The organism is Alicycliphilus denitrificans K601 (assembly GCF_000204645.1).
Lineage (GTDB): Bacteria > Pseudomonadota > Gammaproteobacteria > Burkholderiales > Burkholderiaceae_C > Alicycliphilus > Alicycliphilus denitrificans.
Genome location: NC_015422.1, coordinates 4,832,386 through 4,887,123, shown reverse-complemented (window position 1 = coordinate 4,887,123; position 54,738 = coordinate 4,832,386). Strand labels below are relative to the sequence as shown.

Sequence of the window (54,738 nt, the reverse complement as noted above, 5' to 3'; positions counted from 1 at the left end):
ATACGGGCCCTCCTCGCGTCAGATTCCCTCGACCAGCAGGCCGGAGATCTCCCGCGCCTCGCGCATCATCTCCTGCGCGAGCAGGTCGGTGGCCACGGTCGTGAGCTGGCTGCTCAGCCCCACGACCACCACGGTGTAGGCGAACCGCCCGCCCGCGGTGAAGACGGGCACCGCGACCACCGTCAGGCCGGCCATGAAGTTGTCCCGGTCGACGCTGAAGCCCTGCGTGCGGGCCAGCTCCACTTCCTTCTTCCAGGTGTCGAAGCGCGGCGCCTTGTCCCAGTGGATCTGCGAGAACTTCTTGCGCAGTTCCGCCCAGCTCTCGCCGCCATGCGCCGCGATGAGCCGGCCCGTGGCGCTGACCAGGGTGTCGAAGCGGCTGCCCACGTCCGTGTGCACGCGAAACGGCTGGTTCGAGTGGGACAGCGCCAGCACCACCACGGTGCCCTTGGCCGTGATCTCGACGCCCATGGCCGTGACGCCGAAGCGCCCTGCCAGGCGGTCCAGCACGGGCTGGATCAGCTGCGGGAAGCCGCTGCGGTCCAGCACGCTGCGCGCCAGGCTGATCATGCCGTTGCCCAGCGCGTAGCGCTTGGTGGCCGGATCCCAGGTGACCAGCTCCTCGGCCACCAGCACGCGCAGGATGTGCAGGCAGGTGCTGGGCACCAGGGCCAGCTCGTCGGCGATGGCCTTCACGCCCAGGGGCTGGCCCACGCGGCCCAGCAGGCGCAGGATGGCGATGGAGCGGCTGACGGCGGGCACGGGGCGCACGCGCACCGCGCGCGCGGCCGGTTTTTTCTTGTCGGAGGCGGTGGCCTGTTTCTTTGCGGGCATGGCGGAGCTTCGCGGGTTGATCCGTCCCAGGGGCCCCAGCCAGCTTGCGGCGGCGGCCGTCATGGCGCGGGGCGGCGAGACAGCGCCGATCTTAGAGCGTGGGCGCCGTCCGTCATGGCGCGTCGCCCCGTGGCGTGCGCACGACCTTCATGAGGGCCTGCGCGGCGAGGGCGGTGCGCCCATCCACCGAGACATCTCCCTGCATGAAGACCAGCGTGCCGGTGCGCCGCACCACCTGCGCGCGCGCCTGCGCCAGCTGGCCCGCGCGCACCGGGCCGATGAAATGCGTGTCCAGCTGCAGCGTCAGGCAGGGCAGCCGGCCGCAGGCCTCCCAGGCCACGCTGCTGATGGCGTGGTCCAGCAGGGTGAGCAGCGCGCCCCCGTGCACCACGCCGGCGGGGTTGAGGTGCGCCTCGTCCGCGAGGATGGCGTAGGCCCATGCATCGCCCTCCCGCCGCGTCCACAGCGGCCCCGCCCGGCCCATGAAGCCGGGCAGGTCGCGGCGCTTCCAATTCTGCTGAACGAGCTCTTCGGGGGGCATGCAGCGCTCCATGGCGAACCGGCCGGGGCCTTCCATGGGGCCGGAGGCCGGCGGCACAATCGTGGTTGGTTTCGCAGATGAGTGTATCAGTAAAATAATTTTGTATTAATACAAAAATCACTCACACCAACACGAAGAGCGCGTTATCGAAAAGATAGCTGCCGGCGCTTGGTATTCAATGAATTTCCGTTTGTTCCCACCTGAAATCAAGAAGTGGCAAGCGCCTGCAGCTATCGATTTTGAGTGCTGCCGGATTTCAGAACTTCACGTCCGCGCGCAGCCACAGCGTGCGTCCCGGCTCGTTGATGCGCACGCCGCCCGGGTAGCCGAAGCCGGCGTTGCCGGCCAGGTTCAGGTGCTCGGCGTAGTTCTTGTCCAGCAGGTTGTCCACCCCGGCCGTGAGCCGCAGGCGCTCGTTCAGGCGGTAGCCCGCGTGCAGCGACAGCACGCCGAAGCCGGCGCTCGCGCCCAAGTCGCGGCCCACGACGTTGCCCTGGCCCTTGGCGTAGCGGTGCTGCGCGGCCACCAGCCGCCACAGGGCGCCCGCGCTCCAGGGGCCCTGCGCGTACTCCAGGCCCAGGCGCGCCTCCAGCGGCGGCATCTGGGGCAGGGGGCGGTCGTCGGTGGAGTTGCGCCCCCAGGCGTAGGCCAGCGTGCCCTGCATCGTCCAGGCGGTGCCCAGGCGCTGGCTGCCGCCCAGCTCCAGGCCGGCCGTGCGCGCATCGACGTTGCGCACCGCCGAGCCCTTGCCGGCGTAGTCGAACAGGATGTAGTCCCGCACCATGCCCAGGTAGGCCGACGTCCACAGCTGCCAGCCCTGGCCCTTCCACTGCGCGCCCAGGTCCAGCTGCGTGGTCTTCTCGGGGCGCAGCGTGGCGAAGGCGTTGCCGGCGTTCGCGGCGCTGTTGCCCGGGGAGATCAGCTCCCAGTAGTCCGGAAAGCGCTGCACATGGCCCAGGCCCGCGTAGACCGAGGCGCCCTGCGGCGACAGCGTGTGTTCCCAGCGCACGAAGCCGCTGGGCATGGCAGGGCGCGTGCGGTGGTCGGCGCCGGTCGCGGCGCCCATGCCGCCGCCCATGCCCCCCATGCCGCTGGCGACGGGATAGCGCCAGGCCTGCGCGCGGTCCAGGCGCAGGCCGCCCACCCAGCGCGTGTCCGCCTGCGCCTGCCAGGCCAGTTCGGCGAACGCGCCCAGGTTCTCGAACTTGGCGTCGCGCTGCCAGGGCTTGCCGGCGTAGGGCTGGCTGGGCGTGCCGCTGCGCTTCTCGTGCGGGCTGCGCATGGCGTCCAGCCCGGCCACCAGCTGCCAGTCCTGCTGCCATTGCAGCGTGGCGGCCACGCGGGCGCCGCTGGTGTCGCGCTTGACGTTGCTGGCCATGGGCATGGACATGCTGCCGCCCGGCGCGAAGGTGCGCAGCGTGAAGTTGTCCATCACGTGGTCGGCGCGGTTGGAGTACAGCTGGGCTTCGAGCTTGGCCAGCCAGGGCGTGAGGCGGGTCTTCTCCAGGCGCAGGCCCCAGCTGTCGCGGCGGAACTGCGTACCGTCCATGCCGCGGCCGCCGTAGCGTGCCTCGCCGTCGCCGGCGCCGGCGCTCAGCTCCAGCAGGGTGTCGGCATCGGGGGTCAGGCCCAGGGCCACGTCGGCGTTCCACTTGTCCCAGGCCGACGGCACGCGCCGGCCATTGCCGTCGCGGTAGTCCTGGCCGTGGGAATGGTTGGCCGTCGCGCGCACGTACATCTGCGTGTTGCCGGCCTCCAGGTCCACCGTCTGGTCATTGCGGCCGGCACTGGCGCCGAGCAGGCTGGCACTGAAGCGCACGCCCGGCTCCTGGAAGTCGGGCCGCTCGCGGTCGAATCGCACCACGCCGGCCGATGCGCCCGGGCCCCAGAGCACGGTCTGCGGCCCCTTGATCACGGTGAGCTGGTCGAAGGTCTCGGGCGAGATGTAGGAGCTGGGCGCGTCCATGCGCCCCGGGCAGGCGCCCAGCAGCAGCGTGCCGTTGGTCAGGAGCGGCAGGCGCGAGCCGAACTGGCCGCGCAGCACCGGGTCGCTGTTGGAGCCGCCGCTGCGTATGGCCGAGAAGCCCGGAATGGTCTTGAGGTAGTCGGCCGCGTCGCTGGCCGGAATGGGTTGGCGCGGCTGCTTTGGGTCGGCCACGACCTGCACGGGCGAATGGTCGTGCACGGCCGTGACCACCACGTCGCGCAGCGTGCGCTCGGAGGCCGCGTTCGCGTCCCCGGCGGCCAGCGCGGGGACGGCGGGCAGCAGCGCGCAGGCGATCGCGCAGGCAATGGGCGCCAGGCGCGAGCCGGGTGCGCGGGCGGGCAGGGCGGCGCCATGCGGTGCAGGCGCGCGGGAGAAGTTTGCAGTCATGAGGAATCCACGCCTGAACGCTGCACGCCCGCGCACGGGCGGGCAGGTCGCGTTCAGACAAAAAGAAGGGGAAAGCGCCGGGCCGCGGCGGCCCGGTGCAACCGATGGATCAGGCGTGGACGGACAGGGGCGGCCCGCGCGCCGGCAGCGGCGCCTGCGCGCGCCAGGCCGGCACTGCCTCCGCAGGGCTGAGGCGCGCCTGTTGGGCCACGGGAAGGGGCTGGCGGAAGGCCGCCAGCGCCATGACCGGCGGCGTGCCCAGGGCGATGCACAGCAGGCAGCCGGGGTCCGCATGGTGGCCCGCATGCGCGTCGGCCTCGGGTGCGGCCGCTTCGTGCGGGTCGGCGCTGCACACCTCCATGTGCAGTGGCCCCGGCTGCGGCAGGACCAGCCGCACCTGCACGCTGGCGAACAGCGCCACCAGCCACGCGAGTGTGAACACCGCGAGTACCGCGGTGCCTAGGCGTCGGCGATGGCGAATGCGCTCCAGCATGCGGCAGGGATTATCCCTGTGGGGGCGTGGTCCCGGGCTTGACCCAGCGCACGGCCGGCAAGAAAACTGTCAGACGCGCTGGCGATAATCCCCGCCATGCCAAACCGCTGGAAACCCAACGTCACCGTGGCCGCCATCGTCGAGCGCGAGGGGCGTTTCCTGTTCGTCGAGGAGAACACGGCGGACGGGCTGCGGCTGAACAATCCCGCGGGCCACCTGGACCCGGGCGAATCGCCCGTCGATGCCTGCGTGCGCGAGGTGCTCGAGGAAACCGCCTACGACTTCGAGCCCACGGCCCTGGTGGGCGTGTACCTGAACCGCTTCCGGCGCACGCGCACGGGCGACGACATCACCTACCTGCGCATCACCTTCGCCGGCAGCGTGGGCGCGCACCACGCCTGGCGTGCGCTCGACGACGGCATCGTGCGCGCCGTGTGGCTCACGCCCGACGAACTGCGCAGCTGCCGCGCGCGCCACCGCAGCCCGTTTGTGCTGCTCTCGCTGGAGGATTACCTGGGCGGGCGGCGCATGCCGCTGGATGTGATCCACACCGACGCGAGCGTGCTGCAGCCGCCGCGCTGAAATTCCAGCGCCGGGCGCTTGAGCATTCAGCTCAGCGCCACGAGCTTGAATACGGCGCGGGCCGTGCAGACGGTGTTGCCTCCGGCATCGGTAACGTTGCCCTCGCAGAACACGATGCGCGCGCCTTCGCGCAGGACGCGGGCCTCTATCAGCAGGTCCGTGGTCGCCGGGGCCAGGAAATGGGTGTTCATCTCGATGGTGATCACACCCAGCCCCAACGGGTTGCCCGAGCGCGCTGCGGCGCTCAGTGTGAAGTCCAGCGCGCTCATGAGCGCGCCGCCATGGCCGTGTCCGCGGCTGTTGGCCAGTTCCGGCCGCAGCGGCAGCCGCGTGCGTGCCAGGCCGGGCTCCAGGCCCACGGGCTCAAGGCCGATGTATGCCATGAAGGGCACGTCGATGCCGAAGTAGCCCCGCGCGAGGGCCGCGGCCTGCAGGTCGTCCGTGGTGGGTGCGGCGCTCATCCGATCTCCGCCACGGCCTGGCCTTCGGCGATCTGCTCGCCCGCGGTCACGAACAGCTGGCGTACCACGCCCGCGACCTCGCTCTCGACGGGGATCTCCATCTTCATGGACTCTACGATGATGAGAGTGGCGCCCGCTTCGATGGCGCTGCCCTCGGTGGTTTCCACTGCGGCGACGAGGCCGGCGATGGGGCTTTCGATGGTGGTCATGGTGTGTTCCTTCAGGCTTGGGTGTTGTCCAGCACGCGCTGGGCGATGCCGGTGTCGATGCGGTTTTCCAGGAAGTCGGCGTGCGCGAGGATCTTCTGGATGAAGACCGTGTTGGTCTTGACGCCCTCGATGTGGGTCCGGGCGAGGGCGCTGCCAAGCCGGGCGATGGCCTGGGCCCGGTCGCTGCCATGGGCCACGAGCTTGGCGACCATGGGGTCGTAGAAGGGCGTGACGGCGCAGCCCTGGGCATAGCCGGTTTCCACGCGCAGGCCGTCGCCGCAGGGCAGGTCGAAGCGCGTGAGCTGGCCCGGCGAGGGCAGGAAGCGCACCGGGTCCTCGGCATAGATGCGGGCCTCGATGGCGTGGCCGCGCGCGGTGGGCTGTCCGGGCAGCACGTCGTGCATGGGTTCGCCGGCGGCCAGGCGTATCTGCGCCTCGACGATGTCGATGCCCGTGACCTCCTCGGTCACCGCATGCTCCACCTGCAGCCGCGTGTTCATCTCCAGGAACATGAAACCGTCCTGGGGTGTGTAGAGCGTCTCCACCGTGCCGATCACGTCGTAGCCGACGCGTGAGAGCAGGTCTGAGAGCAGCCGCCGCATGTCGGCAAGCCGTTCTTCGGGGATGCCCGTGGGGCGTGCCTCCTCCACCACCTTCTGGTGCCGGCGCTGCACGGAGCAATCGCGTTCGAACAGCACGCGCACATTGCCGTACCGGTCGGCTAGCACCTGGAATTCGATGTGGCGCGGCGCCTCGACCAGCCTTTCGAGGTACAGATCGGCATTGCCGAAGAACTTCGCGGCGATGCCGCTGGCCTTGGCCCAGGCGGCATCCAGTTCCTGCGGGCTGCGTGCGGGCAGCATGCCGATGCCGCCTCCGCCGCCGGCGGGCTTGACCAGCACCGGGTAGCCGATGCGCGCCGCCGCCGCGAGGGCGTCGCCGGCGCCGTGCAGCACCGGCGAGCTGGACGACTGTGGCATGCCATGGGCGGCCATGAATTCGCGCGCCTGTGTCTTGTGGCCCAGGGCGCGGATCCAGCGTGGCGACGGACCGATGAAGCACAGGCCCTGCTGCTGCACGGCCTCGGCGAATGCCGCGCTTTCCGACAGGAAACCATAGCCGGGATGCACGGCGTCGGCCCCGGTCTCGCGTGCCGCTTCGAGCAGGCGCGCCTGGTTCAGATAGCTCTGCTGCGTGGGCGATGGGCCGATGGCCACGGCCTGGTCGGCTGCACGCACATAGGGCAGATCGACATCTGCCTCGGAATGAACGGCCACGGACTCGATGCCCATGTGCCTGAGTGTGCGGATCACGCGGGCCGCCACGGCGCCGCGGTTGGCGACGAGAACGCGGCGGATGGCGCGGGGAGCGTCGGTCATGCCGTCTCCTTCCGTGCCACGGCCACCACGGCGTCCACGATGACGGGGGGCTGCTGTGCGCCGCGCGCCACCAGCACGGGGTTGGCGTCCACCGACTGCACGTGCCCGGCCTGGGCCAGCATCCAGTCGCCCAGGCGCACCATCATGTCGGCGACGGCGCCAGGCTCCACCGCGGGCATGCCGCGCACCGCGGCGAAGGCGGGGGCGATGGCAAGGCGCCCGATCGCCTCCAGCGCCTGCGCCCGGTCGAACGGGGCCACGAGAAACTGCACGTCCTTGAGCGCCTCCACCAGCACCCCGCCCTGGCCGATCATTACGACCACGCCGAATTCGGGGTCGACATGGGCGCCCAGGGCCAGCTCGAAATCGGCCCTGTGCTGCGCACCCAGCAGCATGCCGCCGTCCCTGGCGCCCAGGCGGCGCAGCGTGGCCGCGAAATCATGGAATGCCTGCACGGCCTGGTCCGCCGAGCGGATGTCCAGGCGCACCAGGCCATGCTCGGACTTGTGGGCCAGGTCGGCGCAGACACCCTTGGCGACCAGCGGCACGGGCAGCGTGCCGAAAGCCGCGCGCACCTCGGCCTCGCTGGCGACGACCATGTGGCGCATCACGGGCAGGCCCGCCTCGTGCAGCTGTGCCAGGCTGGAAGGCTCGTCCAGCGTGGTGGATGCCGCAGCAGCACAGGGCGCCGCAGCCGCGCCGGCGCCGTAGCCCGCGCCGACCCGTTCGGCCAGCAGCGCCAGCCCTCGCATGGCGGCGCGCTCGCTCCAGAAGGTGGGTACGTCCTGCGCCTGGAAGGCTGCGGCCACCCAGTCCTGGTTGACGCTCACCGCGATGGGGATGCCGCTGTCCCGCGCGAAGCGACTGGCCTGGGCGGCGAAGTCCGCGAAGTCGTAGCCTTCGCCGCCGATGGGAAAGCCCACGTGGACGAGATCGGCAGCACCGCTGCCGGACAGCACTGCGAGCGTTTTGCCGAAGGTGTCCGGCTTGCCCAGCAGGGCCGTGGTCATGTCGATGGGGTTGCGCGCCGTCACATAGGACGGCAGGGCTTGCGTGAGTCCTGCGAGCGTGGCGGCGTCGAACTGCCCTATGGCTAGGCCGAAATCCTCGGCCGCGTCGGCCGACAGCACGCAGGTGGCGCCGGAGTTGCTGATGCTCACCACCCGGCGGCCGCGCGGCGTGGGCTGCGACAGGAACAGCGGTGCGTAGTCGATCAGCTCGCGGAAGTCCGTCAGCCGGACGATGCCGTGCTGGCGCATGAAGGCATCGGCCAGCGCGTCCTCGGCAGCCAGGGCGCCGGTGTGCGAGCTGGCCGTGGCCTGGCCCGCGCTGGTGCGCCCGGCCTTCACGGCCAGGATGGGCACGCCGCGCGCACGGGCCAGGCGTGCGGCTTCGGCCAGCTGCGCGCTCTGGCGCAGGGTCTCCAGGTAGAGCACCACGAGGCGGATGTGCTCGTCGCCCAGCACGGTACGCACGGCCTCGGCTGCGCAGACGTCGGCCTCGTTGCCCGTGGAGACCATGTAGCGCATGCCGATGCCCGCACGGCGCAGACCGCCGTAGAGAATGGCCGCGCCGGCGCCGCTCTGGCTGACGATGGCCACCGGCCCGTCCTCGGGAGGGTTCTCGTTGATCATCGTCGAGAAGTTGAGGATGGCGCCGGTGGAGAAGTTGGCCACCCCCTGGCAATTGGGGCCGAAGAGGCGCAGCCCGCCGCGCTGCGCGCGTGCGAGCAGTTCGGCCTGCTGCGCGCGTCCGGCGTCGCCCAGCTCGGCGAAGCCGGACGAGTAGATCACGGCCATGCTGGCGCCAACGGCCACACAGTCGTCGATGGCTGCGGCCACGTCTTCGCTGGGCAGGCTGATGACTACCGCATCGGGCGGGGCGGGCAGTTCCCGCAGCGAAGGGAAGGCGGGGAGCCCCTGGACCTCGCTGCGCTTGGGGTTCACGGGAAGGATCCGGCCGGCGAACCCATGGCGCAGCATGTAGGCGATGGGCCGGCCGCCCGGCTTGATGGGGTTGTCCGAAGCGCCCAGGATGGCGACGGCGCGGGGATTCAAGGCGCGCAAAAGCGACATGTATGCACCTCAATCGAGCGACAGGGCTTCGCGCTGGATCACCTGGCCCCAGTCGGCCACCTCCTTGGCGATGCGCTGGCTGAACTGCGCTGGCGGCAGCATCACGGGCTCGCCCTGGCTGCTGAGCACGGCGCGGGCGCGCGCATCCTGCAGCACCCCCTTGGAGACCTCGTAGAGCTTGTTCACGATGGCCGGAGGCGTGCCGGCGGGCGCCAGCAGGCCGGCCCAGAAGGTGACGTTGAAGTCCGCGTAGCCGGCCTCGGCCATGGTCGGCACGTCGGGCAGCTGCTGCATGCGTTTGGGCGCGGTGACGGCCAGGGCCAGAAGCTTGCCGCTGGCGATGTGCGGCAGCGCGCTCCAGGTGTCGAACTGGGTGTCGAGCTCGCCGCTGAGCACGGCCATCTGTGCCTGGGATGCGCTCTTGTAGGGCACGTGCGTGGTTTTCACGCCGGTGCGGTTGCTCCAGGCTGCATAAGCCAGATGGGCGATGTTGCCGGGGCCGGCCGAGCCGTAGCTGATCTTGTCCGGGTTGCGCTTGGAGAAGCCGACCACGTCCTGCGCGGTGTGGATGTGGTTTTTCTCGGCCCATGCGGGGTTGACGGTGAGGATGAAAGGTGCATCCAGCACCATGGTCACGGGGGCGAAGTCCGTCGCCTTGTAGGTGATCTTTTTGTAGATCTGGGGGTTGATGGTGATGCTGCTGGAGTTGGTGACCAGCAGCGTGTAGCCGTCGGGCGCGGCGCGCGCCACTTCACCCACGCCGATGGCGCCATTGGCCCCGGGCTTGTTGTCCACGATCACCGGCTGGCCCAGGGCCTTGCCCATATGGTCGGACAGGGTGCGGGCAATGGTGTCGGTGAACGATCCGGCGGGAAACCCCACCACGATGCGAATGGGGCGATTGGGCCAGGCGTCGGCCTGGGACTGGGCATGGGCGGACTGCGCGGCCATCCAGGCCAGGCCCATGCAAAGGGCCAGTGCGGTGCGGCGCGAAGGCGCGCGGGCGTTTCCTGCTGTCATGGTGTTGTCTCCTTGGGGTGGTTGATGTTTCAGGGGCGCAGGCCGAAGCGCGGCGCGCCCGCCTCGCGCAGCGGCGCGGCCAGTTCGGCGAACTCGCACAGCAGGGCGCGGGTGTGGCGCGGGTCGATGACCTCGTCGATGCCGAAGGCCTCGGCCGTGCGAAAGGGCGAGGTCAGGCTGCGCACGCGCTGCTCGATCTCGTTGCGCTTTTGCTCGGGGTTGTCGGCGCCCTCGATCTCGGCCTTGTAGGCCACTTCCAGGCCCCCTTCTATGGGCAGCGAGCCCCAGTTGGCCGAGGGCCAGGCGTAGCGGAAGTTGAAGCGCCCCATGTGCTGGTGGCCGGCTGCGGCCACGCCATAGGCGCGGCGGATGATGATGCTGCACCAGGGCACGGTGGCCTGGTAGACGGCGGCCAGCGCGCGCACGCCGTAGCGCATGATGCCGGCCTTCTCGGCCTCCACGCCGATCTGGAAGCCCGCGATGTCCACCAGGTTCACCACGGGCAGGTGGAAGGTCTGGGCCAGGTCCACGAAACGCGTGAACTTCTCGGACGAAGGGCCGTCCCAGCCGCCGCCGTAGAAATAGGGATCGCTGGCCACCACGGCCACGGGCCAGCCGTTGATGCGCGCCAACCCGGTGACGATGGCGCGGCCCCACTGGCGGCCGATTTCCAGGAAGGAGTCCCGGTCGACCAGGCACTCCACGATGGGCCGGATCTTGTAGACCTTGCGGCTGTCGCGCGGAATCGCCGCCAGCAGCCATTCGTCGCGCCGCTTCGGGTCGTCGCTTGTATCGCCGCGCGCAGGCAGCTCGTGCACCGAGGACGGTAGGTAGGACAGGAAGCGCCGCACGCGCTCGAACGCCTCCTCCTCGGTCGCCACCTCGTCATCCACCACGCCATTGCGCGTATGCACCTGGCTGCCGCCCAGCTCGTTCTTGTCCACGATCTGGCCAATGCGCGCCACCACTGGCGGCCCCGCGTTGAAGAGCTGGGACGTGCCCTTGACCATGACCGAGTAGTGGCTCGACGCCACGCGTGCCGCTCCCATGCCCGCCACCGAGCCGAGGGCCAGCGACACGACCGGCACGGTGGAGAGGTTTTCGACCACCTGGCTCCAGACCTTCATGGTCGGCACGCTGGTGTATCCCTTGGTCTCGATGTTGCGCACCGAGCCGCCGCCGCCCGTGCCGTCCACGAGGCGGACCATGGGCAGGCGCAGGTCGTGCGCCATCTTTTCGGCAAAGATCAGCTTTTCGCCCACGGCGCCGTCGTTGGCGCCGCCGCGCACGGTGAAGTCGTCGCCGACCACCACCACGTGCCGTCCCCCGATGCGTGCACGGCCCATCACCAGGTTGGAGGGCGTGAACTCCACCAGCCGGCCCATGCTGTCGTACTGGCCCGAGCCGGTGAGCGAGCCCACTTCTACGAAGGAGTCCTTGTCCGTACAGGCGTCGATGCGCTCGCGCACCGTGAGCTTGCCCGCCGCTTTGTGCCGCGCCACCTTCTCCTCTCCGCCCAGCTGTGCTGCCAGCGCATGGCGGTATGCGATTTCGTCCACTTCGGGTTGCCAACTCATGTCGTATCTCCTTTGCACTGAAAAAGCATGATTCATGCCATGATCTAACATATTGATTTTCAAGGTATTTTTCTTCATTCCGTGATATGTGTCTTTTTAAAAGACATATCTGAGAACACCGAGCACAATGTGTCCTCATCAAATACATGTGTTCTGTTTCCATGCCTTCAGCCGTACATGATCAACCCGCAGAAAACAGATTCCTGGGCGTTCTGGTCTGGCAGTGCGGCGTGTCCGAGCCGGTGGCGCGGCTGGGGCTGGCTGCCGATCCGCTGGTTCATGCCGCCGTCGCCGAAGCGCTGAGGAGCCGCGCCCAGGGGCTGGGCGGGGGTGTGCTGTTCCATGTGGACGTGCCGGCCCCGTGCGAGGGTGCGGGCATGGTTCGCTGCGTGGTGGTGGCGCTCGGCGATGACGCGGTGCAAGTGGCCATCGTGCGCACGAGTGGCGAAGCGGCAGCGCTGCTGGACTTCGTCGCTGCCGTGCCCTTTGCGTTCGCCATCCTGAACATGTTCCTCACCAACCCTTACCAGGCCATCACGGTGGCCGATCGGGAGGGGCTTATGCGCTACATCAGTCCGGTGCATGAAAGGTTCCTCGGCCTGGAGCCGGGAGCTGCCATCGGACGGCCGGCAGAGGATGTGATTCCCAACTCCCGCCTGCCGCAGGTGGCGCGCAGCGGCAAGGCGGAAATAGGCGACCTGCAGCAGTTCGGCCCCGACGTCACCCGCATCGTGAATCGCGTCCCGGTGTTCGAGGAGGGCGCTGTCGTGGGTGCCGTGGGACAGGTCAGCTTCAGCGGAGTGGAGGCGCTCAATCGCCTGCAGCAGCGCCTGAACCAGCTGCGTGACGAGGTGCGGCACTACAAGCGTGAGCTGAGCCAGCTCAAGGGAGGCGGTGCGGCCGCGGCCGCACTGGTGGGCAGCAGCGCGCCCATGCTGCGGCTGTCCCGCGAGATCGACGCGGTTGCCCGGCTGGATGTGCCGGTGCTGATCCTGGGTGAAAGTGGCAGCGGCAAGGAACTGGTGGCGCAGGCCCTGCATGCGCGCGGCAGGGACGCGGACGCCCCCCTGGTCAGCCTCAACCTGGCGGCGCTGCCCGCGACGCTGATCGAATCCGAACTGTTCGGCTACCAAGCCGGCGCCTTCACCGGCGGCAGGAAACAGGGCCAGCCCGGCAAGCTGGAGCAGGCAGAGGGCGGCACGCTGTTCCTCGATGAAGTAGCCGACATACCGATGGAGATCCAGGTCAAGTTGCTGCGCGTGCTGGAAGACCGGCAGGTGCAGCGCCTGGGCGCGACGGAAGGCCGGCGCATCAACTTCCGCATCGTGGCTGCCACGCACCGCGACCTGCGCGCGCTGATCGACAGCGGGCGCTTCCGGCTGGACCTGTTCTACCGGCTCAGCGGCGTAGTGCTGCAGGTGCCCGCGCTGCGCCAGCGCGTGGAGGACATTCCGGCCCTGGTGCAGCGCTTCGCCCAGTCGTTCTGCGAGCGCAATGGCATTCCCCTTCCGCGCATAGCGCCGGGCGTCATGGGCTATCTTGCGCAGCAGAGCTGGCCGGGCAACGTGCGCCAGCTACGCCAGCGCGTCGAGGAGGCGCTGGTGTTCTGCGACGGCCGGCTTCTGAACGTCGAGGACTTTGCACGCCACCAGGATCCCCTGGCCAGGTCGGCGCAGCAACCCATGGGGCAGTCCTCGCATGCGGCGATACCCTTGAAGAGTCTTGAGCACGCGGCCATCCTGGAGGCCATTGCGCGCAATGGCGGAAACAAGAAGCGTGCGGCGCAGGAGCTGGGCATCTCGCGCTCATACCTCTACAAAGTGCTGGGCGGGGCCTGACGCCCCGGCCCTGCCGCCGGGAGATGCGCGGCGGCGCGGTGCTCACTGCGCCGTGATCTTGCGCTCCTTCACGATCGCACCCCACTGGTTGTATTCCTTCTTCATGAAGTCCGCGAACTCCTTGCGCGTCGTGGGGTGGGGCGACAGGCCGTGCTTGTTCAGGGCCTCCTTCACGCCGGGGTCGTTGAGCGTCTTCACGATCTCCTGGTTCCAGCGGTCGAGCAGGGGCGCGGGCGTCTTGCCCGAGGCCACGAAGGCGTACCAGTTCAACGCCTGGAAGCCCGGGTAGCCCGACTCGGCCACCGTGGGGATGTTGGGTAGGTAGGCCGGGCGCGTGAGGCCCGTGGTGGCCAGCGGGATCAGCTTGCCGGTCTCCACGTGGGGCATGGCCGTGGGGGGCGCGGCGAAGTAGCTGGTCACGCGTTCGCCCAGCAGGTCCTGCAGCGCGGGCGCGCCGCCCTTGTAGGGCACGTGCACCATGTCGATGCCGGCGCGCTGGTTGAACAGCTCGCCCGCCAGGTGCGAGGCCGAGCCCGCGCCGGTGGAGGCGAAGTCCACGCTGCCGGGCTTGGCCTTGGACAGCTGCACGAACTCGGCCAGCGTCTTCACGCCCGCGCCCTTGTGCACCACGAGCACGTTGGGGAAATACACGCCGCCGGAGATGGGGGCCAGGTCCTTGAACGGGTCGTAGGCCAGCTTCATGAGGTGCGGCGCGATGGTCAGCGGCCCCACGGAGCCGAACAGAAGCACCGTGCCGTCCGACGGGCCCGCGGCCACCTGCTGGTGGGCGATGTTGCCGCCCGCGCCGCCCTTGTTCTCCACCACCACGGCCTGGCCGATGTTCTCGGCCAGCTTCTTGGCGATCATGCGCGCCGCCGCGTCGGCCGCGCCGCCGGGCGCGAAGCCCACGACCAGCGTCACCGGCTTGGCCGGCGGGAAGTCCTGGGCCAGCGCGGGGCCGGCCCAGGCCAGGGAGGTTGCGGCCGCTGCGGCGGCCTGGATCAGGGTGCGTTTCTTCATGGTGGGGCTCCTGGGTCGTTTTTAAGTCAAATATGGCTCTAGGGCAGACAGGGAGAGCGCCGGCAGCTATCGTTTTTGTGAATGGTCAATCGCTGCCCAGCCCGATGGGGTTGGGCTGGCGCTTTTCGGTGTTGTAGCGCAGCAGCGCCGCCGTGCGGAACACGCCGTGCGCGAACTTGCCATAGGGCAGGGTGGCGAACAAGGCCATCACCGCGCCCAGGTGCAGGCACAGCAGCAGGGCCAGCGCCGGCGTGGCGCGCGCCAGCCACAGGGCCAGGCCGCTGGCGGCCACCAGGAACAGCAGGGCGATGAAGCCCAGGTCCATGGGCTTTTGCGCGGCGTCGCCGTGCAGCGGGTGGCGCGTGCGGTTCAGGTGCCACAGGCCGGCCGTGCCCAGCACCATCAGCACGCCGCCCGCGGCGCCCAGCAGCTTCGGAACGGACGGCAGGTCGTAGGGCGCCACCCAGCCGAAGGCGTAGTGGTAGATGGTGCCCAGGGACGTGGCGGCGAAGCACAGCGCGAAGCCGTAGAACGTCAGGTGGTGGGCGCGGCGGCGCTTCAAGGTGTAGGCGTCGTCCTCGTTGTGGCAGCCGTCGCCGTGGCCGCCGTCCAGGTACTTCAGGCGCAGCACGTCGTGCGCGGCCTCGCCGGCGGCCGCGCCGCCCACGTCGGCGCCGCTGGTGGCGGGCTTCACGTCCTTCCAGAAGGCACGCACGCCCATGGCCAGCGCCAGCACCACGAACAGGAACACGGGCGCGAACAGGCCCACCAGCAGGTTGTGCGGGAACAGGTTGTAGAAGTCGTTGCCCAGGTCGGTCTTCCACAGCGCGGTCAGGCCGCCGCCCTGCAGCACGGCGCCCAGCACCAGGAACAGCGTCAGCGCGGCGACGAGTGCCAGCGACAGCGTGAGGCCGTTGCGCCGGTACAGGCTGCCCAGGGCCGGCGGCCAGGCGTAGTCGGAATAGGTCTGGCCGCGCACCGTGGCCATGGCCTGCGGGACGTTCACCGCGAACTCGTGCGGCGGCGCGTACTGGCAGGCGTGCAGGCAGGCGCCGCAGTTGTGGCACAGGTTGGCCAGGTAGTGCACGTCGGCCGTGGCGAACTCCAGCCGCCGCGTCATGGCCGGGAACACGGCGCAAAAGCCTTCGCAGTAGCGGCAGGCGTTGCAGATCTGCATGACGCGCGCCACCTCGGTCTCGGCGGCGCTCATGGGCACGGGCGTGCCGTTGGCCAGCGCCTTGGCATCGCGGGTCAGGGCTTCAAGCGCTTGCATGGGATTCCTCGTCTTTCACGGCGCCGTGCTCGGCACTCTGTCCTCGCGCGGCCAGGGCCGCGTTGCGTCCGGCGATGCGGCCGAAGGCCGTGCCTATCGACATGCCCACGCCGGCGGTGTAGCCCTTGCCGAGCACGTTGCCGGCCATCATCTCGCCGGCCACGAACAGGTTGGCGCTGGGGCGGTCCCCGAAGCGCACGGCGGCCGTGTCGTCGGTCTGCAGGCCCAGGTAGGTGAAGGTCACGCCGGGCCTGAGCGCGTAGCCGTAGAACGGCGCGGTGTCGATGGGGCGTGCCCAGTGCGTCTTGGCCGGGAAGAGGCCGGAGGTGGCGCAGTCGTCGAGCACGGTGTGGTCGAAGCGGCCCACCCTGCAGGCGCCGTTGTAGGAGTTCAGCGTGCGCATGAAGGTATCGACGTCCAGGCCCAGCCTGGCGGCCAGCTCGGGCAGGCTGTCGGCGCGCACGCCGGGGAACACGGGCGGCATGAAGCGGCCGATGGCCTTGCTGTCGATGATCGAATAGCCGGTCTGCCCGGGCTGCTGCGCCACCAGGCGCCCCCAGATGGCGTAGCGCTTGGGCCAGAAGTCCTCGCCCTCGTCGTAGAAGCGCTCGGCGTTCGCGTTCACCACCACGCCCAGCGACACGCAGTCGATGCGCGTGCAGATGCCGCCGTCGTACAGCGGCGCGCGCGCGTCGATGGCAACCATGTGGGCCTGCGTGGGGTCGCCGATGCGGTCGGCGCCATGCTCGTCGAGCATGTGCCTGAGCAGCACGCCCTGGTTGTAGGCCGTGCCGCGGATCAGGAAGTTGTCCGCCGGCCACTCGCCGCGCCCGTTCTGGCCCCAGGCCTCGCGCAGCCATTCGCGGTTCGATTCGAACCCGCCCGCGGCCAGCACGCAGCTACGGGCCTCGATGCGCTCGCCCTGGCACCAGGCGGCGCGGAACTGGCCGTCCACGATCTCCAGCCGGTCCACGGGCGATTCGTAGCGCACCTGCACGCCCAGCGCCTCGGCGCTGCGGTAGTAGGCGTTGACCAGGGCCTTGCCGCCGCCCATGAAGAAGGCGTTGGTGCGCGCCACGTGCAGCGTGCCGGCCAGCGCGGGCTGGAAGTGCACGCCGTGGTGGCGCATCCAGGGCCGGCAGGTGGACGAGGCGCGTATCACCATGCGCGCCAGGTGCTCGTTGGTGAGGCCGCCGGTCACCTTCAGCAAGTCCTGCCAGTACTCCTCCTCGGGGTAGGCATCGACGAGCACGTCCTGCGGCGCGTCGTGCATGCAGCGCAGGTTGCGCGTGTGGGCGGAGTTGCCGCCGCGCCAGGCGCGCGGGGCGGATTCGAGCAGCAGCACGCTCGCGCCCGCCTCGCGCGCCATGAGCGCGGCGCACAGGGCGGCGTTGCCGCCGCCGATCACTAGTACATCAATCATGGGGCTGTGGTGCCGCGCGGCGCGAACGGGTGCGCGGGTGCGGCGGTCTTCTCAGGGGTGGCCCGACTGTAGGCGGGGCGAGCGCGCCGCGTCAGGCCGGCGGCGCGAAGAGGGCTTCACGATCCGTGATGGCTCATTCCATTTCCAGATCAATCGATTACTTTGTCGGCTTCGCTTGCCGTGCTACAGCACTGTCTGCGCTTTGCTTTCGCGTACTCGATTGATCTGGAAATGGAATCAGTGCGGCACCAGCGTGGCGCCCACCCAGGCGCCGCTGCCCACCAGCGTGCGCGAGCACTCGGCCAGCACCACGCGCGTGGCCAGCGCCGCGGGCGAGAGCTCGTCGTCCGACAGGCTGCACAGCGCCGAGGGCCGGAAGGCGGGCGCGTCGGCGATCTCGGCCAGCACGAAGCGCTCGCCCGCGTCGGCGAACGCGGCCACGGCGGCCCAGGGCTGCACGGTGCTGCCCAGTCCGGCGTCCACCGCGTCCATGAGCAGGCTCAGCGAATCGATCTCCAGCGCCACCTGGGGCGCGATGCGCGCGTGGGCGAAGGCGGCGTCGATCTGGCTGCGCAGCCCGTGCGGGCCGCTGGGCAGGATCAGCGGCTCCTCGCCCAGCTGCGCGAGCCGCACCGTGCCCTGGCCCGGCGCGGGCAGCGGCCGGGCCGAGCGGTGCGCGGAGCGGATCAGGAACAGCCGCTCCTCCAGCAGCGGCACCACGCTCCAGCGGCGCGCGGGCTGGGTGTCGAACAGCACGGCCAGGTCGAGCTGGCGCGCGTTGAGCATGTTCGACAGGTGCCCCGACAGGCTGCTGACCATGTGCAGGCGCACGTCGGGGTGCCGCTCGCGCATGGCGCGCAGCAGCGGCACGCCGAGCACCGATGCCGTGGTGGGCGCCAGCCCCACGCTGACAGAGCCCGTGAGCCGCGCCTGCTGCGCCGCGCGCGCGGCCTGCTCGGCATGGCGCAGCACCAGCTGCGCCTCTCGGAAGAAGGCCATGCCTGCCTCGGTGGGCACGGCGCCCTTGGCGGTGCGCTGCAGCAGCCGGGTGCACAGCTCGCCCTCCAGGCGGCTGACCTGCTGGCTGAGCGCGGACTGCACCATGCCCAGGTCCAGCGCGGCGCGGCCCATGGAGCCGAGTTCGACGATGCGGACGAAGTAGCGAAGCTGGCGCAGTTCCATGGAGGGCAATAGGATCCGGCGCGCGGGAATGCGCCGGTGGCCCCGATGGTCGCACAGTCCCGTGCGGCGCCCCGTGCTCAGAAATGATGCAGAACGCCGAGCGAGGTGCCCCGGGCATGCGCCTTCTTGCCCGCGCCCTGGTAGCCGCCGCGCCAGCGCGTGGCGTCGAACTCGGCGTACAGGCGCGTGCGGCGCGAGAGCTTGTATTCGCCGAACGCGACGAGGCGGCCGTAGCCATCGCCGGCCTGCAGCGTGCGGGAGCGGTCCACCTTGTAGTAGGCCAGCGTCAGATCGGCCGCGGGCGTGGCCGACCAGGTGCCGCCCGCCGAGAGCACGCGCTGCACGGTGCGCGCGGTGGCGGATGTCTGTGCCTGGTTGCGCCCGGCCGTGGCGGCCCAGCGCACGCTGCCCCACTGGTACGCGGCGCCGGCCAGGTAGGCATCGAGGTCGCGCGCGTCGGCGTCCTTGAAGGTCTGGTAGGCGCCCGACAGCGCGAGCCCCTGCCGCGCATAGGCCAGGCCCAGCCCCGAGGAGGACAGGCGCGCGCCGCCGCCCGCCAGTTCCCCGAAGCCGTGCATGGCGCGCGCCGTCACGGCGCCGAAGCGGCCCGTGTACTTGAGCGCGTTGTCCAGCCGGTAGGAACCGCTCGTGGAGCCCGTGCCGCCGTACTGGATGCCCAGGCCGTGCTGGCTCAGCGCCGCGACGTTGATGTTGGGGTTGAACCCCGCGAAGCGCATGCCCAGCGGATCCACGGGCGAGACCGCGTCGGCCAGCAGCGTGGTCTGCCGCCCCGCCGCCAGCGTGCCCCAGCCGCCCTGCAGGCCCAGCCAGCTCGCGCGGTCGAAGAACTTGCCGCTGTTGGCCGAGGCGCCGGTGTCGGCGTTGATGCCGGCCTCCAGGTTGAACAGCGCTTTCGCGCCGCCGCCCAAATCCTCGCTGCCGCGCAGGCCCCAGCGGCTGGTGTTGTTCACGCCGCTGCCGAGGCCGGCGTGCGAGGCGTCCGAAGGCGCATGGCCGGGCGTGAGGCCGGAGGCCTGGCGCACGCTCAGGTCCACGATGCCGTAGAGCGTCACGCCGCTGGCTTGGGCGAAGGCGGGGGCGGCCGTGGCGGCCAGCAGGGCGCACAGCGCCCGGGTCTCCTGTATCAAAGTCTTCTCCTCCATGTGGTTGTACGTATCGCGGGATCAGTCGGCGCTCAGGTGGGCCTTGATGACCACGCCGCGCCACTTGGCGAGCTCCTGGCGCACGGTTTGGCCCAGGGCGTCGGGCGAGCTGGGGTCCACCACGGCCCCATGGTCCTCGATGCGGCGCGCCACGTCCTTGTCGGCCAGCGCCGCGAGCAGGGCCTGGTTGAGCCGGTCCACCACCGCGCGCGGGGTCTTGGCCGGCGCGAACAGCGCATACCACTGCGTGACGTCGACGCCGCGGATGCCCAGCTCCTCCAGCGTGGGCACCTGGGGCAGCAGCGGCGAGCGCTTGGCCCCGGCCACGGCCAGCGCGTGGAGCTTGCCGCCCTTGACGTAGGGATAGGCCGCGAACAGGCTCGGGAACATGAGCTGCGTCTGGCCGGCGATGGTGTCGGTCATCGCTGGGGCCGACCCCTTGTAGGGCACATGGGCCAGGCGCGCGCCGGTTTCGAGCTTGAACATCTCGGCCGCAAAGTGCGGCGCCGTGCCGCTGCCGGCCGAGGCGTAGTTGTACTTGTCGGGCGCCGCCTTCGTGAGCTGCACGAACTCCGCGGCGGTCCTGGCGGGCACCTGGGGATTCACCACCATGAGCGTGGGGGAGTAGCAGACCATGCCTATGGGCTCGAAGTGCGCGATGGGGTCGTAGCGCAGCTTTTGCAGCGCGGGGTTCATGCCGTGCGTGCCGATGTAGCCGAACAGGAGGGTGTACCCGTCGGGCGCGGCCCGGGCCACGAACTCGGACGCGATCGCGCCATTGGCGCCGGCCTTGTTGTCCACCACGACCGGCTGGCCGAGCAGCTGCGACATCTTCTGCGCGAGCACGCGCGCCATGGCGTCGTTGCCGCCACCCGCCGCGGTGGGCACGATGAGCGTGACGGGCTTGGCCGGAAAGGACGCGAGGGCCGGGCCCGCCGTGAGCAGGCCCGCGAGCGCGAGGGCGCCGCCCAGGGCCAGCATGCGGCGGCGCGGGGGAGTGGATCGGGTCATGGATGGGGTCTCCTTGTCGTTGGGTTGCTGAAGGGAAAAAGGCGCGGCCGGTTCAGGCCAGCGCGTGGTCCGGCACGTACAAGGTGCCTTCGAGGATCTTTCGGGCCGTGCGCACGAGGCAGGCCTGGCGCAGCTGCGGGTCCGCGTGCGCTCCGCCGAGCTCGACGTCCACCTCGATGCGGCCCGCGGGGTGCTGCACGGCCACGCGATGGGTGCCGGCGCCCGGCCGCCACTGCGCGCCATGGGCCACCGTGCCCGGCAGGGCGAGCGCCGCAGCCACGCCGATGGCGCCCGTGGCCGCATGCGAGCGGTGGCAGCGCCGGGGCGTGAAGTAGCGCGAGACGATCTGGCCGGGCCGGGCGCCGGGCGCGACGATCACGGGCTTGGGCAGCACGCTGTCCGATACGTCGCCCAGGCCCATGCGCAGGCCGGCCGTGCGGCGCAGGGACTCCAGGCGCGCGAGGAGCGCGCCATCGGCATCGAGCGTTGCGGGCGCCTCGTCGCCGCGCAGGCCCAGGTCACGGGCGCGCACGAGCACCATGACCTGGGCCGCGTCGATGCAGGTGAGCTCGACGCCGTCGATGGTGTCGGTGCGCCGGCCCGTGGGAAAGAGGCTGCCGGTGACCGAGCCCCAGGCATCCAGGAAGCTCAGCAGCACCGGCGCCGCCGTGCCCTGCACGCCGTCGATGCGCACGTCGCCCTCGTACAGCACGCGGCCGTTGCATGTGCACACGCGCACGTCGATGCGCGAGCGCGTGTTGACGTTGAACACCCGCACCAGCGTGGTGCCAGCGCCGGGTGCGGCGGGTACCAGGCCTTGCTCGATGGCGAAGGGGCCCACGCCCGCCAGCATGTTGCCGCAGTTGGGGCTCGTGTCCACGCGCGCCTCCTCCACGCTGACCTGGGCGAAGAGGTAGTCCACGTCGCACCCGGCGTGCCGGGAGCGCGAGACGATGGCCACCTTGCTCGTGAGCGAGTTGCCGCCGCCCAGCCCGTCGATCTGCAGCTCGTGCGGCGAGCCCAGCGCCGCGAGCAGCATGCGGTCGCGCACCCCGGGGTCTTGCGGCAGCCAGTCGGCCAGGAAGAACGGCCCCCGGGAGGTGCCGCCGCGCATCAGGATGCAGGGAAGTTCGTAGCTCATGGGGCGGCATGGTGCGCGGCCCCGGATATTCTGTGAATTGCATTGTTGACAACGATTGATGCATATGGCGCAATGGATGGTCGATCACCACGACCCGTGCGCCATGAACATCAAGTTCGACCTCGCCGATATCCAGGCCTTCGCCGCCGTGGCCGAGCTGCAGAGCTTCCGGGCGGCGGCCGAGTCCATCCACCTCTCGCAGCCGGCCTTCAGCCGCCGCATCGAGAAGCTCGAAGAGGCGCTGGGCGTGCGCCTGCTCGACCGCACCACGCGGCGCGTGACGCTCACGGCCGTGGGCCGCGACTTCGCGCGCAAGACGCAGCAGTGGCTCGACGACCTGGACGGCATGCTCATGGGCCTGGGCGACGTGGCCGCGCGCCGCATGGGCGAGGTGACCATTGCCTGCGTGCCGTCGGCCGTGTATTACTTCCTGCCGCAGGTGGTCAAGCGCTACCACGAGCGCTTTCCGCGCATCCGCGTGAAGGTGCACGACGCGAGCGCGAACGAGGTGCTGGTGGCCGTGGCGCAGGGCGATGCCGACTTCGGCCTGAATTTCATCGGCAGCCAGGAGGCCGAGATCGAGTTCAAGCCCGTGCTGGCCGAGCGCTTCGTGGCCGCCTGCCGCCGCGACCATGCGCTCGCGCGCCGCAAGAAGGTGACCTGGGCCGAGCTCGGGCGGCACGACTTCATGTCGGTGGGCAAGACCTCGGGCAACCGCCTGCTCATGGACCTGGCCCTGGCCAACGTGCCCGACCGTCCCCAGTGCCTGTACGAGGCCAAGCACGTGACCACGCTGCTCGGCCTCGTGGAGGCGGGCCTGGGCGTGGCCGCAGTGCCCAGCCTGGCCATGCCGGGCAGGGACCATCCCACGCTGGTGTCGATCCCGCTCGTGGAGCCCGTGGTCACGCGGCAGATGGGGCTCATCAAGCGCCGGGGCAAATCGCTCTCGCCCGCGGCCCAGCAGCTCTACGACCTGCTGGTGGCCACGCGCTCCGCGCGCCCGCGCAGTGCGCCGGCGCCGCAAAAAATACAATCGGGGCGATGACAGCATCCACCAAGCAGCGCGTCGTCGTGGGCCTCTCGGGCGGCGTCGATTCGGCCGTCACGGCCCACCTCCTCAAGCAGCAGGGCCACGAGGTGGTCGGCATCTTCATGAAGAACTGGGAAGATGACGACGACAGCGAATACTGCTCCAGCCGCCAGGACTTCCTGGACGCCGCCAGCGTGGCCGACGTGATCGGCATCGAGATCGAGCACGTGAACTTCGCGGCCGAGTACAAGGACCGCGTGTTCGCCGAGTTCCTGCGCGAGTACCAGGCCGGCCGCACGCCCAACCCCGACGTGCTGTGCAATGCCGAGATCAAGTTCAAGGCCTTCCTGGACCACGCCATGCGCCTGGGCGCCGAGAAGATCGCCACGGGCCACTACGCCCGCGTGCGCCACAACCCGGCCACGGGCCTGTTTGAGCTGCTCAAGGGGCTGGACCCGGCCAAGGACCAGAGCTACTTCCTGCACCGGCTGAACCAGGAGCAGCTCGCGCGCACGCTGTTCCCCGTGGGCGAGCTGAGGAAGACCGAGGTGCGCCGCATCGCCGAGGAGATCGGTCTGCCCAACGCGAAGAAGAAGGACTCGACCGGCATCTGCTTCATCGGCGAGCGGCCGTTCCGCGAGTTCCTCAACCGCTACATCAGCCACGAGCCCGGCCCCATCCTGGACGACCGGGGCCGCAGGCTGGGCCGCCACGTGGGCCTGTCGTTCTACACGCTGGGCCAGCGCCAGGGGCTGGGCATCGGCGGCGTGAAGGAAAAGGGGGCGCAGCGCGGCGGCGGCGAGCATGCGCCCTGGTTCGTTGCGCGCAAGGAACTCGCCACCAACACCCTGCGCGTGGTGCAGGGCCATGACCACCCCTGGCTGCTGTCGCACCGGCTGGCCGCGCAGGACGCAAGCTGGGTCGCCGGCCGCCCCCCCGCCCCGGGCGCCTGCGCGGCCAAGACGCGCTACCGCCAGCAGGACGCGGCCTGCACCGTGCTGGCCGCGCAGGGCGGCGCCTTCAGCCTGCAGTTCCCCGAGGCCCAGTGGGCCGTGACGCCGGGCCAGTCCGCCGTGCTGTACGACGGCGAGGTATGCCTGGGCGGTGGCGTGATTGCGACGGTGGACGGCTGAGCGCCTGCGCCTGGGGGCCCGGCGGGATTGGTGAATACCCGAATAAGCCGGGCGCCGGACCCGGGTCTTCGCTATGGTGTGAAATTGCTTCAGGGTCGGTCTCCGGATTTTTCACGCTGGACTGCTGGCGGGCTTTCTACAGTCTCGTCCGCGCCGCTTGCCAGCCGGTAATCCACCGCTCCTGGACGCACGGGCGCTCTTCCTTCCAAAACCGGGACAACAACAAGGGGGCACAGGCTATGGTCTGGCAACAAATCTACGACCCACTGGGCAACATGGTCATCTCCACCGCGCTGGCAGCGGTGCCGGTGGTGGTCATGCTCGCGGCTCTGGGCTTCTTCCACATCAAGGCGCACATCGCCGCGGGCATGGGCCTGGCCGCGGCGCTGCTCGTGGCCATCTTCGTCTATGGCATGCCGGCCGACATGGCGGGGCGCGCGGCGCTGCTGGGCGGCTTCACGGGGCTGCTGCCGATCGGCTGGATCGTGCTCAACATCATCTTCCTGCACCAGCTCACCGAGCAGAACGGCAGCTTCGCCGTGCTGCAGGACTCGCTCTCGGGCATCACCGAGGACCGGCGCATCCAGCTGCTCCTGATCGCGTTCTGCTTCGGCGCCTTCTTCGAGGGCGCGGCGGGCTTCGGCACGCCCGTGGCGGTGACGGCGGCCATCCTCATCGGCCTGGGCTTCTCGCCGCTGGCGGCCTCGGGCCTGTCGCTGATCGCCAACACCGCGCCCGTGGCCTTCGGCGCGCTGGGCACGCCGGTGATCACGCTGGCCAAGGTGCACGGCTACGACCTCATGGAAGTGACGGCCATGATCGGCCGCCAGCTGCCCTTCTTCTCGCTGCTGGTGCCGTTCTGGCTCATCTGGGCCTTCGCCGGGCGCAAGGGCATGATGGAGATCTGGCCCGCCATCCTGGTGACGGGCGTGTCCTTCGCCATCCCGCAGTTCCTGGTGTCCAACTACATCGGGCCGGAGCTGGTGGACATCATCGCCGCCATCGTCTCCATGGTCTGCCTCGTGGCCTTCCTGCGCGTGTGGAAGCCCAGGACGGTCTGGACTTCGGCCTCGCTGCGCCACCATGACGTGAGCGCCGCCGAGGCCAAGCCGGCCAAGCCCGTCACGCGCCACAGCACGCAGGCGCTGGTGGCGGCCTGGACGCCCTGGGTGATCCTGTCGGTGTTCGTCTTCATCTGGGGCCTGCCTTCGGTCAAGACCTGGCTCAACGGCGTCTTCGCGCCCGCCTTCCCCATGGAAGGCCTGCACAACATGATCGAGAAGGTGCCGCCCGTGGTCGCCAAGCCCACGAAGGAAGGCGCGGTCTACACGCTGAACCTCCTGTCGGCCACCGGCACGGGCATCCTGCTGTCGGCCATCGTGAGCGCCTTCGTCATGAAGTACAACCCGGTCGCCATCGTGCGCACCTTCTTCAAGACGCTGTGGCTCGTGAAGTACTCGCTGCTGACCATCGTGCTCATGCTGGCGCTGGGCACGCTCACGCGCTACTCGGGCACCGACACCACGCTGGGCCTGGCCTTCGCCAACACGGGCGTGCTCTACCCGTTCTTCGGCACGCTGATGGGCTGGCTGGGCGTGGCGCTCACGGGCTCGGACACGGCGTCGAACGTGCTCTTCGGCGGCATGCAGAAGGTGGCGGCCGAGCAGCTGCACCTCTCGCCCAACCTCATGGGCGCGGCCAACAGCTCGGGCGGCGTGATGGGCAAGATGATCGACGCGCAGTCCATCGTCGTGGCCTCCACCGCCACGCGCTGGTTCGACCACGAGGGCGACATCCTGCGCTACGTGTTCTTCCACTCCATCGCGCTGGCCTGCCTGGTGGGCCTGTACGTGACCATGCAGGCCTACGTCTGGCCGTTCTCGCTGATGGTCGTGCACTGACGGTGTTTTTTTGGCTCCAGCGCTTGTCCATCAAGCGCTGGCAGCTATCACCACAATAGCAAACGGGCGCCCTGGGGCGCCCGTTGCCGTTGGGGCGGGACGGCGTTCAGAACGGAATGTCGTCGTCCATGTCGTCGAAGCCCGAGGCCGCGCGCGGCGGCTGGGCCACGGGCGCCGGGGCGGGGCGGGCAGCGGGTGGCGCGGGGCGCGGGGCGGGCGCGGCGCGGCGCGGGGCCTCGTAGCCGCCGCCATCGCCGCCGTAGCCGCCGTCGTCATAGCCGCCGCCCTGGCCGCCGCCGGAGCCGGCGCGGCTGCCCAGCATCTGCATGGTGTCGGCGCGGATCTCGGTGGTGTAGCGCTCCTGGCCGCTCTGGTCGGTCCACTTGCGCGTGCGCAGGCTGCCTTCCACGTACACCTGCGAGCCCTTGCGCAGGTACTGGCCCACGATCTCGGCCAGGCGGCCGTTGAAGACCACGCTGTGCCACTCGGTGGCTTCCTTGTTCTCGCCGGTGTTCTTGTCGCGCCAGCGGTCGGTGGTGGCGATGCGCACGTTGGCCACCTGGTCGCCGCTGGGGAAGGTGCGCATTTCGGGGTCGCGGCCGAGGTTGCCGACGATGATGACTTTGTTGACGGATGCCATGGGGAAAGATCCTTTGTGCGTCAGCCCGGAAGGCAGGAGAGGATTTCCGGGCCAGATGAGCCTGCTCGAGCGGCCCCTGCGAGGCCGCAGGTGCGCAGCATAGCGGCCTTGGGGCCGCTTGATGCGGCGAGGGCGAAAAAAATCAGTGGCCGCCGCGCCCCACGGGCCGCAGCGGCCAGGTGAGCGCCAGCCACAGGGCGGCCAGCAGCGCCGTGGCGGCGAACAGCCCGCCCGCGCCCGCCCACTTGGCCAGGGCTCCGCCCAGGGCGCCCCCGGCGAACAGGCCCAGGGACTGCAGCGTGTTGTACGCGCCCAGGGCCGCGCCGCGCAGATGGGCCGGGGCCATGCGCGAGACCAGGCTGGGCTGCGTGGCCTCCAGCATGTTGAAGCCGCAGAAGAACACGAACAGCAGCGTGCCGAGCAGCGCCACGGTGGGCGCGACGCCGCCGGCCACCAGCCCCCCCAGGGCGGCCTGCACCAGCGCGATCAGGCCGATCGACAGCAGCAGGGCCGCGCGCAGCCGCCCGCGCCGCTCCATGGCGAGCAGCCCTCCCATGGCGACGACCGATAGCACCAGCGCGGGCAGGTAGACGTGCCAGTGCACGTCCTTGGGCAGGCCCGCCTGCACCAGCATGGCGGGTACGGCCACCCACATGGCCATCTGTATGGTGTGCAGCGCGAACACGCCCAGGTTCAGGCGCAGCAGGTCGGCATGGCGCCATACGTCGGACGGGCGGCCCTGGGGCGCGGCGCCGTGGTGGCGCGTCTCGGGCGGCACCACCCACAGGATCAGCGCCACGCCGGCCAGCGCCAGCGCGAACGTGAGCACGAACAGGCCCGACAGGCCGACGTGGGCGGCCAGGAAGGGCGCCGCCACCAGCGCCACGGCGAACATCAGGCCGATGCTCATGCCCACGAGCGCCATGGCCTTGGTGCGCACGGCGTCGCGCGTCTGGTCGGCCAGCAGCGCGGTGACGGCGGCCGACACCGCCCCGGCGCCCTGCAGCGCCCGGCCCACCAGCAGGCCCATGACCGAGTCGGCCAGCGCCGCCACCAGACTGCCCGCGGCGAACACCAGCAGGCCGAGCGCGATGACGCGCTTCCTGCCGAAGCGGTCGGACGCCATGCCCAGCGGCAGCTGGAAGAACGCCTGCGTGAGCCCGTACATGCCCATGGCCAGCCCCACGAGCGCGGGGTCGTCGCCGCCGGCGTACTTGCGCGCCTCCAGCATGAATACGGGCAGCACCAGGAACAACCCCAGCATGCGCATGGCGAAGATGGCCGCCAGGCCGAGGCTGGAGCGCCGCTCCAGCGCCGTCATGCGCGAGGCGGGGGCCGCGGCGGCGGGCGGGGATGGGGAGGTGGTTGTGTCCGACACGGGGGCAGGCAGTGTTCAGGCAAAAGCCGCATTGTGGCGCAGCGCGGGTTTCCCGGTCCGGGCCAAGGGCCTGCCGCGCATCGGGCGCTGCCCTATCATGGTGGGTTTTCTTCGAGCACCCAGCGATGGCCGATACCGCCCCACTACCCGCCCCTCTGAGCGCGCCGGACGCAGGACGCCCGCTGGCGCAGGTGCTGCGCGGCGCCGGGCAGATCAGCATCCGCGGCGCGCGCACGCACAACCTCAAGAACATCGACCTGGACATACCGCGCAACCAGCTTGTGGTCATCACGGGGCTGTCGGGCTCGGGCAAGTCCAGCCTCGCGTTCGACACCCTGTATGCCGAGGGCCAGCGCCGCTACGTGGAGAGCCTGTCGGCCTATGCGCGCCAGTTCCTGGGGCGCCTGGACAAGCCCGACGTGGACCTGATCGAAGGCCTGTCGCCGGCGATCTCCATCGAGCAGAAGGCCACCAGCCACAACCCGCGCTCCACCGTGGGCACGGTGACCGAGATCCACGACTACCTGCGCCTGCTCTACGCGCGCGCAGGCACGCCCTACTGCCCCGACCATGGCCTGCCCCTGGCCGCGCAGACCGTGAGCCAGATGGTCGATGCCGTGCTGGCCCTGCCCGAGGACACGCGCCTGATGCTGCTGGCCCCGGTGGCGCGGCAAAAGAAGGGCGAGTTCGCCGAGCTGTTCGAGCAGATGCTGGCGCTGGGCTACGTGCGCTTGCGGGTGGACGGGCAGATCCACGAACACGAGGCGCTGCCCGAGCTCAAGAAGAACGAGAAGCACGACATCGACGTCGTGATCGACCGCCTGAAGGTGCGCCCGGACGCGCGCCAGCGCCTGGCCGAGAGCATCGAGGCCGTGCTGCGCGTGGGCGGCAGCGAGGGTGCGGGCCGCGTGCTGGCGCTGGAGATGGACACGGGGCGCGAGCACCTGTTCTCCGCCAGGTTCGCCTGCCCCGTGTGCAGCTACGCGCTGCCCGAGCTGGAGCCGCGGCTGTTCTCGTTCAACTCGCCCACGGGCGCCTGCCCGGCCTGCGACGGGCTGGGCCAGCAGGAGCTGTTCGATGCCGCGCGCGTGGTGGCCTTCCCGTCGCTCAGCCTGGCCAGCGGCGCCATCAAGGGCTGGGACCGGCGCAACGGCTACTACTTCGCCATGCTCGAGAGCCTGGCGCGGCACTACGGCTTCGACGTGGACACGCCCTTCGAGCAGCTGCCCGAGCGCGTGCGCCAGGTCGTCCTGCACGGCTCGGGCGAGGAGGAGATCGCTTTCAGCTACCTGCAGGGCAGCGGCAGCAGCAAGGGCAAGCCCATCGTCCGCAGCCACCCGTTCGAGGGCATCCTGCCCAACATGGCGCGGCGCTGGCGCGAGACGGACTCGGCCGTGGTGCGCGAGGACCTTGCGCGCTACCGCCAGTCCCAGCCCTGCGCCGAATGCGGGGGTGCGCGCCTGCGCCGCGAGGCGCGGTACGTGCGGGTGGGCGAGGGCGACGCCGCGCGCGGCATCGATGATGTGAGCCACATGACGCTGGCCGACGCGCAGGACTGGTTCGGCGCGCTGCGCCTGTCGGGCGCCAAGGCCGAGATCGCCGGCAAGATCGTGCGCGAGATCGCTGCGCGCCTGTCCTTCCTCAACGACGTGGGCCTGTCCTACCTGAGCCTGGCGCGCAGCGCCGAGACCCTCTCCGGCGGCGAGGCGCAGCGCATCCGCCTGGCGAGCCAGATCGGCAGCGGCCTCACGGGCGTGATGTACGTGCTCGACGAGCCCAGCATAGGCCTGCACCAGCGCGACAACGACCGCCTCATCGCCACCCTCACGCGGCTGCGCGACCTGGGCAACAGCGTCATCGTGGTCGAGCACGACGAGGACATGATCCGCGCCGCCGACCACTGCGTGGACATGGGCCCCGGCGCCGGCGTGCACGGCGGGCGCGTGATGGCCCAGGGCACCTATGCCGAGCTGTGCGCCAACCCCGGCTCGCTCACCGGCCAGTTCCTGAGCGGCGCGCGCAGCCTGCCCGTGCCCGCGCGGCGCACGCCCTGGCTGCCGGTGCTGGAGCAGGCGGCGGCGCCCGAGGGGGGGAAAAAGCCGAAGCCGCGCTTCCCCGAAACGGCCGCCAGCCAGCGCAGGAAGGAGCGCCTGGCCGGCCACCACGCCACGCAGGGGCGGCTGCAGGCCGTGCGCGTTCTGGGCGCCACGGGCAACAACCTGCGCAGCGTGAGCGTGGAGTTCCCCGTGGGCCTGTTGACCTGCGTGACCGGCGTGTCCGGCTCGGGCAAGAGCACGCTGGTCAACGACACGCTGCACAAGGCCGCCGCGCGCCAGATCCACCGCGCCCATGAGGAGCCCGCGCCGCACCAGGCGCTGGAGGGCCTGGACTATTTCGACAAGGTCATCAACGTGGACCAGTCGCCCATAGGCCGCACGCCGCGCAGCAACCCCGCCACCTACACGGGGCTGTTCACGCCGATCCGCGAACTCATGGCCGAGACCAACACCGCCAAAGAGCGCGGCTACGGCCCGGGACGCTTCTCGTTCAACGTGTCGCAGGCGTCCGGCGGCGGGCGCTGCGAGGCCTGCCAGGGCGACGGCGTGGTCAAGGTGGAGATGCATTTCCTGCCCGACGTCTACGTGCCCTGCGACGTGTGCCACGGCCAGCGCTACAACCGCGAGACGCTGGAGGTGCAGTGGAAGGGTAGGAACATCGCGCAGATCCTGCAGCTCACGGTGGAGGACGCTTACGCCTTCTTCAAGGACGTGCCCGCCATCGCGCGCAAGCTGCAGACGCTGCTGGACGTGGGTCTGTCCTACATCCGCCTGGGCCAGAGCGCCACCACGCTCTCGGGCGGCGAGGCCCAGCGCGTCAAGCTGGCGCAGGAGCTGAGCCGGCGCGACACGGGCCGCACGCTCTACATCCTGGACGAGCCCACCACCGGCCTGCACTTCGCCGACATAGCGCTCTTGCTCAAGGTGCTGCTGCAGTTGCGCGACGCGGGCAACACCATCGTCGTCATCGAGCACAACCTCGACGTGATCAAGACCGCCGACTGGGTCATCGACATGGGCCCCGAGGGCGGCGCGGGCGGCGGCACCGTGGTGGCCGTGGGCACACCCGAGGAGGTGGCTGCCAACGAGGCCAGCCACACCGGGCGCTACCTGCGGCGGTATTTACAGGAAAAATAGGCCGTTGCGCCCTATGGACGGGCGTCAATAGCTATCAATAGGTGAGCGAAAGGGCGGCCGGCCGGTACGCCGCCGCATTGCCGCCCGCCGTGCGGAATACGGCAACCGCCTGCACCAGGCCCTGGGCCTGGCTGCTCAGGCCGTCGGCGGCCGCTGCCATCTGCTCGACCAGGGCGGCGTTCTGCTGCGTCGTCTGGTCCAGCGCGGCGACGGCCTCTCCCACTTGGGCCACGCCGTTGGCCTGCTCCTGGCTGGCGGTGCTGATCTGGCCGACCAGGGCGCTCAGGCGCTGGATGCTGTGCACGACCTCGGCCATGGTCTGGCCCGCGGCGGCGGCCTGCTGGTTGCCCTGGTCCACGCGGGTGCGGCTGGCCTCGATCAGCGTGCGGATCTGCTTGGCCGCCTCGCCGCTGCGGCCGGCCAGGCTGCGCACCTCGCCGGCCACCACGGCAAAGCCGCGGCCCTGCTCGCCCGCGCGCGCGGCCTCCACGGCGGCGTTCAGGGCCAGCAGGTTGGTCTGGAAGGCGATGCCGTCGATCACCTGAATGATGTCGGCCATCTGCTGCTGCGCCTCGTGCACGCTGCGCATGGTGTCCACCACCTGCTCCACGCTGGCGCCGCCCTGGCGCACCATGTCGCGCGTGTGCTCGGCAAGCGCGCTGGCCTCGCGCGCGGCCTCGGCGTTGTGCTGCACCGTGGCGCTGAGCTGCTCCATGGAGGCGGCGGTCTCTTCCAGCGCGCTGGCCTGGGCCTCGGTGCGGCCCGACAGGTCGTGGTTGCCCTGGGCGATCTCGCCGCTGGCCAGGGCCACGCCCTCGGAGCCATGGCGCACCTGCGCGACGATGGGGCGCAGCTGCGCGCGCATCTGCTGCTGGGCGGCGATCAGCTGGCCGACCTCGTTGCTGCCATGCGGCCGGTCAGCGCCGCTCAGGTCGCCCCCGGCCACGGCGCGGGCCAGGTCCACGGCCTGCCCCAGCGGGCGGGTGATGGAGCGCACGAAGACGCCGGCCAGGGCCACGGCCAGCAGCAGCAGGGCCACGAGCATGCCGACCACGAGCCCCAGCGCGCGCCGCGCGGCCGCGGCCTGGTCCTGGACCACGGCCAGCAGTGCGTCGGTGGCCTGGCCGCCCAGTGCGTTCACGGCCTCTATGGAGGCCGTGAGGGTGTCGAAATAGCGGGCGGCGGGCAACTGCAGCGAGGCAGCCTCCAGCAGCCCGTCGTCGACCAGCCGCAGGGCCTCGGCCACGCGCGCCTTCTCCGCGGCCAGCGGCTCGCCCAGCGCGGCGGCGAGGCCGGGGGCGTACTGCGTGGCGCGCTGCAGGCTGGCCTGGCTGGCGGCGTCGAACTCGTCTGCGCGTGCGCGCAGGGCGCGCATCTGGCCGCGGCTTTCGGGGGGCAGCTCGCCACGCGCCAGCGCACCCGTGCCCATGGCGCGCATCTGGCCCAGCTGCTCGCCGAGCATGGGCAGCTGCTGCAGCGTGGCCTGGATCAGGGCCTGGGTGTCGCGCCGGTCGCTGGTGCTCAGGCCGCTCGCGTGCAGCAGCTGGTCGCTGAAGGCCAGCAGCCGCGCCACCAGCTGCGTGTGGCGCGCCAGGCTTTGCGCGGGCGCAATGGCGCGCTCGGCCACGCCCTGCTGCAGCGCCTGCCAGTCCTGGCGCAGGCGCGCGAATTCTGCGGCCTGCCCGGGCGCCACGCCGTCGAGCCGGGCGGCCGCGGCTTGCAGCGCCTCGTCCAGCGCATCGCGCACGGCCGGCCGGCGCGCCGCGAGCTGCGTATCGCCGCCGAGCAGCGCCGCCGACAGGCCGCGGTGCGTCTGCGCGAGGCGCACGGCCTGGCCCAGCTGCTGCAAGGCCGGCATGGTGCGCGCCTGCGCGGACAGGGCCTGCATCTGGCCGATCCTGCCGTGCAGATACAGGCCAGCGGGCAGGGCCATCATCACCAGGGCGATGCCGCCCAGGATCAGGAACTTGTGCGACAGGCGCAGGCGGTCGAGCAATTGCATAATATTTATACAAATGTAAGTAATTGCTCGAAATTTTAGGGTGACCCTTGTAAAAGGACCGCCGGTTGCGCCTGCGCAATTCCCTAAAACGCATGAGTCTTGATGCAGGCCAAATTTTGGCCTGCTGTGTTACAGCATGCGCCTGGTGGCGTAGCGCACTACGGTCACGCCGGCGCGCGCCTGGCGCGTGCTGGGCATGACGAGCACGCAGTCGTCGTACGGCGTGGCTACGGGCTCTCCGTCGTTGTCTCCGATCACGGTGCCGGCCTTCGCGATGACTTCAAGCCCCCTGAACGGCTCGGTGAACCGGAAGCGCCCGCTTTTGGCGACCACGGGGCCCGTGACCTCCAGCGCCCACTGGCGCGGCGCGTCGGGCAGGCGCCAGCCGGGCAGCAGGCGTCCGAGCGCGGCCGCGTCCAGCGTGCCGGCCGCCTGCAGGAAGCGCAGGCACTGGTCCTGCGCCACGGCGCGGCTGGCCGGGTCGCCGTGGAAGCCGCATTCGACGAGCAGGGAGCGGCTGTCGCCGGCCGCCTCGTCGGGCAGGCCGAAGCGTCCGTAGTCGCGCATGCGCGTGCCGTCCTTGTGGCCTGCGTCCACCACGACGTGCTCGGGCGCGGCCATGGCGCGCGCCAGCCGCAGGTTGCGCGGCTGCGTGCCGGTGAGCAGCAGCGGGGCGCAGGGCTCGTGCATGGAATGCAGGTCCAGCAGCCAGTCGGCCTCCCGAACGAAGGGGCGCAGCTGCGCGCAGCGGCGGCGCTCCAGCGTGTCGGCGGCGTCCATGCGCTCGTCGCTCCACTGGCGGTTCATGTCCTCGTCGACGAAGCGCGAGGCATCGTGGTCCGTGGCATCGAACCGGTCGAACGCCGCGAGGTTGCACAGCGCCAGCGTGAGCGTGCCCGCCTGCGGGCGCACGCCCGCTTCGATCAGGCCCTTGATTGCCCAGGCGCCGCACAGCTCGTTGCCGTGGATCAGGGCGCTGATCATCACGTGGCGGCCCGGCCGGCCGGAGTCGAAGCGCCACACGCCCTCGGTGCCGGTGTTGCCGGCGCGCCAGGGGCCGAGATCGGGCGCGGGCAGCGCGAAAGTCAGGGGAGCGCTCGTCATTCCTCGATCCTGGCGAACTCGATGATCTTCTTGTACTTGGCGACCTCGGTGGCGAGGAACTGGTCCACGTCCACGCCGGCCGAGGCCACGGTGGAGCCCGAGGCCTCCATGCGCTTGCGGAAGTCGGGCGACTCCAGCGTTTCGCCCAGCGCCTTCTTCAGCCGCTCGGCCACGGGCCTGGGCAGGTTGGCCGGCGCCATGAGGGCGAACCAGGTGCCGATGTCCACGTTCTTGTACTGCGCCGACTCGGCCAGCGCGGGGATGTCGGGCGCCGCCGCCGAGCGCCTGGCCTCGGTGGTGCCCAGCGCGACCACCTTGCCGCTCTTGATGTGCGGCAGGCCGCTGGAGAGCACGAACACGCCGAACTCCAGGTTGTTGCCCACCAGGTCGTTGGTCAGCGGCGCCACGCCGCGGTAGGGGATGTGCGTCATGAACAGCTTGCCCTGTTCCTTGATCATCTCGCCGGCCAGGTGCAGCGAGGTGCCCACGCCCGAGCTGCCGTAGCTGAACTTGCCGGGGTTCCTGCGCACGCGCTCGGTGAACTCGGCGATGTTCTTCACGCCGGTGTGGGTGCCGGCCACCAGCACCAGCGGCTGCGAGGCGACGAGGCCGATGGCCGTGAAGTCCTTGATATCGTACTTAACCTTCTTGGTCACGAGCTTGTTGATGGCGATCTCGTTGTTGGCGCCCACCAGTAGCGTGTAGCCGTCGGGCGCGCTGCTCGCCACCTTCTGCGCGCCGATGGCGCCGCCCGCGCCGCCGAGGTTCTCTATCACCACGGGTACGCCCAGGCGGTTGGACAGCTCCGCGCCCACGGCACGGCCCGTCAGGTCGGTGCTGCCGCCGGGCGGATAGCCCACGACGATGGTGATGGGCTTGCTGGGGTAGACCGGCGTCTGGGCGAAGACCGCGGGGCTGGCGGCGGCGAGCAGCGCGGCGCCGGCCAGCAGCGCGCGGCGCAGCGGGGCGGGGGTGCGGGAAGGATGCATGGCGTTCTCCATGGGCAGGGTGGGGTGCCTGCATTGTGGAAGCGCACCGTCGCCATACGGTGCCGAAGTGGCACCAGACCGTGCATTCTGTGCACGCGGTATACGGGTTTGTGCGGGGGCTACTTGCGCGCCAGCGTGCCCCACAGCGCCTCGGCCCAGGGCGAGAGCCGGCGCTTGGGCCGGTACATGCGCACGTCGAAGCGCACCTCCATGCGCTCGTCGCCCGCAAGGGCCAGCCGGCCGGACTGGCAGTCGGCGTGCACCATGGACCAGGGCAGCCAGGCCACGCCCAGGCCGCGCAGAACGTATTCATGCTGCGCGTCGGCCGAGTCGCACTCCACCACGCGCGCCAGACGCGGCGCCAGCGGGTCGTGCGCCAGGTGATCCTCCACCAGCCGGCCGAGCGCCAGCGTGTGCGAGTAGGCGAGGTAGGGCACCGCGCCCGTGCCGCCAAAGTGGTGCAGCGGTGCGCCGCCGGCGCGGGCGCGCACCACGGGAACCAGGCGGTCGGTGGCGAGCGCGAGGTGGGTGAATTGCCGCGCGTCCAGGCGCACGGCGAGCGAGGTGTGGTGGTAGGCCAGGGTGAAGTCGGCTTCGCCGCGCTCGATCATCGCCACCGACTCGGCCAGCGCGCAGGTGCGCACGCGCAGTTCGCCGCCCTCCAGCACGGGCTGGATGCGGGCCAGCCAGTCGGCCACCACCGTGCGCGCCAGGGTGCGGCCCGTGGCCAGGGTGACGGTGCGCGCCTGCCGCCCGGCGATGGCGCGCAGCTCCTCGTGCGAATGGGCCAGGCCCTGGGCCATCTGCTGCGCGGTCTCCAGGAAGGCTTGGCCCGCGGGCGTGAGCCGCACGGGGCCGCCGCCTTCGCGCTCGGTGAGCGGCGTGCCTGCCCAGGCCTCCAGCGCGCGGATGCGCCGGCCGAACGCGGGGTGGGTCACGTGGCGCAGCTCGGCCGCGCGGGTGAAGCTGCGCTCATGGGCGAGCGCGATAAAGTCCTCCAGCCACTTGAGTTGCATGGCCGGAGGCTGGGGGCTAGACGCGCGCGGCGTTGAGCGCGGCGCGCGTGGCCTGGGCGGCGCTGCGCGCGGCCGCGGCGAAGTCGGCCCCGCCCGATGCGTAGAGCACGGCGCGCGACGAGTTGACGATGATAGGCCCGTCCTCGCGCAGCCCGGCGCGCACGGTGGCGGCGGCGTCGCCGCCCTGCGCGCCCACGCCGGGGATCAGCAGCGGCAGCGTGGGCGCAAGGGCGCGCACGCGCTCGATCTCGGCCGGGTAGGTGGCGCCCACCACCAGGCCCAGCTGGCCGTTCTTGTTCCACTGCCCTTGCGCCAGGCGCGCCACGTGCTCGTACAGCAGCGGCTGGCCCTCCACGCTGGCCAGGCGCTGGGCCTGCAGGTCGTCGCCGCCGGGGTTGGAGGTGCGGCACAGCAGAAAAGCGCCCTTGCCGTGGTACTCCAGGTAGGGCGCGATGGAGTCGAAGCCCATGAAGGGCGAAAGCGTCACGGCGTCGGCGCCGTAGCGCTCGAAGGCCTCGCGCGCGTACTGCTCGGCCGTGGAGCCGATGTCGCCGCGCTTGGCGTCCAGGATCACCGGCACGTGCGGCGCGTTGGCGCGCATGTGCTGCATCAGGCGTTCGAGCTGGTCCTCGGCGGCGTGCGCGGCGAAGTAGGCGATCTGCGGCTTGAAGGCGCACACCAGGTCGGCCGTGGCGTCCACGATGGCGGCGCAGAAGTCGTAGATCCTGTGCGCTTCGCCACGCACCGACTCGGGAAAGCGCGTGGGCTCCGGGTCCAGGCCCACACACAGCAGGGAGTCATTGCGCGCCGTGGCGTCGCGCAGCATGTCGAGAAAGGTCATGGCCGTGATTTTAGGCAGGCGTTGCGCAGGCCCGGCACAATCGCGCGCCATGCCTGCCTTCTCTCGCCGCCAGCTCATCGTCCTTGTCCTCTTGACCCTGGTGTGGGGCTTCAACTGGCCGGTGATGAAGATGGGCGTGGCGCATTTCCCGCCGCTCACCTTCCGCATGGCCTCGCTGTGGCTGGGTCTGCCCATCCTGGCGCTGCTGGTGCGCCAGCAGGGCCTGCCGCTCGCCATACCGCGCGAGCACTGGGGCCGCGTGGCGCTGCTGGCGCTCACCAACATGGTGCTGTGGCACGTGCTCATGATCCTGGCGATCCCGCTGCTGTCGAGCGGGCGCGCGGCCATCCTCGGCTACACCATGCCCATCTTCTCGGCCGTCATCGGGGCGCTGTTCTTCGGCGACCGGCTGGCGCGGCGCGGCTGGGCCGGCGTGGGCGCGGCGCTGCTGGGTGTGGTGCTGCTGCTGTGGCACGAGATGGGCGCCCTGGGCAGCCGGCCCATGGGGGTGACGCTGATGCTGGTCTCCGCCGCCAGCTGGGCCCTGGGCACGCAGCTGCTGCGCCGCCTGCCCGTGCCCGTGCCGCTGATCACGCTGTCGTTCTGGATGGTGGCCATCACCTGCGCCAGCCTCACGGTGCTGGCGGCGCTGTTCGAGCATGAGCGCTGGCATATGCCCGACCGCCAGGCCTGGGCCGCCATCCTCTACAACGGCCTGCTGGTGCTGGGCTTCGCGCAGACGGCGTGGTTCTTCCTGGTGCGCACGCTGCCGCCCGTGGCCTCCACGCTCAGCGTGATGATGATCCCCGTGCTGGGCGTGTTCAGCGGCGCCCTGTGGCTGGGCGAGGTGCTGCGCTGGCAGGACTGGACGGCCGTGGCGCTGATGGCGGTGGCGATTGCCTCGGTGCTGTGGCCCGCCAATAAAAAGTAAGCAGAGTGCCAGACGGCATCCGGCGCCTGCCCGCAGGGCGCCGGCAGCGGCGCCCGTTCATGGATCGAAGAAAACCGCCGGCGGACCGTGCCGGCGGCTGGGGCGCAGGCGCTTCAGCGCGCCACCGCCAGCAGGCGCTGCACGTCGCGGTCGTTGGGCAGTGCGTAGTCATGCCCGCGGATGATGCGGCTGTCCTCCGTGCGCACCAGTTTCATGCTCACATAGGTGAAGTTGGCGGCGGGCGAATAGGTGCCCACGAGCACCATGGAGGCGTTGTGGTGGCGCGCGATGTCCTTGATCTCGCGCGACAGCAGCAGCTCGCCGGCGCCTTCCTTGACGAAGACGTCGCCGCGCAGCTTGATCTCCTTGACGTCGAAGCCGATGGCGGCCATGTTGTTGGCGTATTGCTCGGACAGCGTGCGCCCCAGCGGGGCGGAGCGGCTCAGGTCGTTCACGTTGACCACCGTGGCCACCAGTACCGGGCCGGGGCCCGTGGCCGCCACGTCCAGGCCGGCCACCAAGCGGCCGACCGCCTCGCGGCTGTTCTGCAGCAGGGGGGCGTTGGCCGCTTCCTGGTAGGTCGGCTCCACGCGCAGCTGCGGCGCCTTCTGGGCGCAGCCTGCCGCGAACAGGGCGGACACGAGGGCCAGTGCGAGTGTGCGCTTCATTGCGAGACCACCTTCATGTTGACGGCGCGGTAGTGCGCGGGGCGCAGGAACAGAGGCGTGTCTGCGTTCTCGAGGTAATACACGTCGGTCTTGCGGGCCACGTACTGGCCGGCGCGCGAGACGGTGGTGGTGAGGATCAGCTCGGTATTCGTCGGGCCGCCGGAGTTGATGCTGTTCGCATAGTCGGCGGCCGTCGTCAGGCCCAGCGTGGCCAGCAGCTTGGTGTCGAGGTGTTCGTGGCGCAGGCCGTAGGCGGCCATCACGCCGGCGGCGAGCATGGTGAACTGGCCGGGGATGAAGTGCGGGCGGTCGCTGTTGTGGCGCACCACCTGGGTGTTGTAGCTCACCTCCAGCGTGGCGCCGGGGCCTTGCTGCACGGAGGCTCCTTCCTGGACGAACTCGGTGATCAGGAAGTCGCGAAAGCCCAGGTCAAACGCGCTTGGCTGTGCCGGGGCCGCCACATGCAGGGGCGTATTCGGGGCATAGCCGGCCTTTTCCAGCGTGGCGCGGGTTTGCGCCACCACGTCGCGCGACAGCAGTTCCCAGTGGCCGGCCGAACGTACCTTGTACTGGCTGGTCAGTTCGAAGTTCTTGGACAGCGGTATCGGAGCGCTGCCGCAGCCTGCCAGCACGAATGCGGCGCCGGCCGCCACGGTCCACCCGAGTGCCTTGGTGAAAGACATGGTTCCCTCCTGAATTGGTGATCTGCACGAGACACGAATGTTCATGTCTTACACATTTGGGAACGATTCTGAGTGGTGCGGCGGCCAAAAACAAGGGGAATGTCGGTTTTGGCCGCCCTCGGGGCGCGATGTGTTGTTTTGCCCGCAAGCGCCGCAGGTCTAGCCGGCGGCGCGTTTTTGCAGGATCTCGAACGCCGGCAGCGTCTTGCCCTCCAGCACCTCCAGGAAGGCGCCGCCGCCCGTGGAGATGTAGCCCACCTGGTTCTCGATGCCGTACTTGGCGATGGCCGCCAGCGTGTCGCCGCCACCAGCGATGCTGAAGGCGCTCGATTCGGCGATGGCCTGGGCGATCGCCTTGGTGCCGCCGGCGAACTGGTCGAACTCGAACACGCCCACGGGGCCATTCCAGACGATGGTGCCGGCGGCCTTGAGCTGCGCGGCCAGGCGCGCGGCGGTCTCGGGGCCGATGTCCAGGATCATGTCGTCCTCGGCCACGTCGGCGGCCTTCTTCACGGTGGCGGGCGCGTCGGCGGCGAAGGCCTTGGCGACGACCACGTCGGTGGGGATGGGCACCTCGGCGCCGCGCGCGGCCATGGCGGCGATCACGGCCTTGGCCTCGCCCAGCAGGTCGGGCTCGGCCAGGCTCTTGCCGATCGGCAGGCCCGCGGCCAGCATGAAGGTGTTGGCGATGCCGCCGCCCACGACCAGCCCGTCCACGTTCTTCGAGAGGCTCTGCAGGATGGTGAGCTTGGTGCTCACCTTGCTGCCGGCCACGATGGCCACCAGCGGGCGCTTCGGGTTGGCCAGGGCCTTGGTGATGGCGTCGATCTCGGCGGCCAGCAGCGGGCCGGCGCAGGCCACCTTGGCGTACTCGGCGATGCCGTAGGTCGTGCCCTCGGCGCGGTGCGCGGTGCCGAAGGCGTCGTTCACGTAGATGTCGCACAGGGCGGCCATCTTCTGCGCGAGTTCAGGGCTGTTCTTCTTCTCGCCCTTGTTCACGCGGCAGTTCTCCAGCAGCACGACCTGGCCGGGCTGCACCTGGACGCCATCGACCCAGCCGGCGACGAGCGGCACCTCCCGGCCCAGCAGCTCGGACAGGCGGCGGGCGACGGGCGCCAGGGAGTCCCCGGGCTTGAACTCGCCCTCGGTCGGGCGGCCCAGGTGGCTGGTCACCATGACGGCGGCGCCGGCGTCCAGCGCCATCCGGATGCAGGGCACGGACGCGCGGATGCGCGTGTCCTCGGTGATGCGGCCGGCGTCGTCCTGGGGCACGTTCAGGTCGGCGCGGATGAACACGCGTTGGCCGCGGGCCTTGCCCTGGGCGCAGAGGTCGGAGAAGCGAAGAATGTGCATGTGGCGGGTCTTTGGGGGGATGGAAATCGCGCCGCATTGTAGGCGCCGTGGTAACCGCGCCGTAACCGGCTCACCAGCCCAGCCCCATGTGCAGCGGCAGGTACACGGCCATGCCCACGACGATGGTGCCCAGGATGCCGCGGCGCCAGAAGTAGTAGACGGCGGCGGCGGCCACGGCGGGCAGGCGCGCGTCGGCCAGGGTCTGGATCAGCGCGCCCTGCGCCATGACCAGCTCGGGCGCGATCACGGCCGCCAGCGCCGCCAGCGGCGCGTACTTCAGGCCCCGGCGCAGCCAGTCGGGCATGGGCAGGTCGCGCTCGGGGATCATGAAGAACGCGCGCGTGACCAGGGTGATGGCCACCAGCCCCAGGATGGCGACGATGGGTTCCAGCCAGGCGCCGTTCATGCATCGCCCCCCGCGCTGCGCGCACGTGCGCGCCGCAGCGCGCGCTCGCCCGCCTCCGTCACCAGCCCGGCCGTCACGGCCGCGGCAATGGCCACCAGGATGTTGAGCTTGAGCGGCAGCGCGAACGTGGCCACCGCCGCGGTGCTGGCCACGGCCGTGGCCAGCCAGCTCGCGCGGTCTGCCAGCATGGACAGCAGGATGCCCAGCAGCGCCAGCACCCCGGCGAAGCCCAGGCCCCATGACAGCGGGATGACGTTGGACAGGATGATGCCGGTCACCGACGGGACTTGCCAGGCCAGCCAGTTGGTCGTGGCCGCGCCCCAGAAGTAGGGCAGCTGCGCGGGATCGGGCCGGGGCTTGGGGAAGCGCTGCATGAAGCACACGAAGATCACGTCGCCGCTGAAGTAGCCCAGCGCCATGCGCTGGCGGCGCGGCAGGTGCGCGAAGTAGCTGCGCCACATGCTGCTGAAGATCACGAAGCGCAGGTTCACGCAGGTGGCCGTGAGCCACACCACCCACAGCGGCGCGCCCGCCACCATGAGCGGCAGCACGGCCAGCTGTGCGCTGCCCGCGTACACCGTGAGCGACATGAACAGCGCCAGCGGCGTGGACAGGCCGCCCTTGACCATGGCCACGCCCGTGACCAGGCCCCAGGCGCCTATGCCCAGGCCGGTGCCCAGCATGTCCCTGGCGCCCTGGCGGAAGGACGGGTCGCGCAGGTGCGCGCGCCAGGCCGGCAGGCTCATGGGGCGCTGCCCAGCACCATGCCTGGCGCGAGGGCGAAGCCGCGCAGGAAGTCCGCGGCCGGCAGGCGCTTGCCGCCGGCGCGCTGCAGCACGGTCAGGCGCAGCACGCTGCCCGCGCCGCAGGCGACGGCGATGCCGGCATCGTCTATATGCAAAATCTGGCCGCAGGGCTTGTCCGGAAAGTGCTTGCAGCTATCGATTTCGCAGCTCCAGACCTTGATGGCATCCGCGCCCAGCCGGGTGGCGGCGCCGGGGAAGGGGGCGAAGGCGCGCACGCGCCGCGCAATCGCCTCGGCGGGCAGGCTCCAGTCGATCTGGCTCTCGGCCTTCTCTATCTTGTGCGCATAGCTCACGCCCTCGGCCGGCTGGGGCGTGGCCTCGAGGCCGCCGCGCCCGGCCAGTTCCAGCGCCTGCACGATCAGGCGGCCGCCGATCTGCGCGAGCCGGTCGTGCAGTGTGGCCGTGGTGTCCATGGGCGCGATGGCGGTCTTCTCCACGAGCAGCATGTCGCCCGTGTCCAGGCCGGCGTCCATCTGCATGATGGTCACGCCGGTCTCGGTGTCGCCGGCCTCGATGGCGCGGTGGATGGGCGCCGCGCCGCGCCAGCGCGGCAGCAGGCTGGCGTGGATGTTCAGGCACCCCAGGCGCGGCATGTCCAGCACCCACTGCGGCAGGATCAGTCCATAGGCCGCGACCACCATCGCGTCGGCCTGGGCGGCCTCGATGGCGGCACGGGCGGCGGCGGCGTCATCGGGGTACTTGCCGTCCAGGCGCAGGCTGCGCGGCTGGGCCACGGCGGTGCCGTGCTCCAGCGCGCATTGCTTGACGGGCGAGGCCTGCAGCTTCATGCCGCGGCCGGCGGGGCGGTCGGGCTGCGTCAGCACCAGAGGCACGGTGAGGCCGGCGGCTAGCAGGTGTTCCAGGGCCACGCGCGCGAACTCGGGCGTGCCGGCGAAGATGACTTTCATGCGGGGGTGTTCAGCGGTGGGGGTCCGGGTCTCGCAGGCGTTCGTCCGTGAACATCACGCGCCGCACCACGCCCGCGGGGTCGACGTGCACGTGGGCTTGGCGCGGCTCGCCGTTGTCCAGGATGCGGTAGGTCAGGATGTCGCCGTGAAAGCGCGCCACCTTCTCCACCAGCGCGGGTGGGCCGAACATGCGCCGCACGCTGTCCCGCGTGTCCACGCCGTTGCGCAGCGCCTGGAAGTTCTCCAGCGTCAGCACCTGGGTGACGCGCACCAGGCGCCTCTGGGCATCGAAATCCATGTGGTAGACCTGCTGGCCCGCAGGCTGGCGGCTGTAGAGCAGCCGCTCGCCGCCACCGGGAAGCGGCTCGGTCTGCGTGGGGCGGCCCATGGCGCGTTCGACCTCGGCCTGCGGCGTGCCGGGCTTCTGCCATTCGGGCACGGCGCAGCCCACCAGGGCCGCGGCCAGCAGAAGGGCGGCCGCGTGCAGGGGTTTCATGCGCGCACCGCCTGCTGTTTCTGCTGCTTGAGCAGCTTGGTCTTGATGCGGTTGCGCTTGAGCGGCGAGAGGTATTCCACGAACACCTTGCCCAACAGGTGGTCCATCTCGTGCTGTATGCACACGGCCAGCAGGCCCTCGGCCTCGATGGTGCGCGGCTGGCCGTCGCGGTCCAGCGCGCGCGCATGCACGGCCAGCGAGCGCTCCACGCCGTCGTAGATGCCGGGCACGGACAGGCAGCCCTCCTCGCCCATGCGCATCTCGGGGCTGGCCCAGGTGATCTCGGGGTTGATCAGCACCAGGGGCTGGTCGCGCTCCTCCGAGACGTCGATCACCACGATGCGCTCGTGCACGTCCACCTGCGTGGCCGCCAGGCCTATGCCGTTGGCGTCGTACATGGTGGCGAGCATGTCGTCCACGATGGCGCGCACGCGCTCGTCCACCGTGGCGACCGGCTTGGCCACCTTGTGCAGGCGGGGATCGGGGTAACAGAGAATCGGAAGAATTGCCATGGCGAAGGGGTCTATATGTCGCTATTTTCGCCACTTTCGCCGCAGGATGCCGGCGCCGCCGTCAATAATCGTTGCCCATTCAAGGGCTTGGGCACAGAATCTCAAACAGTTTTTTCGGTATCTGCAGCAGTTTCTTTTGTAAGAGCGTGTTTTGCTCTGCAAATCACTGCATCGCCAGCGAGAGAGGGTCGCTTATCCCATGCATGACAAGAGCAACGATATGACGGCGCCCGGCCGGGTGCGCGCGGCTGCGTTCGCCGCACTGGCCCTGGGCGCCATGCTGGCATCCGCGGCGCAGGCCCAGCACTACCCCATCACCCCGGGGCAGCGCGCCACGGCGCAGCAGGTGGCCTCGCGCGGCGTTCCCTTGTCCGAGCTGGCGGTGAACGCGCCCGACACCTATGTGGTCAAGCGCGGCGACACGCTCTGGGGCATCTCCGGCATGTACCTGCAGCGCCCCTGGCGCTGGCCCGAGCTGTGGGGCATGAACCTGCAGCAGATCGCCAATCCGCACCTGATCTATCCGGGCCAGACGCTGTACCTGGAGAAGGCCGACGGCTACGCGCGCCTGCGCACCAGCCCCGCCGGCGCGGGCGGGACCGAGACCGTGCGCGTGTCGCCGCGCACGCGCTACGACAGCCTGGCCGCCTCGGCCCTGCCCACGCTGAAGATGCACCTGATCGAGCCTTTCCTTGTCGAGCCCCTGGTGGTGGACGAGCTGACGCTGGAGCAGGCGCCGCGCATCGTGGCCACGCGCGACGAGCGCGTGATCATGGCCAGCGGCGACCGCGTCTACGCGCGCGGCCCGCAGGGCAGCCCGCTGGAGCTGGAGCCGGGCGTGCCGCGCCAGTACCGGGTGTTCCGCAATGCCGTGGTGCTCAAGGACCCCGATACGGGCGAGGTGCTTGGCCACGAGGCGCAATACCTGGGCCGCGCGGAACTGGTGCGCGGCGAGTCCGTCGAGCCCGTGCCGGGCGCCAAGGACGGTGAGGCGGACATCGTGCCCGCCACCCTGGACCTGTCTGGCACCAAGGAGGCCATCCGCGCGGGCGACCGCCTGCTGCCCGCGCCCCAGCGCAGCTATCTGAACTTCGTCCCGCATGCGCCGCAGACGCCGGTGCAGGCCAGCGTGGTGTCCATCTACGGCAGCGACGCCGTGGCCAACGCCGGGCAGAACCAGGTGATCGCCATCAACCTCGGCGCGCAGGACGGCATGGAGGCCGGCCTGGTGCTGCAGCTGCGCACCAGGGGCGAGCGCATCAAGGACAAGACCGACGAGGACCGCGCCATGATCCGCCTGCCCAGCGAGGCCAACGGCCTGGCCATGGTGTTCCTCACCTTCGATCGCGTGTCCTATGCGCTGATCCTGCAGGCGGGCCGCGGCGTGCGGGTGGGCGACCGCCTGGTCAATCCCGAATAGCCGCCCGATGCGGCCCTAGTGCATGGACCGCGACGAACTGGCCGCCTGGCTGCGCCTTGTCCTCACGCCCGGCGTGGGCAATGGCGCGGCGCGGCGCCTGCTGGCCGCCTTCGGCCTGCCGCAAGCCGTCTTCGCGCAGACCGAGGCCGCCTGGCAGTCCTGCGTGACGGCTGTCCAGGCGCGCGCGCTGGCCGCCGTGCCCGAGGGGCTGGATGCGCTGCTGGAGCAGACCTGGCAGTGGCTGCGGGCCGATGCCGAGCCCGCGCGTGCCATCGTCACGCTGGGCGACGCCGCCTACCCCCCGGCCCTGCTGGCCACCGAGGACCCGCCGCTGCTGCTGTACCTGCTGGGCGCGCCGCAGTTCGTGCGCGGGCGGCCGTTCGCGCCGCCGCGCTGCCTGGCCATGGTGGGCAGCCGCAATCCCACGGCCCAGGGTGCCGACCATGCGCGGCAGTTCGCGCGTGCGCTGCGCGCCGCGGGGCTCACCATCGTCTCGGGCCTGGCCTTGGGGATAGACGCCGCGGCGCACGAGGGCGCGCTGCAGGGGCCGCCCGACCCGGCCACGCCCGCCACGATAGCCGTCGTCGGCACGGGGCTGGACCGGGTCTATCCGCGCGCCAACAAGGAGCTGGCGCACCGTATCGCGCGCCACGGCCTGCTGGTCAGCGAATACCCGCTGGGCACGCCGCCGCTGGCCGCCAACTTTCCCAAGCGCAACCGCATCATCTCGGGCCTGTCGCAGGGCACGCTGGTGGTGGAGGCGGCGCTGGCCTCGGGCTCACTCATCACCGCGCGCCTGGCGGCCGAGCAGGGGCGCGAGGTGTTCGCCATACCCGGCTCCATCCACGCGCCGCAGTCGCGCGGCTGCCATGCGCTGTTGCGCCAGGGCGCCAAGCTCGTGGAGACGGCGCAGGACGTGCTGGAGGAACTACGCCTGCCCGCCGCGGGGCAGGCCCCGGAGAGCGACGCGCCACCCCCTGTCGCGCCCACGCACCAGGAGGTGCTCGATGCCCTGGGCTTCGACCCGCTGGGGCTGGACGCGCTCGTGGCGCGCACGGGGCTCCCTGCCGCGACGCTGCAGGTGCGGCTGCTGGAACTGGAACTCGAGGGCCAGGTGGCGCGGCTGCCCGGCGGTATGTTCCAGCGCGTGGGCAGCGCCTGATCTCGACTATGAAAAAATGAGCTGCTAGCGCTTGTCTATAAAGGAATTCAGGCTGTTTATGTCCTGAAATACCCGTGTGTCAAGCGCTGGCAGCTATTGTTTTTGAGGCTACAACCCCAGCATCAGCTTGAGGTTCTGCACTGCGGCGCCGCTGGCGCCCTTGCCCAGGTTGTCCAGGCGCGCCACCAGCACGGCGTGGCGGTAAGCCTCGTTGGCGTACACGCGCAGCTCCATTTGGTTGGTGTCGTTCAGCGCCAGCGCGTCGAGCCTGCCGTCCTCGGTGGAGGGCAGCACCTTCACCCATTGCTCGGGCGTGTTGCTGCGGGCGTAGTGCGCGGCCAGCGCGTCGTGCAGATCGGCGGCCTTCGGCCGGCCCGGCAGCAGGTCCAGGTGCAGCGGCAGCTGCACCAGCATGCCCTGGCGGAAGTTGCCCACCGAGGGGACGAAGATGGGCCGGCGCGTGAGGCCCGTGTAGCGCATGATCTCGGGCAGGTGCTTGTGCGACAGGCCCAGGCCGTAGAGCTCGAACAGCGGCGCCTGGCCGCTTTCATAGGACTCGATCATGGGGCGCCCGCCGCCCGAGTAGCCGCTCACCGAGGGCAGGGCCAGCGGGTGGTCGGCCGGCACCAGGCCGGCGTCGACCAGCGGGCGCAGCAGGGCGATGGCGCCCGTGGCATAGCAGCCGGGGTTGGCCACGCGCGTTGCGGCGCGCACGGCCTCCAACTGGCCCGCGGCCAGCTCGGGAAAGCCGAACACCCAGCCCGGCGCCGTGCGGTGGGCGGTGGAGGCGTCGATGATCTTGATGGTGCGGCCGGTCTCGGCGGTGATGGCGTCCACCAGTGCCGCGGTCTCGCGCGCGGCGTCGTCGTGCAGGCACAGCACGACCAGGTCCACGCCGGCGATCAGGTCGCGCTTGGCGGCGGGATCCTTGCGGCGCTCGGGCGCGATGCTCACCAGCCCGACCTCGGGCATGGCCTGCAAGCGTTCACGGATCTGCAGGCCGGTGGTGCCTGCCTCGCCATCGATAAAGACCTTGGGCATCGGGGATCTCCTGCAAGGGCCGCCAGGAGGGCGCGGCCCGGGTATACGTTATCACCACATCAATGGTGCATCGCAACATAATACAATCGCCGGCTGCCATTCACGAACACGCGGAAATTTCCGGTCTTCGGCAGAACGGGTACAAACACCATCCTTCCCCTGAGAGAGACCTCATGAAGATTCACGAATACCAAGGCAAGGAAATCTTGCGCAGTTTCGGCGTGCCCGTCCCGCGTGGCATTCCCGCTTTCACGGTGCAGGAAGCCGTGGAAGCCGCACAAAAGCTCGGCGGCCCCGTGTGGGTCGTGAAGGCGCAGATCCACGCCGGCGGCCGCGGCAAGGGCGGCGGCGTGAAGGTCGCCAAGACCATCGACGACGTGAAGACCCTGGCCAGCCAGATCCTGGGCATGCAGCTCGTCACGCACCAGACCGGGCCCGAGGGCCAGAAGGTGCGCCGCCTGTACATCGAGGACGGCGCCGACATCAAGAATGAACTCTACGTCTCGCTGGTCACCGACCGTGCCACGCAGAAGGTGGCTCTGATCGCCTCCAGCGAAGGCGGCATGGACATCGAGGAAGTGGCCCATTCCACGCCCGAGAAGATCATCACCGAGATGATCGACCCCCTGACCGGCATCACCGCCGAGCAATCGCGCAAGGTGGCGGCCGCCATCGGCCTGACCGGTGCCTCGGTGGACCAGGCCGTGGACCTGTTCGCAAAGCTCTACAAGTGCTACATGGACACGGACGCGTCGCTGGTCGAGATCAACCCGCTGAACTGCGACTCCAAGGGCAACCTGATCGCCCTGGACGCCAAGTTCAACTTCGACGCCAACGCGCTGTTCCGCCACCCCGACATCGTCGCGCTGCGCGACCTGGACGAGGAAGACCCCGCCGAGATCGAGGCCTCCAAGTTCGACCTGGCCTACATCAGCCTGGACGGCAACATCGGCTGCCTGGTCAACGGCGCGGGCCTGGCCATGGCCACCATGGACACCATCAAGCTGTTCGGCGGCGAGCCTGCCAACTTTCTGGACGTGGGCGGCGGCGCCACCCCCGAGAAGGTCACCGAGGCCTTCAAGATCATGCTCAAGAACCCCAAGGTCAAGGGCATCCTGGTCAACATCTTCGGCGGCATCATGAAGTGCGACACCATCGCCACCGGCGTGATCACCGCCTGCAAGGCCGTGAACCTGCAGGTGCCGCTGGTCGTGCGCATGAAGGGCACGAACGAAGAACTGGGCAAGAAGATGCTGGCCGAATCCGGCCTGCCCATCATCAGCGCCGACACCATGGCCGAAGCGGCCACGAAGATTGTCGAAGCCGTCCGTTAAGTTCAGGCCCGGAGATAAAACATGTCGATCTACATCAATAAAGACACCCGCGTCATCACCCAGGGCATCACTGGCAAGACCGGTCAGTTCCACACCGAGAAGTGCCAGGAATACGCCAACGGCAAGAACTGCTTCGTGGCGGGCGTGAACCCCAAGAAGGCCGGCGAGAAGATCTTTGACATTCCGATCTACGGCTCCGTCAAGGACGCCGCGCAGCAGACCGGCGCCACCGTCTCCGTGATCTACGTACCGCCCGCAGGCGCTGCCGCCGCCATCTGGGAAGCCGTCGAGGCCGATCTGGACCTGGCGATCTGCATCACCGAGGGCATCCCGGTGCGCGACATGCTCGAAGTGCGCAACAAGATGAAGGCCAAGGAGGCCGCCGGCGGCAAGCGCACGCTGCTGCTGGGCCCCAACTGCCCCGGCCTGATCACGCCCGACGAGATCAAGATCGGCATCATGCCCGGCCACATCCACAAGAAGGGCCGCGTGGGCGTCGTCTCCCGCTCGGGCACGCTGACCTATGAAGCCGTGGCACAGCTGACCGAGCTGGGCATCGGCCAGTCGAGCGCCGTGGGCATCGGCGGCGACCCGATCAACGGCCTCAAGCACATCGACGTGATGAAGGCGTTCAACGACGACCCCGACACTGACGCTGTCATCATGATCGGCGAGATCGGCGGCCCCGACGAGGCCGAGGCCGCGCGCTGGTGCAAGGACAACATGAAGAAACCCATCGTCGGCTTCATCGCCGGCGTTACCGCCCCTCCGGGCAAGCGCATGGGCCACGCGGGCGCGCTGATCTCGGGCGGCGCCGACACGGCCGACGCCAAGCTCGCCATCATGGAAGAGTGCGGCTTCAGGATCACGCGCAACCCCTCCGAGATGGGCCGCATCCTCAAGGGCCTGCTGTAATCCAGCGCGCGTGGCGCGCCACATACGCGCTATTACGCACGCGCCAGGATTTCCAAAGTCCTACACTGGACCTCCGACCAAAAAGAGAACGCCAGCTTGGCATCAGGCTGGCGTTTTTGATTCATAACAGCGGAGTCATCAATGGAGTTCCTGAGCAATGCCGATTTCTGGATCGGCCTGGTGAAGATCGTCTGGATCAACATCATCCTGTCCGGCGACAACGCCGTCGTCATCGCACTGGCGGCGCGCTCGCTGCCCCCCGCACAACAAAAGAAGGCCATCATGTTCGGCTCCGGCGCCGCCGTGGTGCTGCGGATCGTTCTCACGGTGGTGGCGGCCAAGCTGCTGCAGCTGTCCTTCCTGCAGATCGTGGGCGGCTGCCTGCTGCTGTGGATCGGCTACCAGCTGCTCACCGGCGAGGAAGAAGAGGAGGGCGACGCCAAGGCCGGCGGCGGCATGATGGCCGCCATCCGCACCATCCTGATCGCCGATCTGGTGATGAGCCTGGACAACGTGATCGCCGTGGCCGCCACCGCCCAGGGCAACATGGTGCTGCTGGTCCTGGGCCTGGCCATCAGCATCCCGCTGGTGATCTTCGGCTCCACGCTGATGATCAAGCTCATGGAGCGCTTCCCCGTCATCGTCACCCTGGGCGCTGCCCTGATCGGCTGGGTGGGCGGCGAAACCATCGTCAACGACAACCTGCTGCACGACTACGCCGTGGGCCACCCCTGGCTGCACTACGTGGCGGCTGCGGCGGGCGCCGTGCTCGTGGTGATGGTGGGCAAGCTGATACAGTCCCGCAACGCGCCTCAGCAGGCCTGATCCCGGCCCCATCCCCCTGCCGCCCGCGCGGGGGATGTAAAAAAAATTGCCGCGGCCGCCCAATTTCTGCACGGGCGGCCCCCAGACCGGCGGCGGCTCGTCTATGATGCGCACCTCGCGTGTAACATATTGCATCAGACGGTGACGTGGTGGCTTTTCAGCAGACGGTCATGAAAAGACAGGCATTGCCCGGCGCCCCAGCACGCAGAGGGTCCTCGGGTGTCCTATGAAGCCTCCGCTAAAGCTGAGTTACGAGTTCTGCGCACTGACCGACACGGGGCGCGTGCGCTCCAACAATGAAGACGCCGTCGCCATCCATGAGGCCACCCAGCTGGTGATGCTGGCCGACGGCATGGGCGGCTACAGCGCCGGCGAAGTGGCCAGCGGCATGGCCATTAACTACATAGGCACCGAGTTCGCGCAGTGGCTCGAAGACGCCCCCGCCAACACCCCGGTGGCCGAGGTGCGGCGCGCGCTCGAAGCCTGCGTGGACAACGCCAACCACGCCATCCTTGGCGCCTCGCTCACCAACCCCCAATACCTGGGCATGGGCACCACGCTGGTCGTGGGCGTGTTCCGCGGCGACCGGCTCATCCTGGCCCACATCGGCGACTCGCGCTGCTACCGGCTGCGCGCGGGCGAGCTGCGCCAGATCACGCGCGACCATTCCTGGCTGCAGGAACAGGTGGACATGGGCCTGTTCACGCCGGCGCAGGCCGCCGCATCGGGCCTGCGCAACCTGGTTACGCGCGCGCTCGGCGTGGATGCATCCATGCACGCCGAGGTCAACGAATTCACCGTGGAGCCGCAGGACCTGTTCATCCTGTGCTCCGACGGCCTGACCGACATGATGAGCGACGACGACCTGGCCGCCCTCGCACGGCTGCCCATCGCGCTGCCGGACAAGGCGCAGCGCATGGTGGCCCTGGCCAACGCCCGGGGCGGGCGCGACAACATCAGCGTGCTGCTGGCCCAGGCCGGCGCGCAGGACACGAGGCGCAGCCTGGTTTCGCGCCTGTTGCGCATGCCCTGACGCCCGCCCGCCATAATTGCCAGCTCCTCTCCAGCCAATTGCCCGCAGAAGGAAAACAAGCATGCCCAGAATGGTCGTATCCATCGACGGAGTGGTCATCAAGGAAGTCCCGCTGACCCAGGAGCGCACGACGGTGGGCCGCCGGCCGTACAACGACGTGGTCATCGACAACCTGGCCGTGAGCGGCGAGCACGCCGTATTCGTCATGACCGGCGACGACGTGCAGGTGTACGACCTGGGCAGCACCAACGGCACCTACGTGAACGGCAAGGCCATCAAGCAGCAATCGCTGCGCAACGGCGACACCGTGGAGATGGGCAAGTACAAGATCCGCTTCCTGCACGAGGCTCCGCGGCAGGACTATGAAAAGACCATGCTGATCGAGCCCGGCAGGCCGCAGGCCGCTGCTGCGCCGGCGGCCGCGCCCGCCAGTGGCACCGTGCGTGTGATGACCGGCCCCGCCACTGGCCGCGAGGTCGTGCTGACCAAGGTGGTCACCACCATTGGCAAGCCCGGCGTGGCCGTCGCCTCGATCACCCGGCGGCACCACAGCTTCGTGCTGGCCCACGTGGAAGGGGCCGAGCTGCCCCGGCTCAACGGCGCACCCATCGGGGCCGAGCCCGTGGCTCTGAAAAACGGCGACCGCATCGCCCTGGCCGGCGCCGAGATGGAATTCGTGCTCGGATGACCCGGCCTTCGCCCCGCTTTCCCCTGGGAAAAGGCGGCGATGGGCGCCGCCAGGACGCCTGCAGCGCATGAAAGTACGCATCCTCGGCTGCAGCGGCACCCTGGCCAAGGGCTGCCGCACCACCTCCTTCCTGCTGGACGAGCGCATCCTGGTGGATGCCGGCACTGGCGTAGGCGAACTCACGCTCGAGGAAATGCAGCGCGTGGACCATGTCTTCCTCACCCACTCGCACCTGGACCACATTGCCGCCCTGCCATTGCTGCTCGACGCCGTGGGCGCGCACCGCGCCCGGCCCCTGCGGGTGCACGCCCTGCCCGCCACCCTGGATGCGCTGCGCGCCCATGTCTTCAACGGCGTGATCTGGCCCGATTTCACCCGCATTCCCACACCGCATGCGCCCTTCGTACGGTTGCTGCCCCTGGGTGTGGGCGACGTCTTCGTCGTCGCAGGCACCCCGCTGGAAGTGCTGCCCGCGCGCCACAGCGTACCCGCCGTAGGCTATGCCGCACGCGGTCAGCGGGGCTGGTGGATATATAGCGGCGACACCGAAGGCCAGGAGCCCGCCTTCTGGCGCCGCGTGAACGCCCTGCGCCAGAGCCCCGGCGGCGTGGCCGCCCTGTGCATGGAAACCGCTTTCAGCAACGCAGAGGCGGAACTGGCGCGCAAAAGCCAGCACCTGTCGCCCGCCACCCTGGCGCGCGAACTGATGGCACTGCCCCCTGGCGCCGACCTGCCCATCTACATCACCCACGCCAAGCCGCAGCAAAGCAGCCTCATCATGCGCGAGGTGCAGGCCCTGGAACATGGCGCGCTGCGCCTCATCGACCTGCAGGCGGTGGATGTGCTGAGCGTCTGAAGCCAGGGGCATGTGCCGCTGGGGAGCGCGCCGCCTCGTATCCAGCCCACACCTGCCTTGGCTCGGCCCTCCCGGAGGATCGTTCGGACAAATTTGAGTGACAAATGTGTCGTTACGTTTCTTCTGCAGGGTAAAAAGTAACAAAGTACTGACATTTGCAGCCAAAACTGTCGTTCGCAGGTCCGTTGGGTTGCCGGAAAAGCCTGGCATGAAAGCTGCTGTAATTCTGGCAACCCGCAGGATTCCTCTGCGGGGGTTGACTAACCTACTCCGAGGAGGGATTTATGAAGCGTGCCCTGCAAAAAGGTTTTACCCTGATCGAACTGATGATCGTGGTGGCTATCATTGGTATCTTGGCTGCCGTGGCGTTGCCCGCATACCAAGATTACACCGTGCGTTCGCGTGTGACGGAAGGCTTTGCATTGGCAAATCCGGCGCGTGCTGGGTTGGCGACGGATGGTACGGCAAGCCTTGCTGATTATCAGCGATTCACTGCTACCTGGAATGCGCAAGCAGGCAACTCTGGTGCAAACTCCAAGTACGTCACTTCGGTTCTCTTTGCAGAGTCTGGTTCGTCGGCTGCTGGCGCAGCTAATAGCTTTATTACTATCACCTATAACGCAACGGCTGTGGGTTCTCTGGGAACCAGAAATGTCGTCCAGTTGCACCCGCGCGTGCGTTCGCAGGCTGCCGGGACCGCTGCAGAAACCTTGGCCAGTGCCTGGAGCAACGGCCGTACTGGCGCCATTGACTGGGCGTGTATTGGCAAGGGTGTTGCAACTGCAAACTCCCGCAATATGGGAACCTTCACTACGGTTGCTACGGGGATCGAAGAGAAGTTTGCGCCTGCAGAGTGCCGTTGATTGATCTTCACCGATAAAAAAGGAGCGCAAAGCGCTCCTTTTTTGTTTGAATCCGACTTCGTGAAGATTGTATTTTTACTTTCGATGGAATTTGAAGGGATTGAAGAAAATGCGATGGTATGAACGAGGTCGTTCAGCATTGCGTGCAGCCTTGTTGCATTTTGCCTTGAGTCTGGCAATTGCATTTATGGCAGCCATTCTGACCTTTTCCCTTTGGTTTCCCTATCCCTATCGTGAATTGGCTGGCGGCGGTCATTTGTTCTGGTTGGTGGTGGGCGTGGATATCATCTGTGGCCCTATGCTTACGGCTGTTGTTTTCAATTCGCTGAAGCCTCGACGTGAATTAATGACAGATCTTTGTTGCATCGGTCTAGTTCAGATATGTGCATTGATATATGGCCTGCATGCGCTTTGGCAGGCAAGACCGGTGTATCTGGCCTTCGAGGTGGACCGCTTCCGGGTTGTAACGTATGCGGATATTAAAAAAGAAGATCTAAAGCCAGAATTGAATGAACTGCATCGCTTGCCTTGGAGAGGGGTGAAAATAATCGGAACCCGAATGCCGGCGAACGGTGAGGAAATGCTGGAAAGTCTCGATTTGTCCTTGCGGGGATTCGATCCGTCGTTCAGGCCGGATTGGTGGAAAGATTACAAGGATAGTATTGATCAAGTGAGGCTTCGGGCGAAAGTCATCACAGATCTGATAAAAAAAAGACCAGATAAGACGCGGATGATTCGTGATGAAATTTCTCGGGCAGGCATGTCTGAGGCGAATGTCATGTGGCTGCCTGTTACTAGCTTTCTTTCATTGGAGTGGGTGGTTTTACTAGATAGGCAGACGATGCAACCTATCACGTTCATACCTGTCGATGGGTTTTGAGTTGTAGGTGATATAGATATGCGGATAAATATTGCCAGCTCTAGATGGAATTGGGTTCATGCATCATGGATGCCCTTGGCTGGTTATTTTCTATCTCTTGCAACTTTGGGTTGTATTCTTGAATGGGTGTCCTT

General features: G+C 69.4%; 51 protein-coding genes (1 of these 51 only partly in view). 18 read left to right on the top strand and 33 right to left on the bottom strand.

The genetic code is table 11. From position 1 onward, the window contains the following. Positions 1–18 precede the first annotated feature (18 nt). From ALIDE2_RS23050 to ALIDE2_RS23035, 4 genes are all read right to left on the bottom strand, one after another. Positions 19–897, bottom strand: coding sequence for an IclR family transcriptional regulator (locus tag ALIDE2_RS23050; RefSeq protein WP_013723276.1), 879 nt, complete (start codon positions 895–897; stop codon positions 19–21). Positions 898–946: 49 nt separating this feature from the next. Continuing rightward, positions 947–1,375 (bottom strand): PaaI family thioesterase, encoded by a 429-nt coding sequence (locus tag ALIDE2_RS23045; RefSeq protein WP_238530074.1) that lies wholly within the window; start codon positions 1,373–1,375, stop codon positions 947–949. Between the two features lie 256 nt (positions 1,376–1,631). Beyond that, on the bottom strand, positions 1,632–3,749 hold the full coding sequence (locus tag ALIDE2_RS23040; protein ID WP_013723274.1) for a TonB-dependent copper receptor: 2,118 nt from the start codon (positions 3,747–3,749) through the stop codon (positions 1,632–1,634). Between the two features lie 109 nt (positions 3,750–3,858). Continuing rightward, positions 3,859–4,242, bottom strand: coding sequence for a hypothetical protein (locus ALIDE2_RS23035; protein ID WP_013723273.1), 384 nt, complete (start codon positions 4,240–4,242; stop codon positions 3,859–3,861). Positions 4,243–4,338: 96 nt separating this feature from the next. Between ALIDE2_RS23035 and ALIDE2_RS23030 the strand changes: the two genes are divergently transcribed. Further along, positions 4,339–4,824, top strand: coding sequence for an NUDIX hydrolase (locus ALIDE2_RS23030; protein ID WP_013723272.1), 486 nt, complete (start codon positions 4,339–4,341; stop codon positions 4,822–4,824). Positions 4,825–4,850: 26 nt separating this feature from the next. Here the strand turns inward: ALIDE2_RS23030 and ALIDE2_RS23025 are convergent, their stop codons facing one another. From ALIDE2_RS23025 to ALIDE2_RS23000, 6 genes are read right to left on the bottom strand one after another with little or no spacing between them, the layout of a single operon-like run. After that, entirely contained in the window at positions 4,851–5,285 is a 435-nt protein-coding gene (locus ALIDE2_RS23025) for a PaaI family thioesterase (RefSeq protein ID WP_013521055.1), read from the bottom strand. Further along, the gene (locus tag ALIDE2_RS23020; protein WP_013521054.1) at positions 5,282–5,494 is read right to left on the bottom strand and encodes an acyl-CoA carboxylase biotin carboxyl carrier protein subunit; all 213 of its coding nucleotides are present in this window, start codon (positions 5,492–5,494) and stop codon (positions 5,282–5,284) included. Before ALIDE2_RS23020 ends, ALIDE2_RS23025 begins: the two co-directional genes overlap by 4 nt. An 11-nt stretch (positions 5,495–5,505) precedes the next feature. Further along, positions 5,506–6,873, bottom strand: coding sequence for an acetyl-CoA carboxylase biotin carboxylase subunit (locus ALIDE2_RS23015; RefSeq protein ID WP_013521053.1), 1,368 nt, complete (start codon positions 6,871–6,873; stop codon positions 5,506–5,508). Beyond that, positions 6,870–8,948: an acetate--CoA ligase family protein gene (locus ALIDE2_RS23010; protein WP_013521052.1), complete on the bottom strand. Its 2,079-nt coding sequence runs from the start codon at positions 8,946–8,948 to the stop codon at positions 6,870–6,872. The genes ALIDE2_RS23015 and ALIDE2_RS23010 overlap by 4 nt, the downstream gene beginning before the upstream one ends. A gap of 9 nt (positions 8,949–8,957) precedes the next feature. Then, positions 8,958–9,968: a Bug family tripartite tricarboxylate transporter substrate binding protein gene (locus ALIDE2_RS23005; RefSeq protein WP_013521051.1), complete on the bottom strand. Its 1,011-nt coding sequence runs from the start codon at positions 9,966–9,968 to the stop codon at positions 8,958–8,960. A gap of 29 nt (positions 9,969–9,997) precedes the next feature. Next, entirely contained in the window at positions 9,998–11,545 is a 1,548-nt protein-coding gene (locus ALIDE2_RS23000) for an acyl-CoA carboxylase subunit beta (protein ID WP_013521050.1), read from the bottom strand. A 161-nt stretch (positions 11,546–11,706) separates the two neighbouring features. On the opposite strand from ALIDE2_RS23000, the gene ALIDE2_RS22995 reads away from it, so the two are divergent. After that, positions 11,707–13,383 (top strand): sigma-54 interaction domain-containing protein, encoded by a 1,677-nt coding sequence (locus ALIDE2_RS22995; RefSeq protein ID WP_013723271.1) that lies wholly within the window; start codon positions 11,707–11,709, stop codon positions 13,381–13,383. A 42-nt stretch (positions 13,384–13,425) separates the two neighbouring features. On the opposite strand, the gene ALIDE2_RS22990 is transcribed toward ALIDE2_RS22995, so the two are convergent. From ALIDE2_RS22990 to ALIDE2_RS22960, 7 genes are all read right to left on the bottom strand, one after another. Further along, positions 13,426–14,403: a Bug family tripartite tricarboxylate transporter substrate binding protein gene (locus tag ALIDE2_RS22990; RefSeq protein WP_013521048.1), complete on the bottom strand. Its 978-nt coding sequence runs from the start codon at positions 14,401–14,403 to the stop codon at positions 13,426–13,428. 85 nt (positions 14,404–14,488) lie between these two features. Beyond that, a complete protein-coding gene (gene tcuB / locus ALIDE2_RS22985; protein ID WP_013521047.1) occupies positions 14,489–15,676 on the bottom strand; it encodes a tricarballylate utilization 4Fe-4S protein TcuB in 1,188 nt (395 codons plus the stop codon). Beyond that, on the bottom strand, positions 15,663–17,099 hold the full coding sequence (gene tcuA, locus ALIDE2_RS22980) for an FAD-dependent tricarballylate dehydrogenase TcuA (protein ID WP_013723270.1): 1,437 nt from the start codon (positions 17,097–17,099) through the stop codon (positions 15,663–15,665). Before tcuA ends, tcuB begins: the two co-directional genes overlap by 14 nt. A 237-nt stretch (positions 17,100–17,336) precedes the next feature. Continuing rightward, a complete protein-coding gene (locus ALIDE2_RS22975) occupies positions 17,337–18,281 on the bottom strand; it encodes a LysR family transcriptional regulator (protein WP_013521045.1) in 945 nt (314 codons plus the stop codon). Between the two features lie 77 nt (positions 18,282–18,358). Beyond that, positions 18,359–19,444, bottom strand: a complete 1,086-nt coding sequence (locus ALIDE2_RS22970) for a porin (RefSeq protein ID WP_013723269.1) — start codon at positions 19,442–19,444, stop codon at positions 18,359–18,361. A 21-nt stretch (positions 19,445–19,465) separates the two neighbouring features. Further along, positions 19,466–20,455 carry a Bug family tripartite tricarboxylate transporter substrate binding protein gene (locus ALIDE2_RS22965; RefSeq protein ID WP_013723268.1) on the bottom strand — a complete coding sequence of 330 codons (990 nt, stop codon included), beginning with the start codon at positions 20,453–20,455 and terminating at the stop codon, positions 19,466–19,468. Positions 20,456–20,507: 52 nt separating this feature from the next. Continuing rightward, the gene (locus tag ALIDE2_RS22960) at positions 20,508–21,596 is read right to left on the bottom strand and encodes a 4-oxalomesaconate tautomerase (RefSeq protein WP_013521042.1); all 1,089 of its coding nucleotides are present in this window, start codon (positions 21,594–21,596) and stop codon (positions 20,508–20,510) included. A 103-nt stretch (positions 21,597–21,699) separates the two neighbouring features. Here ALIDE2_RS22960 and ALIDE2_RS22955 point away from each other — a divergent pair, with 103 nt between their 5' ends. From ALIDE2_RS22955 to ALIDE2_RS22945, 3 genes are all read left to right on the top strand, one after another. Further along, on the top strand, positions 21,700–22,641 hold the full coding sequence (locus ALIDE2_RS22955; RefSeq protein WP_013521041.1) for a LysR family transcriptional regulator: 942 nt from the start codon (positions 21,700–21,702) through the stop codon (positions 22,639–22,641). Then, complete coding sequence (gene mnmA / locus ALIDE2_RS22950; protein WP_013723266.1) at positions 22,638–23,759, top strand: tRNA 2-thiouridine(34) synthase MnmA; 1,122 nt, start codon at positions 22,638–22,640, stop codon at positions 23,757–23,759. Before ALIDE2_RS22955 ends, mnmA begins: the two co-directional genes overlap by 4 nt. Positions 23,760–23,998: 239 nt before the next feature. Further along, positions 23,999–25,660, top strand: a complete 1,662-nt coding sequence (locus ALIDE2_RS22945; protein ID WP_013723265.1) for an L-lactate permease — start codon at positions 23,999–24,001, stop codon at positions 25,658–25,660. 106 nt (positions 25,661–25,766) lie between these two features. On the opposite strand, the gene ssb is transcribed toward ALIDE2_RS22945, so the two are convergent. Both ssb and ALIDE2_RS22935 read right to left on the bottom strand, forming a co-directional pair. Beyond that, entirely contained in the window at positions 25,767–26,300 is a 534-nt protein-coding gene (gene ssb, locus ALIDE2_RS22940; protein WP_013723264.1) for a single-stranded DNA-binding protein, read from the bottom strand. Positions 26,301–26,442: 142 nt separating this feature from the next. Then, on the bottom strand, positions 26,443–27,621 hold the full coding sequence (locus tag ALIDE2_RS22935) for an MFS transporter (RefSeq protein ID WP_013521027.1): 1,179 nt from the start codon (positions 27,619–27,621) through the stop codon (positions 26,443–26,445). A gap of 182 nt (positions 27,622–27,803) precedes the next feature. Here ALIDE2_RS22935 and uvrA point away from each other — a divergent pair, with 182 nt between their 5' ends. Next, complete coding sequence (gene uvrA, locus ALIDE2_RS22930; RefSeq protein WP_013723263.1) at positions 27,804–30,872, top strand: excinuclease ABC subunit UvrA; 3,069 nt, start codon at positions 27,804–27,806, stop codon at positions 30,870–30,872. A 34-nt stretch (positions 30,873–30,906) separates the two neighbouring features. On the opposite strand, the gene ALIDE2_RS22925 is transcribed toward uvrA, so the two are convergent. The 5 genes from ALIDE2_RS22925 to pyrF form a co-directional block, all read right to left on the bottom strand. Then, positions 30,907–32,874, bottom strand: coding sequence for a methyl-accepting chemotaxis protein (locus tag ALIDE2_RS22925; RefSeq protein ID WP_013723262.1), 1,968 nt, complete (start codon positions 32,872–32,874; stop codon positions 30,907–30,909). A gap of 129 nt (positions 32,875–33,003) precedes the next feature. Continuing rightward, positions 33,004–33,978 (bottom strand): M14 family metallopeptidase, encoded by a 975-nt coding sequence (locus tag ALIDE2_RS22920; protein ID WP_013723261.1) that lies wholly within the window; start codon positions 33,976–33,978, stop codon positions 33,004–33,006. After that, entirely contained in the window at positions 33,975–34,967 is a 993-nt protein-coding gene (locus ALIDE2_RS22915; protein WP_013521023.1) for a Bug family tripartite tricarboxylate transporter substrate binding protein, read from the bottom strand. Before ALIDE2_RS22915 ends, ALIDE2_RS22920 begins: the two co-directional genes overlap by 4 nt. A gap of 119 nt (positions 34,968–35,086) precedes the next feature. Next, positions 35,087–35,983 (bottom strand): LysR family transcriptional regulator, encoded by an 897-nt coding sequence (locus ALIDE2_RS22910; protein ID WP_013521022.1) that lies wholly within the window; start codon positions 35,981–35,983, stop codon positions 35,087–35,089. 16 nt (positions 35,984–35,999) lie between these two features. Beyond that, entirely contained in the window at positions 36,000–36,824 is an 825-nt protein-coding gene (gene pyrF, locus ALIDE2_RS22905) for an orotidine-5'-phosphate decarboxylase (protein ID WP_013521021.1), read from the bottom strand. A gap of 49 nt (positions 36,825–36,873) precedes the next feature. Between pyrF and ALIDE2_RS22900 the strand changes: the two genes are divergently transcribed. Beyond that, positions 36,874–37,755 (top strand): DMT family transporter, encoded by an 882-nt coding sequence (locus ALIDE2_RS22900; RefSeq protein ID WP_013521020.1) that lies wholly within the window; start codon positions 36,874–36,876, stop codon positions 37,753–37,755. 113 nt (positions 37,756–37,868) lie between these two features. Here the strand turns inward: ALIDE2_RS22900 and ALIDE2_RS22895 are convergent, their stop codons facing one another. From ALIDE2_RS22895 to def, 8 genes are all read right to left on the bottom strand, one after another. Beyond that, positions 37,869–38,423, bottom strand: a complete 555-nt coding sequence (locus ALIDE2_RS22895) for a FlgO family outer membrane protein (protein ID WP_013521019.1) — start codon at positions 38,421–38,423, stop codon at positions 37,869–37,871. Then, positions 38,420–39,106: a hypothetical protein gene (locus ALIDE2_RS22890; RefSeq protein WP_013723260.1), complete on the bottom strand. Its 687-nt coding sequence runs from the start codon at positions 39,104–39,106 to the stop codon at positions 38,420–38,422. Before ALIDE2_RS22890 ends, ALIDE2_RS22895 begins: the two co-directional genes overlap by 4 nt. A 159-nt stretch (positions 39,107–39,265) precedes the next feature. Continuing rightward, the gene (locus tag ALIDE2_RS22885; protein WP_013723259.1) at positions 39,266–40,459 is read right to left on the bottom strand and encodes a phosphoglycerate kinase; all 1,194 of its coding nucleotides are present in this window, start codon (positions 40,457–40,459) and stop codon (positions 39,266–39,268) included. 70 nt (positions 40,460–40,529) lie between these two features. After that, a complete protein-coding gene (locus tag ALIDE2_RS22880) occupies positions 40,530–40,865 on the bottom strand; it encodes an AzlD domain-containing protein (RefSeq protein WP_013521016.1) in 336 nt (111 codons plus the stop codon). After that, a complete protein-coding gene (locus ALIDE2_RS22875; RefSeq protein ID WP_013723258.1) occupies positions 40,862–41,611 on the bottom strand; it encodes an AzlC family ABC transporter permease in 750 nt (249 codons plus the stop codon). The genes ALIDE2_RS22880 and ALIDE2_RS22875 overlap by 4 nt, the downstream gene beginning before the upstream one ends. Continuing rightward, positions 41,608–42,579, bottom strand: a complete 972-nt coding sequence (gene fmt / locus ALIDE2_RS22870) for a methionyl-tRNA formyltransferase (RefSeq protein ID WP_013723257.1) — start codon at positions 42,577–42,579, stop codon at positions 41,608–41,610. The genes ALIDE2_RS22875 and fmt overlap by 4 nt, the downstream gene beginning before the upstream one ends. A 10-nt stretch (positions 42,580–42,589) precedes the next feature. Then, complete coding sequence (locus ALIDE2_RS22865) at positions 42,590–43,075, bottom strand: hypothetical protein (RefSeq protein WP_013723256.1); 486 nt, start codon at positions 43,073–43,075, stop codon at positions 42,590–42,592. Beyond that, positions 43,072–43,587 (bottom strand): peptide deformylase, encoded by a 516-nt coding sequence (gene def / locus ALIDE2_RS22860; protein WP_013723255.1) that lies wholly within the window; start codon positions 43,585–43,587, stop codon positions 43,072–43,074. The genes ALIDE2_RS22865 and def overlap by 4 nt, the downstream gene beginning before the upstream one ends. Before the next feature lie 220 nt (positions 43,588–43,807). On the opposite strand from def, the gene ALIDE2_RS22855 reads away from it, so the two are divergent. Together ALIDE2_RS22855 and dprA are read left to right on the top strand one after the other, a co-directional pair. Then, positions 43,808–45,007, top strand: a complete 1,200-nt coding sequence (locus ALIDE2_RS22855) for a LysM peptidoglycan-binding domain-containing protein (protein WP_174764572.1) — start codon at positions 43,808–43,810, stop codon at positions 45,005–45,007. 22 nt (positions 45,008–45,029) lie between these two features. After that, positions 45,030–46,169 (top strand): DNA-processing protein DprA, encoded by a 1,140-nt coding sequence (gene dprA / locus ALIDE2_RS22850; RefSeq protein ID WP_013723253.1) that lies wholly within the window; start codon positions 45,030–45,032, stop codon positions 46,167–46,169. A gap of 108 nt (positions 46,170–46,277) precedes the next feature. Here dprA and argC read toward each other — a convergent pair whose 3' ends face one another. Then, complete coding sequence (gene argC, locus ALIDE2_RS22845) at positions 46,278–47,210, bottom strand: N-acetyl-gamma-glutamyl-phosphate reductase (protein ID WP_013723252.1); 933 nt, start codon at positions 47,208–47,210, stop codon at positions 46,278–46,280. A gap of 173 nt (positions 47,211–47,383) precedes the next feature. On the opposite strand from argC, the gene sucC reads away from it, so the two are divergent. The 9 genes from sucC to ALIDE2_RS25120 form a co-directional block, all read left to right on the top strand. Continuing rightward, positions 47,384–48,544, top strand: a complete 1,161-nt coding sequence (sucC, locus tag ALIDE2_RS22840) for an ADP-forming succinate--CoA ligase subunit beta (protein ID WP_013521008.1) — start codon at positions 47,384–47,386, stop codon at positions 48,542–48,544. A 21-nt stretch (positions 48,545–48,565) separates the two neighbouring features. Beyond that, the gene (sucD, locus tag ALIDE2_RS22835; protein ID WP_013521007.1) at positions 48,566–49,459 is read left to right on the top strand and encodes a succinate--CoA ligase subunit alpha; all 894 of its coding nucleotides are present in this window, start codon (positions 48,566–48,568) and stop codon (positions 49,457–49,459) included. 141 nt (positions 49,460–49,600) lie between these two features. Beyond that, positions 49,601–50,284 carry a TerC family protein gene (locus ALIDE2_RS22830; RefSeq protein WP_013521006.1) on the top strand — a complete coding sequence of 228 codons (684 nt, stop codon included), beginning with the start codon at positions 49,601–49,603 and terminating at the stop codon, positions 50,282–50,284. 226 nt (positions 50,285–50,510) lie between these two features. Further along, positions 50,511–51,317, top strand: a complete 807-nt coding sequence (locus tag ALIDE2_RS22825; RefSeq protein WP_013723251.1) for a Stp1/IreP family PP2C-type Ser/Thr phosphatase — start codon at positions 50,511–50,513, stop codon at positions 51,315–51,317. Between the two features lie 61 nt (positions 51,318–51,378). Next, a complete protein-coding gene (locus tag ALIDE2_RS22820) occupies positions 51,379–52,005 on the top strand; it encodes an FHA domain-containing protein (protein WP_013723250.1) in 627 nt (208 codons plus the stop codon). A gap of 67 nt (positions 52,006–52,072) precedes the next feature. After that, positions 52,073–52,861 carry an MBL fold metallo-hydrolase gene (locus ALIDE2_RS22815; RefSeq protein WP_013723249.1) on the top strand — a complete coding sequence of 263 codons (789 nt, stop codon included), beginning with the start codon at positions 52,073–52,075 and terminating at the stop codon, positions 52,859–52,861. 284 nt (positions 52,862–53,145) lie between these two features. Next, the gene (locus tag ALIDE2_RS24780; protein ID WP_013723248.1) at positions 53,146–53,724 is read left to right on the top strand and encodes a pilin; all 579 of its coding nucleotides are present in this window, start codon (positions 53,146–53,148) and stop codon (positions 53,722–53,724) included. Between the two features lie 109 nt (positions 53,725–53,833). Beyond that, a complete protein-coding gene (gene tfpZ / locus ALIDE2_RS24775; RefSeq protein ID WP_013723247.1) occupies positions 53,834–54,604 on the top strand; it encodes a TfpX/TfpZ family type IV pilin accessory protein in 771 nt (256 codons plus the stop codon). Positions 54,605–54,673: 69 nt separating this feature from the next. Beyond that, positions 54,674–54,738, top strand: the start of a protein-coding gene (locus tag ALIDE2_RS25120) for a sulfatase-like hydrolase/transferase (RefSeq protein WP_158307700.1). 1,309 nt of this gene lie beyond the right edge of the window; 65 of the gene's 1,374 nt are visible here — the first part of the coding sequence; it begins with the start codon at positions 54,674–54,676; its stop codon lies off the right edge, out of view.

What these genes read in the sequence shown, in the direction of transcription:
- ALIDE2_RS23050 (WP_013723276.1), bottom strand. Translation starts at nt 897, where the DNA reads ATGACGGCCGCCGCCGCAAGCTGGCTGGGGCCCCTGGGACGGATCAAC.
- ALIDE2_RS23045 (WP_238530074.1), bottom strand. Translation starts at nt 1,375, where the DNA reads ATGCCCCCCGAAGAGCTCGTTCAGCAGAATTGGAAGCGCCGCGACCTG.
- ALIDE2_RS23040 (WP_013723274.1), bottom strand. Translation starts at nt 3,749, where the DNA reads ATGACTGCAAACTTCTCCCGCGCGCCTGCACCGCATGGCGCCGCCCTG.
- ALIDE2_RS23035 (WP_013723273.1), bottom strand. Translation starts at nt 4,242, where the DNA reads ATGCTGGAGCGCATTCGCCATCGCCGACGCCTAGGCACCGCGGTACTC.
- ALIDE2_RS23030 (WP_013723272.1), top strand. Translation starts at nt 4,339, where the DNA reads ATGCCAAACCGCTGGAAACCCAACGTCACCGTGGCCGCCATCGTCGAG.
- ALIDE2_RS23025 (WP_013521055.1), bottom strand. Translation starts at nt 5,285, where the DNA reads ATGAGCGCCGCACCCACCACGGACGACCTGCAGGCCGCGGCCCTCGCG.
- ALIDE2_RS23020 (WP_013521054.1), bottom strand. Translation starts at nt 5,494, where the DNA reads ATGACCACCATCGAAAGCCCCATCGCCGGCCTCGTCGCCGCAGTGGAA.
- ALIDE2_RS23015 (WP_013521053.1), bottom strand. Translation starts at nt 6,873, where the DNA reads ATGACCGACGCTCCCCGCGCCATCCGCCGCGTTCTCGTCGCCAACCGC.
- ALIDE2_RS23010 (WP_013521052.1), bottom strand. Translation starts at nt 8,948, where the DNA reads ATGTCGCTTTTGCGCGCCTTGAATCCCCGCGCCGTCGCCATCCTGGGC.
- ALIDE2_RS23005 (WP_013521051.1), bottom strand. Translation starts at nt 9,968, where the DNA reads ATGACAGCAGGAAACGCCCGCGCGCCTTCGCGCCGCACCGCACTGGCC.
- ALIDE2_RS23000 (WP_013521050.1), bottom strand. Translation starts at nt 11,545, where the DNA reads ATGAGTTGGCAACCCGAAGTGGACGAAATCGCATACCGCCATGCGCTG.
- ALIDE2_RS22995 (WP_013723271.1), top strand. Translation starts at nt 11,707, where the DNA reads ATGCCTTCAGCCGTACATGATCAACCCGCAGAAAACAGATTCCTGGGC.
- ALIDE2_RS22990 (WP_013521048.1), bottom strand. Translation starts at nt 14,403, where the DNA reads ATGAAGAAACGCACCCTGATCCAGGCCGCCGCAGCGGCCGCAACCTCC.
- tcuB (WP_013521047.1), bottom strand. Translation starts at nt 15,676, where the DNA reads ATGCAAGCGCTTGAAGCCCTGACCCGCGATGCCAAGGCGCTGGCCAAC.
- tcuA (WP_013723270.1), bottom strand. Translation starts at nt 17,099, where the DNA reads ATGATTGATGTACTAGTGATCGGCGGCGGCAACGCCGCCCTGTGCGCC.
- ALIDE2_RS22975 (WP_013521045.1), bottom strand. Translation starts at nt 18,281, where the DNA reads ATGGAACTGCGCCAGCTTCGCTACTTCGTCCGCATCGTCGAACTCGGC.
- ALIDE2_RS22970 (WP_013723269.1), bottom strand. Translation starts at nt 19,444, where the DNA reads ATGGAGGAGAAGACTTTGATACAGGAGACCCGGGCGCTGTGCGCCCTG.
- ALIDE2_RS22965 (WP_013723268.1), bottom strand. Translation starts at nt 20,455, where the DNA reads ATGACCCGATCCACTCCCCCGCGCCGCCGCATGCTGGCCCTGGGCGGC.
- ALIDE2_RS22960 (WP_013521042.1), bottom strand. Translation starts at nt 21,596, where the DNA reads ATGAGCTACGAACTTCCCTGCATCCTGATGCGCGGCGGCACCTCCCGG.
- ALIDE2_RS22955 (WP_013521041.1), top strand. Translation starts at nt 21,700, where the DNA reads ATGAACATCAAGTTCGACCTCGCCGATATCCAGGCCTTCGCCGCCGTG.
- mnmA (WP_013723266.1), top strand. Translation starts at nt 22,638, where the DNA reads ATGACAGCATCCACCAAGCAGCGCGTCGTCGTGGGCCTCTCGGGCGGC.
- ALIDE2_RS22945 (WP_013723265.1), top strand. Translation starts at nt 23,999, where the DNA reads ATGGTCTGGCAACAAATCTACGACCCACTGGGCAACATGGTCATCTCC.
- ssb (WP_013723264.1), bottom strand. Translation starts at nt 26,300, where the DNA reads ATGGCATCCGTCAACAAAGTCATCATCGTCGGCAACCTCGGCCGCGAC.
- ALIDE2_RS22935 (WP_013521027.1), bottom strand. Translation starts at nt 27,621, where the DNA reads ATGACGGCGCTGGAGCGGCGCTCCAGCCTCGGCCTGGCGGCCATCTTC.
- uvrA (WP_013723263.1), top strand. Translation starts at nt 27,804, where the DNA reads ATGGCCGATACCGCCCCACTACCCGCCCCTCTGAGCGCGCCGGACGCA.
- ALIDE2_RS22925 (WP_013723262.1), bottom strand. Translation starts at nt 32,874, where the DNA reads ATGCAATTGCTCGACCGCCTGCGCCTGTCGCACAAGTTCCTGATCCTG.
- ALIDE2_RS22920 (WP_013723261.1), bottom strand. Translation starts at nt 33,978, where the DNA reads ATGACGAGCGCTCCCCTGACTTTCGCGCTGCCCGCGCCCGATCTCGGC.
- ALIDE2_RS22915 (WP_013521023.1), bottom strand. Translation starts at nt 34,967, where the DNA reads ATGCATCCTTCCCGCACCCCCGCCCCGCTGCGCCGCGCGCTGCTGGCC.
- ALIDE2_RS22910 (WP_013521022.1), bottom strand. Translation starts at nt 35,983, where the DNA reads ATGCAACTCAAGTGGCTGGAGGACTTTATCGCGCTCGCCCATGAGCGC.
- pyrF (WP_013521021.1), bottom strand. Translation starts at nt 36,824, where the DNA reads ATGACCTTTCTCGACATGCTGCGCGACGCCACGGCGCGCAATGACTCC.
- ALIDE2_RS22900 (WP_013521020.1), top strand. Translation starts at nt 36,874, where the DNA reads ATGCCTGCCTTCTCTCGCCGCCAGCTCATCGTCCTTGTCCTCTTGACC.
- ALIDE2_RS22895 (WP_013521019.1), bottom strand. Translation starts at nt 38,423, where the DNA reads ATGAAGCGCACACTCGCACTGGCCCTCGTGTCCGCCCTGTTCGCGGCA.
- ALIDE2_RS22890 (WP_013723260.1), bottom strand. Translation starts at nt 39,106, where the DNA reads ATGTCTTTCACCAAGGCACTCGGGTGGACCGTGGCGGCCGGCGCCGCA.
- ALIDE2_RS22885 (WP_013723259.1), bottom strand. Translation starts at nt 40,459, where the DNA reads ATGCACATTCTTCGCTTCTCCGACCTCTGCGCCCAGGGCAAGGCCCGC.
- ALIDE2_RS22880 (WP_013521016.1), bottom strand. Translation starts at nt 40,865, where the DNA reads ATGAACGGCGCCTGGCTGGAACCCATCGTCGCCATCCTGGGGCTGGTG.
- ALIDE2_RS22875 (WP_013723258.1), bottom strand. Translation starts at nt 41,611, where the DNA reads ATGAGCCTGCCGGCCTGGCGCGCGCACCTGCGCGACCCGTCCTTCCGC.
- fmt (WP_013723257.1), bottom strand. Translation starts at nt 42,579, where the DNA reads ATGAAAGTCATCTTCGCCGGCACGCCCGAGTTCGCGCGCGTGGCCCTG.
- ALIDE2_RS22865 (WP_013723256.1), bottom strand. Translation starts at nt 43,075, where the DNA reads ATGAAACCCCTGCACGCGGCCGCCCTTCTGCTGGCCGCGGCCCTGGTG.
- def (WP_013723255.1), bottom strand. Translation starts at nt 43,587, where the DNA reads ATGGCAATTCTTCCGATTCTCTGTTACCCCGATCCCCGCCTGCACAAG.
- ALIDE2_RS22855 (WP_174764572.1), top strand. Translation starts at nt 43,808, where the DNA reads ATGACGGCGCCCGGCCGGGTGCGCGCGGCTGCGTTCGCCGCACTGGCC.
- dprA (WP_013723253.1), top strand. Translation starts at nt 45,030, where the DNA reads ATGGACCGCGACGAACTGGCCGCCTGGCTGCGCCTTGTCCTCACGCCC.
- argC (WP_013723252.1), bottom strand. Translation starts at nt 47,210, where the DNA reads ATGCCCAAGGTCTTTATCGATGGCGAGGCAGGCACCACCGGCCTGCAG.
- sucC (WP_013521008.1), top strand. Translation starts at nt 47,384, where the DNA reads ATGAAGATTCACGAATACCAAGGCAAGGAAATCTTGCGCAGTTTCGGC.
- sucD (WP_013521007.1), top strand. Translation starts at nt 48,566, where the DNA reads ATGTCGATCTACATCAATAAAGACACCCGCGTCATCACCCAGGGCATC.
- ALIDE2_RS22830 (WP_013521006.1), top strand. Translation starts at nt 49,601, where the DNA reads ATGGAGTTCCTGAGCAATGCCGATTTCTGGATCGGCCTGGTGAAGATC.
- ALIDE2_RS22825 (WP_013723251.1), top strand. Translation starts at nt 50,511, where the DNA reads ATGAAGCCTCCGCTAAAGCTGAGTTACGAGTTCTGCGCACTGACCGAC.
- ALIDE2_RS22820 (WP_013723250.1), top strand. Translation starts at nt 51,379, where the DNA reads ATGCCCAGAATGGTCGTATCCATCGACGGAGTGGTCATCAAGGAAGTC.
- ALIDE2_RS22815 (WP_013723249.1), top strand. Translation starts at nt 52,073, where the DNA reads ATGAAAGTACGCATCCTCGGCTGCAGCGGCACCCTGGCCAAGGGCTGC.
- ALIDE2_RS24780 (WP_013723248.1), top strand. Translation starts at nt 53,146, where the DNA reads ATGAAGCGTGCCCTGCAAAAAGGTTTTACCCTGATCGAACTGATGATC.
- tfpZ (WP_013723247.1), top strand. Translation starts at nt 53,834, where the DNA reads ATGCGATGGTATGAACGAGGTCGTTCAGCATTGCGTGCAGCCTTGTTG.